The 57,671-nt window shown below is 63.2% G+C and carries 45 protein-coding genes (2 of these 45 running past the window's edge); 29 read left to right on the top strand and 16 right to left on the bottom strand.

The features are described from left to right. The 7 genes from N0P34_RS15395 to N0P34_RS15365 form a co-directional block, all read left to right on the top strand. Positions 1–1,390, top strand: the final stretch of a protein-coding gene (locus tag N0P34_RS15395; protein ID WP_275604104.1) for a glycoside hydrolase/phage tail family protein. The gene continues 2,333 nt to the left of window position 1, outside the view; the window shows 1,390 of its 3,723 coding nt (coding positions 2,334–3,723); its start codon lies off the left edge, out of view; the stop codon is at positions 1,388–1,390. Continuing rightward, a complete protein-coding gene (locus N0P34_RS15390) occupies positions 1,383–2,132 on the top strand; it encodes a glycoside hydrolase family 108 protein (protein WP_275604103.1) in 750 nt (249 codons plus the stop codon). Before N0P34_RS15395 ends, N0P34_RS15390 begins: the two co-directional genes overlap by 8 nt. A gap of 145 nt (positions 2,133–2,277) precedes the next feature. Further along, positions 2,278–2,577, top strand: coding sequence for a hypothetical protein (locus tag N0P34_RS15385; RefSeq protein ID WP_275604102.1), 300 nt, complete (start codon positions 2,278–2,280; stop codon positions 2,575–2,577). A gap of 19 nt (positions 2,578–2,596) precedes the next feature. After that, on the top strand, positions 2,597–3,256 hold the full coding sequence (locus N0P34_RS15380; protein WP_275604101.1) for a response regulator transcription factor: 660 nt from the start codon (positions 2,597–2,599) through the stop codon (positions 3,254–3,256). Between the two features lie 11 nt (positions 3,257–3,267). Then, positions 3,268–4,698: a HAMP domain-containing sensor histidine kinase gene (locus N0P34_RS15375; RefSeq protein WP_275604100.1), complete on the top strand. Its 1,431-nt coding sequence runs from the start codon at positions 3,268–3,270 to the stop codon at positions 4,696–4,698. A 58-nt stretch (positions 4,699–4,756) separates the two neighbouring features. Continuing rightward, the gene (locus tag N0P34_RS15370) at positions 4,757–5,230 is read left to right on the top strand and encodes a hypothetical protein (protein ID WP_275604099.1); all 474 of its coding nucleotides are present in this window, start codon (positions 4,757–4,759) and stop codon (positions 5,228–5,230) included. An 86-nt stretch (positions 5,231–5,316) separates the two neighbouring features. Next, entirely contained in the window at positions 5,317–6,510 is a 1,194-nt protein-coding gene (locus N0P34_RS15365; RefSeq protein ID WP_275604098.1) for a hypothetical protein, read from the top strand. Between the two features lie 16 nt (positions 6,511–6,526). Here the strand turns inward: N0P34_RS15365 and N0P34_RS15360 are convergent, their stop codons facing one another. Next, positions 6,527–8,485, bottom strand: a complete 1,959-nt coding sequence (locus N0P34_RS15360) for an FAD-dependent oxidoreductase (protein WP_275604097.1) — start codon at positions 8,483–8,485, stop codon at positions 6,527–6,529. Further along, positions 8,482–9,558: a hypothetical protein gene (locus N0P34_RS15355; protein WP_275604096.1), complete on the bottom strand. Its 1,077-nt coding sequence runs from the start codon at positions 9,556–9,558 to the stop codon at positions 8,482–8,484. Before N0P34_RS15355 ends, N0P34_RS15360 begins: the two co-directional genes overlap by 4 nt. A 126-nt stretch (positions 9,559–9,684) precedes the next feature. On the opposite strand from N0P34_RS15355, the gene ccmI reads away from it, so the two are divergent. From ccmI to N0P34_RS15330, 5 genes are read left to right on the top strand one after another with little or no spacing between them, the layout of a single operon-like run. Next, on the top strand, positions 9,685–10,764 hold the full coding sequence (ccmI, locus tag N0P34_RS15350; RefSeq protein WP_275604095.1) for a c-type cytochrome biogenesis protein CcmI: 1,080 nt from the start codon (positions 9,685–9,687) through the stop codon (positions 10,762–10,764). Beyond that, positions 10,761–11,237: a cytochrome c maturation protein CcmE gene (gene ccmE / locus N0P34_RS15345; protein WP_275604094.1), complete on the top strand. Its 477-nt coding sequence runs from the start codon at positions 10,761–10,763 to the stop codon at positions 11,235–11,237. Before ccmI ends, ccmE begins: the two co-directional genes overlap by 4 nt. Then, on the top strand, positions 11,234–13,207 hold the full coding sequence (locus N0P34_RS15340; protein WP_275604093.1) for a heme lyase CcmF/NrfE family subunit: 1,974 nt from the start codon (positions 11,234–11,236) through the stop codon (positions 13,205–13,207). The genes ccmE and N0P34_RS15340 overlap by 4 nt, the downstream gene beginning before the upstream one ends. Further along, positions 13,204–13,671, top strand: coding sequence for a cytochrome c-type biogenesis protein (locus N0P34_RS15335; RefSeq protein WP_275604092.1), 468 nt, complete (start codon positions 13,204–13,206; stop codon positions 13,669–13,671). The genes N0P34_RS15340 and N0P34_RS15335 overlap by 4 nt, the downstream gene beginning before the upstream one ends. 44 nt (positions 13,672–13,715) lie before the next feature. Beyond that, positions 13,716–16,607, top strand: coding sequence for a bifunctional [glutamine synthetase] adenylyltransferase/[glutamine synthetase]-adenylyl-L-tyrosine phosphorylase (locus N0P34_RS15330; RefSeq protein WP_275604091.1), 2,892 nt, complete (start codon positions 13,716–13,718; stop codon positions 16,605–16,607). 105 nt (positions 16,608–16,712) lie between these two features. Here N0P34_RS15330 and N0P34_RS15325 read toward each other — a convergent pair whose 3' ends face one another. Together N0P34_RS15325 and pepN are read right to left on the bottom strand one after the other, a co-directional pair. Further along, on the bottom strand, positions 16,713–18,356 hold the full coding sequence (locus N0P34_RS15325; RefSeq protein WP_275604090.1) for a PAS domain-containing sensor histidine kinase: 1,644 nt from the start codon (positions 18,354–18,356) through the stop codon (positions 16,713–16,715). Positions 18,357–18,643: 287 nt separating this feature from the next. Further along, on the bottom strand, positions 18,644–21,280 hold the full coding sequence (gene pepN, locus N0P34_RS15320) for an aminopeptidase N (protein ID WP_275604089.1): 2,637 nt from the start codon (positions 21,278–21,280) through the stop codon (positions 18,644–18,646). 318 nt (positions 21,281–21,598) lie between these two features. Here pepN and N0P34_RS15315 point away from each other — a divergent pair, with 318 nt between their 5' ends. Both N0P34_RS15315 and N0P34_RS15310 read left to right on the top strand, forming a co-directional pair. Next, the gene (locus N0P34_RS15315) at positions 21,599–23,449 is read left to right on the top strand and encodes an ABC transporter ATP-binding protein (RefSeq protein ID WP_275604088.1); all 1,851 of its coding nucleotides are present in this window, start codon (positions 21,599–21,601) and stop codon (positions 23,447–23,449) included. A 370-nt stretch (positions 23,450–23,819) separates the two neighbouring features. Beyond that, positions 23,820–25,673: an ABC transporter ATP-binding protein gene (locus N0P34_RS15310; RefSeq protein WP_275604087.1), complete on the top strand. Its 1,854-nt coding sequence runs from the start codon at positions 23,820–23,822 to the stop codon at positions 25,671–25,673. A 181-nt stretch (positions 25,674–25,854) separates the two neighbouring features. Here N0P34_RS15310 and N0P34_RS15305 read toward each other — a convergent pair whose 3' ends face one another. Beyond that, positions 25,855–27,834, bottom strand: coding sequence for an EAL domain-containing protein (locus tag N0P34_RS15305; protein WP_275604086.1), 1,980 nt, complete (start codon positions 27,832–27,834; stop codon positions 25,855–25,857). 222 nt (positions 27,835–28,056) lie between these two features. Here N0P34_RS15305 and N0P34_RS15300 point away from each other — a divergent pair, with 222 nt between their 5' ends. Together N0P34_RS15300 and N0P34_RS15295 are read left to right on the top strand one after the other, a co-directional pair. Then, on the top strand, positions 28,057–30,528 hold the full coding sequence (locus N0P34_RS15300; RefSeq protein WP_275604085.1) for a glycoside hydrolase family 2 protein: 2,472 nt from the start codon (positions 28,057–28,059) through the stop codon (positions 30,526–30,528). A gap of 175 nt (positions 30,529–30,703) precedes the next feature. Next, positions 30,704–31,624 carry a DMT family transporter gene (locus N0P34_RS15295; RefSeq protein WP_275604084.1) on the top strand — a complete coding sequence of 307 codons (921 nt, stop codon included), beginning with the start codon at positions 30,704–30,706 and terminating at the stop codon, positions 31,622–31,624. A 10-nt stretch (positions 31,625–31,634) separates the two neighbouring features. On the opposite strand, the gene N0P34_RS15290 is transcribed toward N0P34_RS15295, so the two are convergent. The 3 genes from N0P34_RS15290 to N0P34_RS15280 form a co-directional block, all read right to left on the bottom strand. After that, positions 31,635–32,927: an NAD(P)/FAD-dependent oxidoreductase gene (locus N0P34_RS15290; RefSeq protein WP_275604083.1), complete on the bottom strand. Its 1,293-nt coding sequence runs from the start codon at positions 32,925–32,927 to the stop codon at positions 31,635–31,637. A gap of 56 nt (positions 32,928–32,983) precedes the next feature. Further along, positions 32,984–34,360 carry an FGGY-family carbohydrate kinase gene (locus N0P34_RS15285; RefSeq protein ID WP_275604082.1) on the bottom strand — a complete coding sequence of 459 codons (1,377 nt, stop codon included), beginning with the start codon at positions 34,358–34,360 and terminating at the stop codon, positions 32,984–32,986. A gap of 78 nt (positions 34,361–34,438) precedes the next feature. Continuing rightward, the gene (locus tag N0P34_RS15280) at positions 34,439–34,888 is read right to left on the bottom strand and encodes a universal stress protein (RefSeq protein ID WP_275604081.1); all 450 of its coding nucleotides are present in this window, start codon (positions 34,886–34,888) and stop codon (positions 34,439–34,441) included. Between the two features lie 149 nt (positions 34,889–35,037). Here N0P34_RS15280 and dusA point away from each other — a divergent pair, with 149 nt between their 5' ends. Further along, positions 35,038–36,060 carry a tRNA dihydrouridine(20/20a) synthase DusA gene (gene dusA / locus N0P34_RS15275; protein ID WP_275604080.1) on the top strand — a complete coding sequence of 341 codons (1,023 nt, stop codon included), beginning with the start codon at positions 35,038–35,040 and terminating at the stop codon, positions 36,058–36,060. 2 nt (positions 36,061–36,062) lie between these two features. Here the strand turns inward: dusA and N0P34_RS15270 are convergent, their stop codons facing one another. Further along, positions 36,063–36,749, bottom strand: coding sequence for a TIGR02281 family clan AA aspartic protease (locus N0P34_RS15270; RefSeq protein WP_275604079.1), 687 nt, complete (start codon positions 36,747–36,749; stop codon positions 36,063–36,065). Positions 36,750–36,808: 59 nt separating this feature from the next. After that, on the bottom strand, positions 36,809–37,666 hold the full coding sequence (locus N0P34_RS15265) for an adenosylcobinamide-GDP ribazoletransferase (protein ID WP_275604078.1): 858 nt from the start codon (positions 37,664–37,666) through the stop codon (positions 36,809–36,811). 58 nt (positions 37,667–37,724) lie between these two features. Here N0P34_RS15265 and cobT point away from each other — a divergent pair, with 58 nt between their 5' ends. Then, entirely contained in the window at positions 37,725–38,747 is a 1,023-nt protein-coding gene (cobT, locus tag N0P34_RS15260; protein WP_275604077.1) for a nicotinate-nucleotide--dimethylbenzimidazole phosphoribosyltransferase, read from the top strand. A gap of 95 nt (positions 38,748–38,842) precedes the next feature. Here cobT and N0P34_RS15255 read toward each other — a convergent pair whose 3' ends face one another. Together N0P34_RS15255 and N0P34_RS15250 are read right to left on the bottom strand one after the other, a co-directional pair. Continuing rightward, a complete protein-coding gene (locus N0P34_RS15255) occupies positions 38,843–39,502 on the bottom strand; it encodes a DUF6683 family protein (protein ID WP_275604076.1) in 660 nt (219 codons plus the stop codon). Positions 39,503–39,578: 76 nt separating this feature from the next. Next, positions 39,579–41,105, bottom strand: a complete 1,527-nt coding sequence (locus N0P34_RS15250; RefSeq protein WP_275604075.1) for a HAMP domain-containing sensor histidine kinase — start codon at positions 41,103–41,105, stop codon at positions 39,579–39,581. A gap of 279 nt (positions 41,106–41,384) precedes the next feature. Between N0P34_RS15250 and N0P34_RS15245 the strand changes: the two genes are divergently transcribed. Then, on the top strand, positions 41,385–41,870 hold the full coding sequence (locus tag N0P34_RS15245; protein WP_275604074.1) for an Lrp/AsnC family transcriptional regulator: 486 nt from the start codon (positions 41,385–41,387) through the stop codon (positions 41,868–41,870). Between the two features lie 119 nt (positions 41,871–41,989). On the opposite strand, the gene moaA is transcribed toward N0P34_RS15245, so the two are convergent. Next, positions 41,990–43,009 carry a GTP 3',8-cyclase MoaA gene (gene moaA / locus N0P34_RS15240; RefSeq protein WP_275604073.1) on the bottom strand — a complete coding sequence of 340 codons (1,020 nt, stop codon included), beginning with the start codon at positions 43,007–43,009 and terminating at the stop codon, positions 41,990–41,992. A 97-nt stretch (positions 43,010–43,106) separates the two neighbouring features. Continuing rightward, entirely contained in the window at positions 43,107–43,595 is a 489-nt protein-coding gene (locus N0P34_RS15235) for a L,D-transpeptidase (protein ID WP_275606999.1), read from the bottom strand. Between the two features lie 355 nt (positions 43,596–43,950). Here N0P34_RS15235 and rpiA point away from each other — a divergent pair, with 355 nt between their 5' ends. From rpiA to N0P34_RS15210, 5 genes are all read left to right on the top strand, one after another. Further along, entirely contained in the window at positions 43,951–44,649 is a 699-nt protein-coding gene (rpiA, locus tag N0P34_RS15230; RefSeq protein WP_275604072.1) for a ribose-5-phosphate isomerase RpiA, read from the top strand. Positions 44,650–44,682: 33 nt separating this feature from the next. After that, positions 44,683–45,198, top strand: a complete 516-nt coding sequence (locus N0P34_RS15225) for a DUF2059 domain-containing protein (protein ID WP_275604071.1) — start codon at positions 44,683–44,685, stop codon at positions 45,196–45,198. Between the two features lie 102 nt (positions 45,199–45,300). Then, positions 45,301–46,680 (top strand): glutathione-disulfide reductase, encoded by a 1,380-nt coding sequence (gene gor, locus N0P34_RS15220; RefSeq protein ID WP_275604070.1) that lies wholly within the window; start codon positions 45,301–45,303, stop codon positions 46,678–46,680. A 79-nt stretch (positions 46,681–46,759) separates the two neighbouring features. Further along, positions 46,760–48,133 carry a 3-deoxy-7-phosphoheptulonate synthase class II gene (locus N0P34_RS15215; RefSeq protein ID WP_275604069.1) on the top strand — a complete coding sequence of 458 codons (1,374 nt, stop codon included), beginning with the start codon at positions 46,760–46,762 and terminating at the stop codon, positions 48,131–48,133. A 107-nt stretch (positions 48,134–48,240) separates the two neighbouring features. Continuing rightward, complete coding sequence (locus tag N0P34_RS15210; RefSeq protein WP_275604068.1) at positions 48,241–50,154, top strand: PAS domain-containing protein; 1,914 nt, start codon at positions 48,241–48,243, stop codon at positions 50,152–50,154. A 10-nt stretch (positions 50,155–50,164) separates the two neighbouring features. On the opposite strand, the gene N0P34_RS15205 is transcribed toward N0P34_RS15210, so the two are convergent. Beyond that, the gene (locus tag N0P34_RS15205) at positions 50,165–50,593 is read right to left on the bottom strand and encodes a response regulator (RefSeq protein WP_275604067.1); all 429 of its coding nucleotides are present in this window, start codon (positions 50,591–50,593) and stop codon (positions 50,165–50,167) included. A 218-nt stretch (positions 50,594–50,811) separates the two neighbouring features. Here N0P34_RS15205 and N0P34_RS15200 point away from each other — a divergent pair, with 218 nt between their 5' ends. From N0P34_RS15200 to gltX, 3 genes are all read left to right on the top strand, one after another. Further along, positions 50,812–51,828, top strand: a complete 1,017-nt coding sequence (locus N0P34_RS15200) for a hypothetical protein (RefSeq protein WP_275604066.1) — start codon at positions 50,812–50,814, stop codon at positions 51,826–51,828. Between the two features lie 98 nt (positions 51,829–51,926). Beyond that, positions 51,927–53,597, top strand: coding sequence for an NAD+ synthase (locus N0P34_RS15195; protein WP_275606998.1), 1,671 nt, complete (start codon positions 51,927–51,929; stop codon positions 53,595–53,597). Then, entirely contained in the window at positions 53,597–54,922 is a 1,326-nt protein-coding gene (gene gltX, locus N0P34_RS15190; RefSeq protein ID WP_275604065.1) for a glutamate--tRNA ligase, read from the top strand. The genes N0P34_RS15195 and gltX overlap by 1 nt, the downstream gene beginning before the upstream one ends. Here gltX and N0P34_RS15185 read toward each other — a convergent pair. Next, the gene (locus N0P34_RS15185) at positions 54,867–56,024 is read right to left on the bottom strand and encodes a DUF2865 domain-containing protein (protein WP_275604064.1); all 1,158 of its coding nucleotides are present in this window, start codon (positions 56,022–56,024) and stop codon (positions 54,867–54,869) included. The genes gltX and N0P34_RS15185 overlap by 56 nt on opposite strands. Before the next feature lie 140 nt (positions 56,025–56,164). Here N0P34_RS15185 and N0P34_RS15180 point away from each other — a divergent pair, with 140 nt between their 5' ends. Together N0P34_RS15180 and cysS are read left to right on the top strand one after the other, a co-directional pair. Next, positions 56,165–57,169, top strand: coding sequence for a fumarylacetoacetate hydrolase family protein (locus N0P34_RS15180; RefSeq protein ID WP_275604063.1), 1,005 nt, complete (start codon positions 56,165–56,167; stop codon positions 57,167–57,169). A 374-nt stretch (positions 57,170–57,543) separates the two neighbouring features. After that, positions 57,544–57,671, top strand: the 5' portion of a protein-coding gene (gene cysS, locus N0P34_RS15175) for a cysteine--tRNA ligase (RefSeq protein WP_275604062.1). It continues 1,288 nt past the right edge of the window; 128 of the gene's 1,416 nt are visible here — the first part of the coding sequence; its start codon is at positions 57,544–57,546; its stop codon lies beyond the right edge, outside the window.

Below are 57,671 nucleotides of genomic sequence, written 5' to 3'. Positions count from 1 at the left end.
CCGCAATGTCAGTGCGGCGCTGGAGGAAGATGGACTGGCCAAGGTGGATGCGCCGGTAATTTCCCGTCGGCGGTCGGCGGCCTCGGAACGGCCGGCGCGGCTGGCGCTGGGCCATCTCGACCGGGCGCGGGATTATCTCGGCGCTTCGGCGACTGCGATCCGGCCCGGCGAGGGGCCGATGCTGCAAGAGAGCGTTGGCATGATGCTCGACCCGGCCGGTGCGCGACTGGCGGCCGAGCGGCTGCTCGATGGTCGGGCAAGAGCCGGCGACAGCGTTGAACTGGCGGTGCCGCCCAATATGCTGGCGCTCGAGCCGGGGGATCGCATAGCGATTGAAGGGCTGGCCGAGGGGCCGTTCGAGATCACCGAAATCCGCGATGGGCTGGTGCGGCGGATCACGGCGCGGGCCTTGCCGATGGGCGATGCGGTAGCGACGGGGGTCGACCGGCCCCCTTCCATTCAGCCGATGGTGGCAATGATTGCTGCGCCGGTTCTGGCGGCTGCGTTCCTGCCCGGGGCGGAGGCGGGCGGCCGCATGGTGATCGCGGCGCACGCAAAGCCATGGCCGGGGCCGGTGCGGGTGACCGATGAAACCACCGGGGCGGTATTGGCCGAGCTCAATCGGCCGGTCTTCATGGGGGAAGTGCTCGAAGGGATTGGATCGGGGCCCGACGCGGTTTGGGACCGTGGCAATGTCCTGGGCATCCGGCTCTATGCCGGGCATTTGGCCGATGCAGGCGAAAATGCGGTGTTGGCGGGCAGCAATCGGCTCGCCATCGAAACCGATAGCGGCGATTGGGAGGTGATCGGCTTTGCCGAGGCGGAGCTGGTTGGCCCCGGCGAATATCGGCTGAGCCAGCTCTTGCGCTGGCTGGAGGGGAGCGGTCACGCCGGCGGCGAAATCGTGAGGGGTCGTCGCGTGATGGTCCTCGATACACGCGCCCAAGGGGTTCCGATCGGGATGACTGCCCTGGGCGAAACGCGGCGGCTGCGGGTTTTCGCAGGCGCTGCAGATGTGGTGGGGCAGGTGCTCGACGTGACCCCGGACACGGCGCCGCTGCGCCCGCTTGCGCCCGGGCATATACGGGCCAGCCGCGCGGAGGATGGAGACATCGTCTTTTCCTGGGTGCGGCGCAGCCGGCTCGATGACGGGGGCTGGGGCACCGTGGAAGTGCCGCTGGATGTGGTGCCCGAATGTTATGCGCTGCAGATTTTCGAGGGCGATACGCTGAAACGCCGGGTCGAGAGCGGCTTGGCTGCGGTCCGCTACAGCCTTGCTGACCAGATGACGGATTTCGGCGGCGAGGCGGCGAATTTTGCCTTCGGTATTGCCCAGTTGAGCCCGGTGCTCGGCGACGGGCATTGGGCGAGAGGAGAGTTTCATGACTGAAACGAGGTTCGACGCCTGCCTTGCGCAGGTGCTGGCCCATGAAGGCGGCTATGTCGACCATCCCGCCGATCCCGGTGGCGCGACCAATATGGGGATCACGCGCAAGACATTGGCGCGCTGGCGAAACATCTCGCCCTGGACAGAATTGCCGAAATCGGCGGTTGAAAATCTCACACGGGAAGAGGCGGCGCGGATTTATCGGGCGCGCTACTGGAACCCGTGCCGTGCCGACCACATGCCGGCGGGGCTCGACCTCGCGCTCTTCGATTTTGCCGTCAATTCCGGACCGGACCGGGCCATCCGGACCTTGCAGGCCGGGATCGGCGTCGCCGCCGATGGCGTGGTTGGGCCGGTAACCCTGGCCGCGGCAGAAAAGGCTCGACCCAATGAAGCGATCAACGATCTCTGCGACCGTCGCATGCGGTTTCTGCAGGGCCTTTCCACCTTTCCCACCTTCGGACGCGGCTGGACCAGCCGCGTTTCCACCATCCGCAAGACGGCCCTGGCGACGGTGCCGAAGGCCGCCCTGCCGACACTGCAGAGGAGAACCACCATGTCTATTCTGACCGGCTACCGGACCTATGTCGTTGGCGCCTTCATGCTGATCGCTGGACTTGCCCAAGTGCTGGGCATCGATCTGCCGGCGCTCGATGGCAGCGCTGCCGGGCATCTGATCTTTGAGGCGCTCGCCATCATCTTCCTGCGTAAGGGCCTCAAGGGCGATCTGGTCGCGCCAAGATGAACGCATTTTGCACCTGGCCTTCTTGAGCCTTGTGGAGGGACTGGCTAGTGTAGGCGAACGGCTCCCCAATGGAGCCGCTCCGTCAATCCCGCCAAGTTTGCCTTATTCATGTCCCATTCAGCATCGCGTCACTAGAGTTGGGATCATGAGAACACATGCTCCCAAACCATCTGCAGCTGCCGCCCTTGCTTTGGCGCTGGCCCTCGCTCTTTCGGGAACCGGAGCCTCGCAGGCCCAGGCCTGCCTCGACAAGCGTCAAATCCAGGAAGCGGTGGCCACTGGCGAAATCATGTCGCTGGATGCGGTTCTGGCCGGCGCCGGTGTCGACCCCAGCGCCGATATTCTCAACGTTCAGGTTTGTGACCAGGGTGGCAGGTTGGTGTATGTAATCGGGGTGCTCAGTGCAGACGGTCAGGCGCAGAACCTCGTCCTGAGTGCACAATAGCGTCCTGGCGGGGGTATAGATGCGGGTTCTGGTCGTTGAAGACGATATCAATCTCAATCGTCAGCTCAAGGAAGCCCTGACCGAGGCGGGCTATGCCGTCGATGTCGCCATGGATGGCGAAGAGGGGCATTATCTCGGCGATACCGAGCCCTATGATGCGGTCATTCTCGATATCGGCCTTCCCCAGATGGACGGGCTTTCCGTGCTGGAAGAATGGCGCCGGGCCGGCAAGACCATGCCGGTGCTGCTGCTGACCGCCCGCGATCGCTGGAGCGACAAGGTGCAGGGCATCGACGCGGGCGCCGACGATTACGTGGCAAAACCCTTCCACATGGAAGAAGTCCTCGCCCGGGTGCGGGCCCTGGTGCGTCGCGCTGCGGGCCATGCCAGCAACGAGATCGTCGCCGGCCCGGTGCGGCTCGACGCGCGCTCCGGCAAGGTGACTGTGGACGGTCAGGCGGTCAAACTCACCAGCCATGAATTGCGGCTTCTGAGCTATCTCATGCACCACAAGGGCAAAGTGATTTCCCGCACCGAGCTGACAGAACATCTTTACGATCAGGATTTCGACCGCGACAGCAACACGATCGAGGTGTTCGTCGGCCGTCTGCGCAAGAAATTGCCCGAAGACTGCATCCAGACCGTGCGCGGCCTGGGCTACCAGATCGCTGAAGACTGAGCGTCCGGCTCTTGGAAAACAAGGCCGCAACAGCGCCGGTGGAGCCGAACAAGCCGGCCCATTGGTTGCGAAAGGGATCGATCGCCGTTTCGCTGTTCTGGCTGACGGCCGGATGGCTGGTAATTGCCCTGGTGGCGACCGGGTTCCTCCTGACCGACCTCTATTCTCGCGCGCTCGATACCACGCTTTCCGAAACGCTCGACTTTCATGTCGAAGGGCTCACAGGCATACTTCTCGATGAGGGCGATCCGCAGGCGCCTGACATCGCGCTCTCCGATCCCCGCTTCGACCGGCCGCGCTCCGGCTGGTACTGGATCATCCGGGACGGGGACGGGCACCTCATCAATCTCTCCACCTCCGTGGTGGGGATCGACCTGCCGCAACTGGATGCCGTTCCGGATATCCAGGGGCGCCGGACAGGGGTGGTCAGCGACGCTTTCGGTACGCAATTGCGCATCGTGGACCGGGTCGTGCGGCTGGACGGGCAGGATTATCACATCGTCGTCGCGGGCAATCTCACAGAAATACTGGGCCTAGTCGGCGAATTTCGGGGCCAGGCCTTCATCGTGCTGGGCGCCGTTGGCGCCATGCTCGCGATCATGAGCGCCATTATCGCCCGCATCGCCCTGCGCCCCATCGGGCGATTGCGCGCCGCCATCGAGAACGTGCGCGAGGGCGAAACCCCCAACATTACCGGCACTTACCCAACCGAACTCGCGCCCTTGGCCGAGGAGGTCAACGAGCTTCTGCGCTCCAATACCGAAATCATCGAGCGCGCCCGCAATCAGGTGGGCAATCTGGCCCATGGGCTGAAGACCCCGATTGCCGTGCTGCGCAATGAAGCGGCGGCGAAAAAGGGCGCGCTGGCCGATGTGGTGCAGGCCGAGACCGAAAAGATGAGCACCATGGTCTCGACCTATCTCGAACGGGCCCGGCTGGCGGCGCGCACCTCCGTGGTCGGCAAGAAGTCCGATGCGACCATGGTCATGCTGCGGCTCACCCGCGTCATGCGAAAGATCCATCCTGACGTGACGATTGCCTTCCAGCGACCGGACGCTTCGCTCGCCTGGTTCCGGGGCGACGAGGCCGACCTCGAGGAAATGGCCGGCAATCTGCTCGACAATGCCTGCAAATGGTCAAAGGGGCAGGTCGGGGTACGCCTGTCGAGCGAGCGAACGGCCAAGGGCAATCTGCTTCTTGTCCGGATCGACGACAACGGCCCCGGTCTTTCCGAGGACGACGCCCGAAAAGTGTTGCGTCGCGGTGTCAGACTCGATGAGAAAACGCCCGGGACCGGACTTGGGCTGGATATCGTCAAGGAACTGGTCGATGTGTACGGCGGTAGCCTTGAACTCAAGCGTTCCGCGCTGGGTGGGTTGCTGGTCGAGCTTCGCCTGCCCGCCGCGCGGTTGGGAAGTCCGGTGCGTGGGGCAAACCCCTGACGCACTTTTGCCGTAATGGGTCAACAAGAACCGACCGTATGCTGAAAAGGTCAAAGAGATGAATCGTTTCGCCCTGTTTGCTACTCCCGTTCTGGCCCTGGTTCTGGCTGGCTGCTCCAGCACTGGCACCTCCCAGGTGGTTCAGGCCCCGGTGGCGACCCAGCCGGTGATTGCCCAGCCCATGGTTCCGAGCTCTGCCCAGACCGTGCAGCAGGCGCGCCTGACCACCAGCATTGCCAATGGTTTTGTGGATGCCACCGCGCTGTCGCTGATGAGCGCCAAGGATTCGGCTGAGGCCAACAGCGCCCAGTTCTATGCGCTGCAGTTCGGCCGCCCCGGTGCGCCGCGCCAGTGGGCAGGGGACAAGGGCTCGACCGGCTCCGTTGCCGTCGGTCCCTATGTCCGCGTCAACAATCTCGATTGCCGTGACTTCACCCACACCGTCAAGATTGGGGGCAAGGACTATGTGAAGAAGGGCACGGCCTGCCGCGAGCAGACCGGCAACTGGAATGTTGTCCAGGGCGCTGCCTGATCGCTAGAACTTGCGTCGGCCGTTAAGGATTGTTTACCGGCGCACGATAGGCTGGCTGCGTATTTCATCCCAGATCGATTGCGCAGATGACCCCGCTAGCGAACCGCACCGATTCCGCCGCGCCGGTACCTTCCGGCCCGGCGCACGCCCCATTCTGTGGGTTGATCGACGCCATATTGGTCCACGAGCCGGTATTGGTCGTTTTCCCTGGCGCCGTAAGCCGCGAGACCGCCCGCTCTATCTGGACCTGGGTCACGCGCGATCTTTGCCCCGATATGATCCCCCAGGACCGGATCGAAGAGGGGGTGTTGACAGCGGCCGAGATCGAGCCGCTGATGCCCGAATTGCTCGCGCGCATGAAGGCCGGGCTCGCCCAGGCCAATACCGATATCGAAGCGGGTCGTCGCCTCGCCGCCCAGCTGGGCCGTGAGGATGGACTCGATCGTCTGCCCCTCGTTATGCTGGCCCTGCGCAACCGGGCTCTCCTGGGCAAGGCGCAGGCCTTCGGCCGGGCGACAAACACCATCACCGACGATGCGGCGCTCAGCTCGGCAATCAATGCCATGCCCTTGGCCGATCCGGCCCTCGCGGCCCTCGTCTTCCAGGCCGCTCTCGGGCAGGTGGCCAATCCCACCCTTCTCATCACGGCCGCAATCAAGCTGGCGGGCGCGCCCTCCGAAGTGGCTATCTCGCGGGTCGGCCTGTCGCCGCTGATCGATGCCCACATCGCCCATGCCCAGAACCAGTTGCGCTTCCTGCAGTTCAACGGTCCGTTCTCGGACGTCGATCTGGTCTGCCGGGCGCTTGAGCGCTTCCACAAGCTCGTGCGGTCCCTGACCGGCTATATCGAGTTTTCCCGCGGCAGCCAGGCGACGGCGGGGCTCTCCACCATCACCAAATATGTGTCGGACCGCCTCGAGCCACGGCTCAAGGAGGTGGTAACCGATCTCAATCAGGCCATGCGCCGGCGTGAGGGTGCGGATCGTCTCGATACGGACAGGCTGCTGGCTGCCGTCAGCGGCGTCTATCTCCTCGCCACCGTGCGGGATTGCCGCGATTCGCTGGCGCTGAACGCCGTGTTCGACCAGGCCTGGGGCCAGTCCGGGCAGGCGCTGGAAGTCCATATCCAGCGCAATATGGAGCTTTACCGGGAAAACCCGGAGGACAAGAACACGGCCAGCCGCCTCGATGCCATCATCAAGATGGCTCAGCTCCGCTTCTCCAGCGATTACGCCGACACCTTGAAAAAGGCGCGTCTCGCCGCCGAGCGCGCCCGCTAGGACAAGCCGATTTGGGCTATTGGGCCTGCGCGAGTGTGACGGTCACGATCTGGCCGTGGTCGCGCACATGCAGCGGCCCATTTGTGGCCGATGCCTTCAGCACCCCCCGAATGCCCGACGGCGTCTTGCGCAGCACCACGCCAATGGCGGCAAGGGCGTCGGCAGTGTCCGCATTGGAAAATATCAGGGCCCCGGGCGTCAATCGCCGCCCATCCTGCGGCATGATGGTCACAAGCTCAGCGTCGGGTCCGAACCGGTTCTGGAGATAGGCCGGAATGTCGTCATCGCTGATGGCGACCGAGGCCGGGCGATCCTCCCCCTGCGGCCCGACAATCAGCGGAATGAGGGCCACGCGCTCCTGAGCGACAATCCCCGCCGATTGCGGTGGCACCAGCCCCAGCGTCACCCCTGCTGCGATCGTGCCCAGGGTAAGCGATTGCGAGGCTTCCGACAGGGCGGGTAGCTCCGGCTCGGTCCGCCGCCGGAACCGGTCATACCACCGGCGCGGTGGCAGGCTCGGTCGCGTCAGCAGCGATACGCCGCCATCGAGATAGGTGATTGCCGCACTTTCCCTCTCGCCCAGATCGGCAAGGGCCGCGTCAGGCGTTTCGTAAAGGGGATCGATCACCGGATCGGCGATCGGTCGGCGGGTGCGGCCAAGAAGCCGGTCGACCGCGTCCGCGCCGCTCTGTATGCAGCCCTGGCGGGTAAAATATCCGGCGGCGCTGCCGGCCAGCGCAATGCCCTCGAGCGCGCCGGAGGCTTCGATTCGCTGGTGCTTTTCGTGCCAGGCGCTGGTGCCGCCGGCGACATGCCACAGTGTCAGGTCAGGCTGCCAGCTGCCGCTTACGATCAGATGCTCGGCCACGATCGGGGCTTCATCGCCGATGTCGATTTGAAGCTGGTTTCCCGACCGGTTGGTCCGCACCTCCTGCGGCACACGGCCCGTCATCTGGCGGATGCCATAGGCCTTGGCAAAATCGATGAAGCGGGAATTGGGTCCGGCTCGCGCATCGATGATCGCGGCGACGGCAATGTCATTGTCCCGTGCCAGTGTTCCCAGCCGGTAGGCGCAATTGCTCGATGTCGCGATTGCCAGCGAATGCCCGCGCCAGATGCCGTGGCGGCTGGCCAGTTCATAGCTTTCGAGCGCGCCCATGACACCGGGCAGGCGATTGCCTGCAAAAAGCGGCAGTCGCTCCTGGGCGCCGGTGGCGAGCACGATCCGCTCGGCCGGGCAATCGAACATCTCCCCCCGCGCCATGCTCCCGTCAATGCCGACAGTGTGGGCGCGCAGCAGGCCAGCCCGCACGGCGATGACTTCGGTACGGAGAAAAACCGTGATGGCCGGATTGGCTTCGACCTCCGCGCTGAGGCGCGCCATTGCCTCCTCGGGCCGGTCTTCGCCATCCTGCGTGCCGAAAAGCCCCGAATGCCCTCCCAGGTAGGCTGCGCTTTCGAATATTGCGATTGAAAGCCCCGCTCGCGCCGCGGTCAGCGCCGCGCTGAGCCCGGCCACGCCCCCGCCGATGATGGCGATATCAAACCCCTGGCGCCGTTCCCCCACCATTGCCAGCCACGGCCGATCGAGCGCATGCGGATTGTCGAGATCGAGCCCAAGCGTGCGGCGCCGAAGCATCAACTCGTCCCAGCGGGGCCACCGGCGTCTTCCCAATGTCACCAACTCGGCGCCATCGAGGGCGGGCATGCGATCCATGGGCAGGGCACGGTGCGGATCGCTGGTGCCGGCGACGCAAATTGGCGGCGCGGCCTGCCGGGTCAGCCCGATCTTCTGGCCGAGATGGCTGCCCAGAATATCCACACCCGAGGCCAGCAGGGCGCTGAAAACGCTGTCTCCCGCAAAGCCGCCGAACTGTTTGCCATCGAGCTTGAACTGGATCGGCCTGGTCCGGTCGATGGCGCTGCCGAGGCTCTTCGGTGCGTCCGAAGGCAGCCTGTTGATCTGAGCCCTCATGCCGCCGTCCTGCGGAGGGAAGGGTGAAATTCCGCGACGGAATTCTGGGACGAATCGCGCCCCACCAGTCTCTCCCCAAACCATGAATCTTCATTGGGCGCGGCCTCGCCCGCCAGCCACCGCGCCAGGGCCGGGGCGATGAAGGTCCCTGTCGGGCCGAGGCCGATGATGATGTCGGCGCCAATTCCTGCGGCCTTGCCGAAGGCCGGCGCGCCGTCGGCGGTTACGAGTGTCGGATAACTCACCTGGCCTGCCTGCTGCAGCTGGCGATCGTCGGCGAGGAGGCGTGACAGCCGGGCCGCCGCGCTGCCGAGATCGCCTGGGCCGATGGCAGCGATTCCTCCTTCGTCCTGCTGCGCGAGCAGTGTGCCGCTATCGAGATGGGCCATGATCTTGGCCACGAGGGGCTCCGTGGGCGTGGTCAGGACCGAAGACATGGCGCGGCGCGCCAAAAGGCGCGGCCATTGCGGCAGCGGCAAATGCGCAATGATCGCCGCATCATCGGCAAGGACGGCGTGCCGGGCAGAATATTCGGTCTCGCCCACCCAGATCCCTGCGCTTCCGCCCGGCTCGATCTCCACCCTGTCCGGCTGGAGCCGGAGCACTCCGAGTTCGTCCAGCCAGTGATCGAGCGCCGGTTCGATGATCGGCCTTTGCAGCCTGACGACGTCGCGCAATCTTATCCCTGCGCGGTCTCGTCCCAGCTTCGACGGTGCCACCATTTCGGTCGCGATACCGAAGGCGTTGGCCATGTGCTGGACATGGCCAAGTGCCTCCTGCGCCCATTGCGCATCGGCGAAAAATACCGGATCCACATGATGCCAGGCATGGCGGCCGGCTATTTTCGAGAGCAGTCGCGTGGTTTCCGGCACGATTTCGTCGAGGAGAGCCCAGCTCTCTGGCCGCGTGATTGGTCCGACCGACAGGTCGATTTCGCGCGGCAGCCTGTAGCGCGCATGGCTGGCCCCGACGAAGACCACGGATTTCCCGTGCACCTGACGCAGGAGCCCGGCGAGCAGGCGCGACAGGGGTGACGAGCCGAAGATCGCCAGGTCGGCAGCTTCTGCTGTCATGGCCGGGTCTGGCCGGCCTGTGGCAATGCGTCCGAGCAGAACACGCGTCTTTTTGTGGCTTTTCCGCGCGTTAGGCTTATACAGGGCCATCCCTTTCCCTGCGCGGGAAGCAAGTGTCTGGGACCCATGATTTTCTGGTCAATCGTCATCGCCATCACCGCTACCTCTTGCGCCGCGTTGTTTTACGCGGCGGCTGGTCGCCCGGTCAACGCAAGCGCGACACAAAGCGCCGATCACAACCGCCATTTCCGGCTTTTGCTGACGGGAATCGAGGCCGATCGTGCCGCCGGCAAGATCGGCGAGGCCGAAGCCGAGGCGGCCAAGGCGGAGCTGGCGCGAGAAATCCTGCGTGCCAACAAGGACAAGGGGCCCAATCCGGGCCGTGACCTGGGGCGCCTGCCCTTGTTTGCAGGCCTCGGCGCTGTCGCGGCGATCTCGATTGGCCTTTATGCCTTTCTGGGCAGCCCGGACCTGCCGTCGCGCCCTCTGGCGAATCGCCCCGAGCTTGCGGCTCAGCGCCTCGATCTCGACGACGCGATCGCCCGCATCGAGAGGCAATTGGCCGCCAACCCCGGTGATTTGCGGGGCTGGATCGTCATTGCTCCCGCTTTTGCCGAACTGGGTCGCTTTGGCGACGCCGCCAATGCCTATCGCCGCATCATCGCCCTCGATGGGCCCACGTCAGAGCGTCAGACAGACCTCGCCGAGGCCCTGCTGCTCGAGGCTGGCGGCGCGGGGTCGGACGAAGCGATGGATATCCTTCGCGCCGTCATCGCGAGCGATCCGCAACACACCCGCGCCCACCTCTATCTCGCCTCCGAGCTGATGCGGACCGGCGACTATGACGCTGCGGCCCGCGCCTGGCAGGCCGCCATCGATCTGGCCCAGGGGGATGAGCCCTGGCTCGCAGCCGCCCGTCAGGGCCTTGCCGTCGCCAATAATGACGGCGTCGACACTGCGGCCGACCAGGAGGCCGAGATGATCCGGTCCATGGTCGATGGGCTTGCCTCGCGCCTTGAAACCTCCGGCGGCACGGTCGCAGAATGGATCCGATTGGTGCAATCCTACATCGTGCTGGGGGATCTCGCCAAAGCCCAGTCGGCCTATGATGCTTCGGTCGCTGCCTATCCGGCTGCATTCGACCGCGGTGAACTTGATACGATCGCGCTCGGTGCCGGTCTCAAACTGAATGGAGAAACGCCATGAGTGTTCAGGGTGCTATCCGCCGCAAGGGGTGGTCGCGCAAGCAGAAGCGCCTGGCCGTCATTGCCGGCCTCGCTATCGTCCTCGCCATAGCCACGACACTGGTGCTGGTGGCCCTGCGCGACCAGATCGTGTTCTTTTATTCGCCCACCGACGTGGTCACGCGCGCGGTCGAGCCCGGCCACCCGATCCGACTTGGCGGCCTCGTCAAGGAAGCCAGCTGGACCCGCACCGGCCAGGAAAATGTCTTCACCATCACCGATGGGGCAACAGAGCGCGTCGCCCACTATACCGGCATTCTCCCCGATCTCTTCCGGGAAGGGCAGGGTGTTGTGGCCGAAGGCAGCCTCGGTCCCGATGGCACATTCATGGCCACCAATGTGCTGGCAAAACATGACGAGACCTACATGCCCAAGGAAGTCGTCGAAGCGCTGAAGGCGCAGGGCGAGTGGCGGCCGGAGGCCAATACACCGTGAGCATAGAGCTTGGCCATTTCGCCCTGATTCTGGCCTTCGCCATTGCCGTCGTCTCGGCCTTTGGCGGATTGGTGCTGTGGCGGCGAGGCCAGCGCCTCGCCAATGTCATGAGCCATGCGGCCATCCTGCAATTCGTGCTGGTTGCGGTGGCGTTTGCTGCCCTGGTCCACGCCTTTGTCGTCTCCGACTTCAGCCTCTTGCTGGCCGTCAACAATTCGCACTCGCTCAAGCCGCTGATCTTCAAGATCTCCGGCGTCTGGGGCAATCACGAGGGCTCGCTGGTCCTCTGGATCCTGATTCTCGTATTGTTCGGCGCGCTCGTGGCCGCGTTTGGCCGCCGCCTGCCGGCCGATTTGCTCAATCTCGTCATCGGCACGCAGAGCCTGCTCACGGCAGCCTTTGCCGGCTTTACCCTCTTCACCTCCAATCCCTTCCTGCGCGTGGCCAATCCGCCGCTCGAAGGCGGCGACCTCAATCCGATCCTCCAGGATATCGGCCTCGCCATTCACCCGCCGCTTCTCTATGCGGGCTATGTCGGGTTTTCGATCTGCTTCTCCTTTGCCATTGCCGCACTGATCTCGGGCCGCATCGACCAGGCCTGGGCGCGCTGGGTGCGCCCCTGGACCATGCTGAGCTGGATCTTCCTCACCCTGGGCATCGCCATGGGCTCCTACTGGGCCTATTACGAGCTCGGCTGGGGCGGCTGGTGGTTCTGGGATCCGGTGGAGAATGCCAGCTTCATGCCCTGGCTTTCCGGCACGGCGCTGCTCCATTCCGCTCTCGTGATGGAAAAGCGCAACGCGCTGAAAATCTGGACGGTGTTCCTCTCCATCATCACCTTTTCCCTGTCGCTGCTGGGCACGTTCCTCGTGCGCTCGGGCATTCTCACCTCGGTGCACACCTTCGCCAGCGATCCGGCGCGCGGCCTTGTCATCCTGGCGATCCTGGCCATCCTGATCGGCGGCGCCTTCACGCTTTTTGCCATCCGCGCCGGCGCCTTGCGCCAGGGTGGACTGTTTGCGCCCATCAGCCGCGAAGGGGCATTGATCCTCAACAATCTGTTCCTCGCCACCGCCGTGGGCGCCGTTCTCGTCGGCACGCTTTATCCGCTGGTGCTCGACGCGATTGCGGGAACCAGCATTTCGGTTGGCGCACCCTTCTTCAATTTCACCTTCAGCGCCCTCATGGCGCCCTTGCTGCTGGTCCTGCCTTTCGGCCCGCTTCTGGCCTGGAAGCGCGGTGATCTGGTTGCCGCCGGCCAGCGCCTGGTAGCGGCGGCGGCGCTGGCCGTCTTCCTCACCATCCTGATTTCGGCGCTGGGTGGCGTTTCCATCTCCATGGTCCCGATCGGGCTGCTGCTCGGCTTCTGGGTCAGCTTCGGCTCCATCGCCGAACTGATCGAGCGCAGCCGCCTGGGGCGCATCCCCTTGCGCGAAAGCCTCCGCCGGCTTGCCGGCCTGCCGCGTTCGATCTGGTCCACGGCCATCGGCCATCTTGGCCTCGGGATCACCGTGCTGGGCATTGTCTCGGTCTCGGCCTGGGAGACCGAGCGCGTGACGACGCTCAATCCGGGCGAAACCACCGAGCTCTCCGGCTACACCATTGCTTTCGACACTTTTGAAAAAGTGCCGGGCCCCAATTACGTAGCCGAAACCGGCTATTTCACCGTCACCGCCCCCGGTGGCTCGGTCGAAAAGCTCGAGGCCGAGCGGCGCATCTATGTCGCCAGCGGCATGCCGACCACCGAAGCCGCGATCCAGACCTATGGGTTCTCCCAGCTCTATCTGCAGCTCGGCGAGCCGCTGGAGGATACTCATGTCATCCGCGTCTGGCACAAGCCTTACATCCTCCTCATCTGGCTTGGCGCTCTGGTCATGGCGGGGGCGGGCATGCTGTCCCTGACGGATCGCCGCCTGCGGGTGGGCGCGCCGCGCCCGGCCGCACGGGCAATTCCGGAGCCTGCCGAATGAAGCGCATCCTGGCAGCTCTTGCCCTCGTCTTCGTCATGCTGACGCCTGCACTTGCGGTCTCGCCCGACGAAGTGCTTGACGATCCGCAGCTCGAGCAGCGCGCCCGCGATATCTCGGCGGGCCTGCGCTGCCTCGTCTGCCAGAACCAGTCCATCGATGACAGCGATGCCGATCTGGCGCGCGATCTGCGCATCCTTGTGCGCGAGCGCCTCGTCGAAGGCGACAGCAATGACGAGGTCGAGCAATATCTCGTCGATCGCTACGGCGAATTCGTGCTGCTCAATCCGCGCCTCAGCGCCAACACGATCGTGCTGTGGGTCGCGGCGCCGCTGCTGCTCGCCATCGGGCTGATCGGTATTTTCGTCGCTCGCCGGCGTCAGGCCACGCCCACGCCCGCCGGGCTCACCCCGGAAGAGGCAGCCGCCCTTGCCGCGCTCGAGGACGATACCGACAAGCGGTCCTGATCGGTCCGCTTGTCGCCTCGCTGGCGGCGCGTTATGCCTCAGCAATGAGCATTTCCCTTTCCGCCCTGCCGCCCATTCCCCATCCTGCCTTTGATGCATTTGTGGCCGCGCTGGCCGATGCGGATCGCGCTGCCTTGATGGAGGCTGGACCGCTCCTGGGCCCGCTGCTGGACTCGGCGCCTTATCTGCTCGATCAGGCCAATGCCCATGCCTCCTGGCTGGTCGCTGCGCTTGCACAGGGCCCCGACGCGGCCTTCGAGGCAATCATTGGCGAATTGCGCGCCTCGGGCCAGGCCGCCGATGAGAGCGCGCTCTCGCAAATCCTCCGCATCGGCAAGGGGCGCACCGCGCTCCTCGCGGCCATTGCCGAAACCGGCGGCCTCTGGACCACCGCGCGCGCCACCGAGGCCCTGTCCGACCTCGCCGATGCCGCGCTTGAGGCGGCGCTCGATTTCCTCATGCGCGAAGCCTTCGACAAGGGGCGGCTCGTCCTCTCCCGCGACGAGGCCCGCGCCGCCAACTCCGGCCTCGCCATCTTCGCGCTCGGCAAGCACGGCGGACGCGAGCTCAACTATTCCTCCGATATCGACATCGTCGCCTTCTTCGATCCGCAAAAGCCCGTGCTCGCCGATCCGGCCGAGGCGACGAAAACCTATTCCCGCATGATCCAGAAGCTGGTCGCGCTCATGGAAGAGCCGCGCGCCTATGGCTATGTGTTCCGCACCGATCTGCGCCTGCGCCCCGATCCCGGCTCCACCCCGGTCGCCCTCTCCGTCGATGCCGCCATGGCCTATTACGAAGTGCGCGGCCAGAATTGGGAACGCGCCGCCTGGATCAAGGCGCGCCCCTGCGCTGGTGACAAACAGGTGGGCGAAGCTTTCATCCGCGAACTCGCGCCCTATGTCTGGCGCAAGCATCTCGACTTCGCCACAATCGCTGACATCCAGGCGATGAAGCGCCAGATCAATGTTTCGAAGAATGTCGGCGATATCCGCGTCGAGGGCCACAACGTCAAGCTCGGCCGCGGCGGCATCCGCGAGATCGAATTCTTCGCCCAAACCCAGCAGCTGATCGCTGGCGGCCGCGACAAATCCCTGCGCGTGCGCCCGACGGCCCATGCGCTGCGCGCCCTGGCCGAGGCCAACTGGATCAGCCCAACCACGGCTGCCGAGTTGACCGAGACCTATTGGTATCTCCGCGCCGTCGAAAACCGTCTGCAGATGCTGCGCGACGAGCAGACCCACATCATGCCCGCCACGCCAGACGGGGTTGCTGTCATCGGCCGGCTGATGGGCCAGGCCGATCGGGACAAATTCGAGGCCGAATATCGCGCCGCGCTCACCCGGGTTGCCCGCTACTATTCCGAACTCTTCACCGAGGGCGAGACGCTGGGGGCAGGGGGCGGCAATCTCGTCTTCACCGGCAGCGACGACGATCCGGGCACGCTCGAAACCCTCACCGCCATGGGCTTTGCCGATGCGCACAAGGCTATCGAGACCGTGCGCCGCTGGCACTATGGCAGCTATGCCGCCACGCGGGCGTCAGCGGCCCGCGCCCATCTCACCGAATTATTGCCTGCGCTGCTGACCACGCTCGGTCGTGCCGGCAATGCCGATGAAGCGCTGGCGCGGATGGACAATTTCCTCTCGCGCCTGCCCGGCGGCGTGCAGCTTTTTGCGCTTCTGCGCAACCACGAGCAATTGCGCACCCTGCTTGTGCAGTTCATGGCCTCGGCCCCCCGCATGGCCGAAGCCGTCATCCATCGCGCCCATGTGGTCGATGGCCTAATCGACCCAGCCTTCGCCAATGATGTCACCCATAGCGAGGTGCTCGTCGCCAAGGTCGATGCCTTCCTCGCCGATGCCCGTTCCTATGAGGAGCTGATCGATCGCGCCCGCATCATCGGGCAGGAGCAGAAATTCCTCGTCGCCGCCGGTCTGCTTTCCGGCACGGTCAGCGCGACGATGGCGGGAGAGCAGTTCACCGCGCTCGCCGAAACGCTCCTCAATCGCCTCTTCATCAGCGTGCAGGCCGAATTCGCCCGCCGCCATGGCCGCATCGAGGGCGCCACCGTCGCGCTCCTCGCCTTCGGCAAGATGGCCAGCCGCGAGATGACCTTCACCTCCGATCTCGATTTCTTCCTGCTCTACGACGCACCTGAAACCGAATCTGACGGCGAGCGCCCGCTCTCCACCTCGCACTATTTCGCCCGCCTCACCCAGCGCCTCGTGGCCGCCATTTCCGCGCCCACGGCCGAAGGCGTGCTCTACGAGGCCGACATGCGGCTCCGGCCCTCGGGCAATGCCGGCCCGCTGGCCACCAGCCTCTCCGGCTTCCGCGCCTATCACCGCGACAATGCCTGGACCTGGGAACATCTCGCCCTCAGCCGCGCCCGCATCATCGCTTCGACGGGCGAACTCGGTGCGCTGGTCGATGCCGAAATCGCCGAAGTCATGAATCGTCCGCGCGATGTACAAAAGACCATCGACGACGTGGTCTCCATGCGCGCCCTCATGGCCCGCGAGCGCAAGCCGCGCCATCCCTTCGATCTCAAGCTGGCGACCGGCGGCCTCGTTGATCTCGAATTCATCGCCCAGTCGGCCCAGATCATCGCCAGCCGCCAGATTGCGCTGCCACAGGCGCCCACCGTGCAAGTGCTTCGGCGTCTCGAGGCAGTCGGCCTCGTGCCCAACGGCAATCGCCTGGCCGACATCCACACGCTCTATGCGACGATCCTGCAGGTGATGAGCTCAGCCCTTGTCAGCCCTTTCAAGGACGAAGCCTGGTCTCCGGCCTTCAAGGATCTGCTGGCCCAGCTCTGCCACTACCCCGACTTTTCGCGGCTCGAGCTCGACATCCGCGACATGCTTGCCGAGGTGGAGACATCGGCGACCGCCTGGTACGCCAAGGCTGTCGCACACTTCTCAGGCCAATAGCGGCTACGCTGAAAGCATCGCTCGATCGTCGCGAGCCACAGACCTTCTCCTCCCCCTACCAGGGGGAGGCCGGGTGGGGGTCAACAAGCCCCGATAGACGGCGGTTCAAGCCGCGTCCTGGGCCGTGCTCGTTTCGATCGGCAGGGAGATGGCGACCGTCGTGCCCATCGAGATCGTGGAATCGATCGCCATGTGCCCCCCGCTCAGCTCGGCAATGGCGCGGGATATCGAAATCCCCAGCCCCGGGCCGGCGCCTTCTCGGGTAAAAGTGGCGTCGCCCAGTGCGAAGGGCTGGCTCAGCGTATGCAACCGCTCTTCGTCCATGCCGATGCCGGTATCGGAAACCTCGATGACGACGCCGTCCTCTGCCGCATAGGTGGCCAGCGTGATCCTGCCGCCACGCGGGGTAAAGCGCACCGCGTTCTCGACGATATTGCCCACCATGCGCACAAAGCCCAGCCGGTCTCCGCGCACCGTTGCGCCACAGGGCTGGCCATGGCTCAGCTTGATGCCGGCGCGCTCGAGCTGGCCCTTGAAGCGCCGCGCGACCGCTGCCACCACATCGTCCACCGGCACGAGATCGCTGCGCAGGACCTTCTGCCCGCCTTCCAGCTCGGCGAGATCGAGAATGGCCGCAAACGAGGCCAGCAAATGCTCGCCGGAGGTCTTGATCGACTGCACATACTCGCCATAGCGCTCGTCCCCGAGTGGCCCGTAGGTCTCGTGGCGCATCAGCTCGGCAAAGCCGATAATGTGGTTGAGCGGGGTGCGGATATCGTGGCTGAGATGGGCGAGGAAACTGGTCTTGGCGCGGCTTGCGGCCTCCGCCTTGATCTTTTCCTCGTGATAGCGCCGCGCCAGCAGGCGCTGTTCCTCGCGGATGCTGCACAGCAGATCGTCGGTGCGCTTGCGCTCGGTAATATCGGACACCAGCACCATGAACCCGCCATCGGGCATGGGTCGCTCGTCCACCAAGAGGCAGCTGCCATCCTCGCGATGCAATTCGAGCAGGCGCGCCTCGTCATCGACGCGCACCAGCTTCATATATCCGCCCACCACCATGCGGCAGAGCATCTGCTCATAGTCGATATCGAGGTCCAGCTCGCCGATCTGCTGGCGATAATGGTCATTGCACATGATCAGCCGGCCACTGGCGGTCCAGCAGGCGACCCCGTGCGGAATCGAGGCGGCCAGTAATTCATAGCCGAGCCGGCTTTCGTCCGAGGGCAGGCCATCGGTGCGGCGGCGGCGCGCGCTGAATGCGGTGACAAGGCCCGCCAGCGCAAAGGCGGCAGCGCCGCGCCCGGCAATTCCGGCGATCGCGGCGTTCTCTGCCCCGGCGCCCGGCGCGGCGAGCGACTGGGGCGGCATGGTGGCGCCTGACGCCGATAATGTCGCCTGCGCAAGAAGCCCTTCGGGCAATCCGGACGCGGCGTGCTTTTGCCTGACGGTTTCGAGCGCCGCGTTGAAATGGATGGGCGCGACATCGTCGAGCTCGGCCGAGATCAGCGCGCGAACCAGTTCGACGTCCCGGCGCGCCTGGCCGAGGCTGGTCTGCGCGTCATAGGCGACGAAGAGTGTGGCGGAGATGAATGCCGTCGCCGCCACGGCCAGCGTGGTTGGGTTGATGCGGTTGCGCAGGCCCTTGGCTCTGCTGCCGGAGGTTCGCCCCTGGAGACGGGCAATAATGTTTCCTTCGCCAGTACGCGCGGCACGCGCACTGGCGTCGGATACCTCCGACGACAACATGAAATTCTCCGCAGTTTGAAGGGTTTAACCCCGAGCTGATTTGCTCTGTCCAACTAATGAATCATCCGGACCATGCTTGTCCAGAGCGTCCGGAGGCCCCGATTCCGCCTTCGGCAAAAACACGAGTCTCTTGAATCACTTAGCGGTGAAGAAAAATCCTTCTCTTAATGGGTCGTTAAGGAACGTGCCGTGAACGCTTCTGTGGACAAGTGATTTGCCCTCCCAGCAATCCCGGGGCTCACCGGCGCAAACCGCATCCGGAGAACCCCTCTAATAAGGCTAAGCCCTTAGCCTGCAAGGATTCGTTGCAGGATGTCCTGTGTATTGCGGCTGAGACCGTCTTGGCTGCGAAGTGATTCGAGGGCGGCCCTTGCGGCGACGCGACGGCGCTCTTCCAGCATCGGCAAAACCCGGAACCCGGTCAGGATGCGCGCGGCAACCTGCGGATTGACCTTGTCGATTTCCGTCACCGCCTCGCAGATGAAGCGGAACCCGCTGCCATCTTCCTTGAGGAACTGGGCCGGGTTGTTCATCACGAAGCTCCCCAGCAGCGAGCGCAGGCGGTTGGGATTGGTGCGCGGGAAATCCGGCGCGGCCAATATGGTCCGCATCCGTTCGATGACCCCGTCATCGCCGGCCTGGGCCGACGCCACCAGCCATTTGTCGAACACCAGCGCGTCGCCCGAATAGCGCGCACGGAAATCGCCGAGCAGGGCCGGCGCGTCGCGGGTCCAGTTGCGCGCCGAGATGGCGAGGGCTGCGGAGCGCTCGGTCATGTTGCCGGCATTCGCATAAAGCCGCTCCGCCAGCGCCGCGCCTCTGCCGCTCCCGGCCACCAGCAGCGACAGCAGGGCCGTCCGCAGCGCGCGCCGACCCGCCTGTCCGGCGCCGGGGCTATAGGCGTCCGTGATCGCCAGGGACGCGAACAGCGCCTCGAGCTTGCTGTCCATCGGGCCCACTAGCGCGGTGATGAACTCTTTGCGCACGCGGGCGATCGAATCGGGGTCGATATCCCGGCCGATATGGCGGCCGATGACCGTCTCGTCCGGAATGCCGATGGCCTGGGCCTTGAACGCGTCGTCCAGATGGGCGTCGTCCAGCGTGTCGAGCAGCGCCTGGCGCAGCGCCTCGATATTGTCCGCATGCCACGGCCGCCCCTGCGCCGCGTCGGCGAGGAGATGGGTGGACACGCTCTGCAGCGCATCCCATCGGTTGAACGGATCGGCATCGTGGCGGGCGAGGAACAGCAAATTGTCCTCTCCCAGTCCGGAATTGAGCCGGACCGGCGCCGAAAAGCCTCGGAACAGCGACGGCACCGGCTTGTTGGCAATGCCCTCGAAACTGATCGTCACGCTCTCCTTGTCGAGGATGATGAGATCGTCGTGCACGGTGCCGCCGCTGACCGCGCTCCAGCTCATCTCGCTGCCATTGGGGCCGAGCAGGCCGAACCGCACGGGAATGACGAACGGAGCCTTTTCCGGCTGGTTGGGCGTGGGATTGGTCTTCTGCGTCAGGGTCAGCCGATAGGTCTGGCTTGCCGCATCATAGTCCTCGCTGACGGTTACCTCGGGCGTGCCGGCCTCGGTATACCAGCGCGAGAACTGGCCGAGGTCGACACCATTGGCCTCCTCGAACACTTTGAGGAAGGCCTCGATGGTCGTCGCGTCACCATCATGGTGCTCGAAATAAAGGTCCATTCCCTTGCGGAAACCGTCTTCGCCGAGGATCGTCGCCAGCATGCGCACCACTTCGGCGCCCTTCTGGTAGACGGTCGTCGTATAAAAATTGTTGATCTCGCGATAGCGGTCCGGACGCGGCGGATGGGCGAGGGGGCCGCCATCTTCGGGGAACTGGCTGACCCGGAGGTTCTCCACGTCATGGATGCGCTGCACCGGGCGGCTGCGCTCGTCCGAGGAGAATTCCTGGTCGCGATAGACCGTCAGCCCTTCCTTGAGGCAGAGCTGGAACCAGTCGCGGCAGGTGATGCGATTGCCCGTCCAATTGTGGAAATATTCGTGGGCGATCACCCGCTCGATGCTGGCGTAATTGGCGTCGCTCGCTGTTTCGGGCGAGGCAAACACCAGCTTGTCGTTGAAGATGTTGAGGCCCTTGTTTTCCATCGCGCCGAAATTGAAATCGGAGACGGCGACGATATTGAAAACGTCGAGGTCGTATTCGCGCCCGAAGCGCTTTTCGTCCCAGGCCATGGAGCGCTTGAGGCTGTCCATGGCGTAGAGGCACTCATTTTCCTTGCCATGGCTGCAATAGATGCCGAGCTCGACCTCGCGCCCGCTCATCGTGGTGAAACTGTCCTTGATCACGCCGAGATCGCCGGCAACCAGCGCGAAGAGATAAGCTGGCTTGGGGAAGGGGTCCTCCCAGACGACATAATGCATGCCGTCCCCGGCCGCGCCTTGCTCGATGAGATTGCCATTGGAGAGCAGCACCGGAGCGACACTCTGCGGGGCGGTGATCCGCACCTTGAACGGCGCCAGGATATCGGGCCGGTCGAGGTAATAGGTGATGCGCCGGAACCCCTCGGGCTCGCACTGGGTGCACCAGGTGCCGCTGGAGCGATAGAGCCCCATCAGCTTGGAGTTGGTTTCGGGCTTGAGCAGCACTTCGGTATCGAGCACGAAGCGCCGGTATGGCGGCTCCACCACGGTCAGTCCGGTTTCGTCGGCGGCATAGGCCGCCAGCACCAGCGGCGCGCCATCGATGGCAATCGAATGCAGACTGATTCCATCCCCGTCGAGCACCAGCGGCGTACCGGGGGCGGTCTCCTCGCGCGGCTCGATGGTCAGTTGCGCCCGGACACGGGTCATTTCCTCGGTAATCCTGAAGTCCAGATCCACCGAGACAATGCGGTAGGGCGTGGGCTCGTAGTCGCGAAGGAAGATTGTCTGCTCGGTGTCCGTGCGCATGAAGCGGTCCAATTACAACGTTATTTCTGGCAATCGACTGTGGCCGTCCGGTAACAGCCGTTCCCCGTCATTTGTGTATGCTACCGGGCTCCTGGCTCATAGCCTCTTCTTCGCCAGCAATTGGGACAGCATTGCGGAGAACAGGCGCCGGGCCAAGCTGGACGATGCTCCTCTGCGCCGGTGCGGGCGTATTGAGTGTCATTTTTTTGATTTCCGGTTCGTCATGTTCCTGGATGCGAGCTGCTGACCGCATGTGTCACGACGCTCGCATAAGCATCGGCCATGGTGAAGAACTTACGGAATTGAGCGGTACACGAAATGCTGAGCTGGTTTGAAAAGCGGCTGAACGCCTACCCCCTGTCAGAGCCGAGCGAACCCCCCAAGGGTCTGTTGGCCTTCTGCCTTCACTATAGCCACGGCGCCAAGAAATGGCTGGCGGCGATGACCGTGCTGGGCGCGGCAATCGCCCTGCTCGAAATCCTGCTCTTCGGCTTCATGGGCTCCATCGTCGACTGGCTGAGCAATGCCAATCCCGAGACCTTCCTCGCCAATGAAGGCTGGAAGCTGGCCGGCATGGCCGCGGTGCTGCTCATCGTCATCCCGTCGCTGCAGCTGATCGATTCCATGATCATCCACCAGACCCTGCTCGGCAATCTGCCCCAGCGCATCCGCTGGATGGCGCACCGCTACCTCATTCGCCAGTCGATGAGCTATTTCCAGGACGAGTTCGCCGGCCGCATCGGCGCCAAGCTGATGCAGACCGCGCTGGCCGTGCGCGAAGTGGTGATGAAGCTTCTCGACGTCACTGTCTATGTGGTCGTCTATTTTGCCGGCGCCGTGGTGCTCGCCGCCATGAGCGATCTCTGGCTGGCCGTGCCCTTCATCGTCTGGCTGGTCTGCTATATCGCGCTCCTGCGCTATTTCATCCCGCGCCTTGGCAAGATTTCCGAGGCCCAGGCCGATGCCCGTTCGATGATGACCGGCCGCATCGTCGACAGCTACACCAATATCGCCACGGTAAAGCTCTTCTCCCATTCGCGCCGCGAAGAGGGCTATGCCCGCGAGGCCATGGATGGCTTCCTGGGTACCGTCTATAAGCAGATGCGCATGGTCACCGGGCTCCAGGTCATCATCACCCTGATGAACTGCACGCTGCTGTTCGCGGTCTTTGCCGTGGGCATCTGGCAATGGCTCAATGGCAATATGACCCCCGGCGCCATCGCCGTGGCCGCCGCCCTCGTCCTGCGCTTCCAGGGCATGAGCCAGTGGGTCATGTGGGAAATGTCGGCGCTGTTTGAAAATATCGGCGTCGTGCGTGATGGCATTTCCTCCATCTCGCTGCCCCGCGTCGTCGCCGACAAGCCCGAAGCCAAGCCGATCGGCACCGTCACTGGCGACATCAAGTTCGACAAGGTGTCGTTCCACTACGGCAAGTCGTCCGGCGTCATCGAAGGGCTCGACCTCCATATCCGACCCGGCGAGAAGATCGGCCTTGTCGGTCGCTCCGGCGCGGGCAAGTCGACCATCGTCAATCTGCTCCTGCGCTTCTACGACCGCCAGGGCGGGCGCATCCTCGTCGATGGCAATGACATCGCCGAGATCCAGCAGGATAGCCTGCGCGCCAATATCGGCGTCGTGACGCAGGACACCTCGCTGCTCCACCGGTCGGTGCGCGAAAACATCGTCTACGGACGCCCCGACGCGACCGAGGAAGAAATGATCGAGGCCGCCAAGCTCGCCGAGGCGCATGACTTCATCCTCGGGCTCTCCGATCTCAAGGGGCGCAAGGGCTACGATGCTCATGTCGGCGAACGCGGCGTAAAACTCTCCGGCGGCCAGCGCCAGCGCATCGCCATCGCCCGCGTCCTCCTGAAGAACGCGCCGATCCTCGTGCTCGACGAAGCTACCTCCGCGCTCGACAGTGAGGTCGAAGCCGCCATCCAGGGCCAGCTGCAATTGCTGATGAACGGCAAGACCGTGATCGCCATTGCCCACCGCCTCTCCACCATCGCCATGATGGACCGACTGGTGGTGCTCGATAAGGGCAAGATCGTCGAACAGGGCAGCCACGCCCAGCTCGTCGACAGCGGCGGCATCTACAGCCAGCTCTGGCATCGCCAGTCCGGCGGCTTCATAGACGCCGACCAGCCCGAAGAGGCGGCGCAGTAACTTTCTTCCCCTCTCCCCTTGAGGGACTTCGAGGCGACCCGGAGGGTGCAATCGCTCCAGTGGAGCGATTGCAGGCGAGAAGGCCTGAAGGGCTTTGCCCGAAAGGCAGGAACACAGAGGGGTGCTGCGCCATCCCATGCTTCAAATCCGAGGGGAAGCGCAGTCCCCTCGATCCGACCCGAATTCGGCAACGCGTTCGGTGTCCCAAACAACGCAAAGGAGAACCCAGATGGGTGACATCATTCAGATTGAACTGGCGAGAAATCCCAATCCCGCTGCGGGCGCCACGATCCGATCCAAACCCATTGACCGTCACCGAACCTGATCCGGACCCGTTCCATCAGGCGCGGCTCAAAAATATGAGCACCAAATGTTCAACCGCGTCGTCGACTTTTTCGACAATCTCTATTCGCCCATCGCCCTGGCCAAGAACCGCCAGCCGCCCATGGGCCTCAATGCCTTCGTTGGCTATTTCGTCCGCCAGTTCAAGACCGCCTTCGCGCTCCGCATAGGCCTTGTCGCCATCGGCTCCGTCGCCGATGCGCTGATGCCCGTCTTCGTTGGCCTCATCGTCGGCATGCTGGCCACCACCAATCCCGGCGAAATCTTCGATGTCCACGGGCAGACCCTGCTCTGGATGATCTTCGTCGTCGCCGTGGTCCGTCCGCTGACCTTCCTCCTCGACACGCTGATCCGCAACCACGCCATCGTGCCGAACCTCGTCGATATCATTCGCTGGCAGAGCCATTGGCACGTCATCCGCCAGAGCTGGACCTTCTTCCAGAACGACTTTGCCGGCCGCATCGCCAACAAGGTCATCCAGGCCGGCGAGGCGGTGGAAATCGGGGTCAATCTCACCATCGACGCCGCCTGGTACGCGCTGATCTTCGTCATCGTGGCGATTGTCGTGCTGGCCCAGCTCGATCCGGTCTTGCTGGTGCCCATCGGCGTCTGGCTGCTGCTCTATGCGATCCTCTTCGCCATGACCATGCCGCTGATCGCCCGCTATTCCGAGGACCTCTCGGAGGCAAAATCGGTGATGACCGGGCGCATCGTCGACAGCTACACCAATATCCACACCATCAAGACCTTCGCCACCGGCGGCCACGAAGATCAATATGTGTCCGACAGCGTTAGGGATCACGCCATCAGCTTCCGCAAGCTGATGCGGGTGTTCACCTATATGTGGTCGGTGCTGTTCCTCCTCAATGCGGGCCTCGTCGTTTCCGTCACCTGGCTGGCGCTCACCGGCTGGAACGATGGCGTGCTCACTGCGGCCGCAGTGGCCACCGCCGTGCCCTTCGCGCTCCAGATCATGAACATGAGCGGCTGGATCCTCGAGATCGGGTCGAACATCTTCCGCCAGATCGGCACGACGCGGGATTCGATGGAGACCATCGCCCAGCCCCTCACCATGCTCGATACGCCCGAGGCCCAGCCCCTGGCCGTGCGCGAAGGCGGGCTCGTCTATGACAAGGTCAGCTTCAATTACTGGCGCGGCAAGGAGGGCAGCGTCATCGACGATTTCAGCCTTGCCATCCGTCCGGGCGAAAAGATCGGCCTTGTCGGCCGCTCCGGCTCGGGCAAGTCGACGCTGGTCAATCTGGCGCTGCGCATGTTCGACGTTCAGGAGGGGGCGATCCGCATTGATGGGCACGACATCCGCAATGTCACCCAGGAAAGCCTGCGCGGTGCCATCGGCCTTGTCAGCCAGGACACGTCCTTGCTCCATCGGTCCGTCCGTGAAAACCTCAAATATGGCAATCACTTCGCCAGCGACGATGCGATGATCGAGGCGGCCGAACAGGCCAGGATCCACGATGTCATCACCACCCTCTCCGATCCCCAGGGCCGGAAAGGCTATGATGCCCATGTGGGCGAGCGCGGCGTCAAACTCTCGGGCGGCCAGCGCCAGCGCGTCGCCATAGCCCGCGTGCTGCTCAAGAACGCGCCGATCCTCGTGCTCGACGAAGCCACCTCCGCCCTCGACAGCGAGGTGGAAGCGGCCATCCAGGAGCAATTGACGAGCCTGATGCAGGGCAAGACGGTGATCGCCATCGCCCATCGCCTCTCCACCATCGCCGCCATGGATCGTCTGGTTGTGCTGGAAAAGGGCCGCATCGTCGAGGAGGGCACCCACGCCCAATTGCTCTCCACCGGCGGGCATTATGCCATGCTCTGGGAACGCCAGTCCGGCGGTTTCCTTGACTTGGAGGCGTCCTGAAAGGTCAAACGCGCGCCAGTGGCGCGTTTGAAGCCGACAAGGCCATGAGAGCTATGCTCGAATGGCGGGGCGTCCTGAAAGGTCAAACGCACCAGTGGCCGTCCTGAAAGGTCAAACGCGCCAGTGGCGCGGGCGCCGGCCCAATAAACAAAGGGCGGGGCCAATCGGTCCCGCCTTTTGCTTATCCAACGGCTTCGAGGCTTGCTCGGCCCCCGTTGAGCCGCTGCCGCTCGTGCCCGAGATGGTCGCAGACCTGGCTCACCGCCATGGGGCGGCCGAAAAAATAGCCTTGCATCACCGTGCCGCCGAGATCGACCAGCGCTTCCAGCTGGTCCTCGGTCTCGATCCCCTCGAAGACGCAGGACATGCCCAGGTTTCGGCAGAGATCGACCATGGTCTTGACGATGGCGCGGCTCGTGACGTCGCTGGTCACCTCCGCCACGAAGCTGCGGTCGATCTTGATCCGGTGCAGCGGCAGGCGTTGCACATGGGTAAGGCTCGAATGGCCCGTGCCGAAATCGTCGAGCGAAATCCGCGCGCCCAGGGCCAGCAGCGTCAGCAGCGCCTCATTGGCCTGCGCCAGATCGCGCACCACGGCGGTTTCGGTGATTTCGAAGTCGATCCGGCACGGCTTGGGCGCGGCCGCGATCTGTGCGGCGATGGCCTGGATCGCGGTGGTCGAGCCGATGTCATTGGCCGAAAGATTGACCGAGATCCGGATATGCGGGGGCAGGGTGCGGCACACGGCGAGCGCCTTGCGCACCACGGTCTGGGTGATCTTGCTGATGCAGCCCGTGCGCTCGGCCATGGGAATGAACTCGGCCGGCGAGATTTCCCCGAGCAGGGGGCTGCGCCAGCGCGCCAGCACTTCGAAACCGGTGGTCATGCCCAGCGTCATGTCGAATTGCGGCTGCAGCAGAATATAGATTTCCTCATCGAAATTGGCTGTGTGGAGCAGGTGCTCCATGCGGCGGACCTTGGTGATTTCGATTGCATGGCGCTCGGAGAAAACCACTGCGCTGCCGCGCGCCTGCTGCTTGGCGCAGGATGTCGCGTAGTCGGCCCGGTCAAACTGGGTATCGGCGGAATCGCCCGGTCGCGACACGGCAAGGCCCGTCGATGCGGTGAGGCGTACGGTGCCCGCGGTGAGCTCAAAAGGCAGCTTTATAGCCTGGCAAAAAATCTCCCCGCATCGCTCGAGCGTCCGGGCGTCGGCCGGCGCTGGAATTATCATCGCAAAGCCGCTGCCCTCGAGCCGGGCGAGGAACATCCCGGTGTTGTTGAGCGCCTCCAGCCGGCGCGCCGCCTCGATGATGACCCTGTCGCCACACATCTGGCCGAAAATCGCATTCACCGATTTGAGGCCGTCCAGATCGATCCGCGCCACGCCGACGGTCTGGCCGGTCAGGGCGGACTGTTCCAGCGCCTTGTTGAGGTGGCGTTGGAAATTGCGCCGGTTCGGCAGGCCGGTGAGCGTGTCCATATTGGCAAGGCGGTGGTTCTCTTCGAGCAGGCGCTGCGTTTCCACCTGCCGGCGCGCCATTTCGCTGCGCGACGCCACCAATGCGCTGAAATCCCGGTAATTGATGAAGAGGATGACGGTGAGAGCCGAAACCACCAATGCCAGATTGATCGAGATCGCCACGAAGGCGGGCTGGCCCGCCATGCCGAAAAAGGCGATGAATGGCCCCAGCACGCAGAGGCCCATCCACAGCGCTGCCTTGCGCACATGCATCAGGCAGAACATCGCGCCGATCGTGGTGATGCTCATATAGAAGGCTATCTGAGATTTCTGATAGGCGTCGCCAAAGGGAAACAGGCTCAGCGCCCACGCCGTGTACCCCAGGGCCAGGCCCGGCCCGAGCCAGACCAGTGTGCGCAAATCTACTCTGACCTGCTCTATGTCCACCGGCCTGTCGCGCTTGCGCCACCACATCACCATGCGCAGCACGGAAAGCAGCAGCAATGCGCCGGGAATGTAGATCGTCAATTCCAAAGGTGCAGCGTCGAGGAATGTGCTGGCCAGGATCAGCGTATTGCACACCAGCATGCCGTACATGAGCGGCACCTGTCGGCTCAGCGCGCGCCATTGCGCCGATACCAGTTCGTGAGAGTCCGGCGGTCCGGCAGATTTGCTTAGAAAGTCGCGCACTAGAGACATTGACCTGCCCTTCTTGGTGGCAAGCCTAGAGGTGAAAATACTAACATATGTGTAAGTTTGTCGCACATTAGCTGGCGCAAATGCGACGTTGCAAAAGCCTGCGGAGAGCGGAAAAGCCCAGTTTGAAGCCTTGCCGCTTCAGGCTACAAGCAAGGATGAAATCGATTGCGCCGCGCCTTTGGGCGCGGCTGGCGGATGAGAGCCGCCCGAGGAGGAAAACAGATGACATCGATCCGCAATGACGTCCTGGATCTGGGCGGCACCTTCAGCCTGAGCGCGCCGGGGCGCGACATTGCCATCGAGATTGCCCTCCCGGGCGACGTCCATTCGGCTCTGCTTGGCGCCGGGCTGATCCCCGATCCCTATTTCGGCGAGAACGAAAAACAGGTCATGTGGGTCAATGAAACCGCCTGGACGATGGAGCGGCGTTTTACTGCCGAGCCTGATGATATCGACGGCTATCTGACCCTCACCCTGTCCGAGGTCGATTGCATCGCCACCATTCTGCTCAACGGCGAAGTGATCGCGACAACCGACAACAGTTTTGTCCGCCACGACATCGACGTCACCGGAAAAGTCAGGGCCGGCGAAAACACCCTGCGCCTCGAATTCGACATCGCCCCCGATGTCGCCAAGGCTCGGGCCGATGCCCATCCCTTCCCGATCCCCTTCACCTATAATTACCAGACCAATGGGCTGAAGGGCATCCATATGAACTTCATCCGCAAGGCGGCCTGCCATGCAGGTTGGGATTGGGGCATCTGCCTCATGCCCATCGGCGTCTACGGCACGATGAGCCTCCGCCGCTCGAGCCTCGCTCGCCAGGAAAGCGTCCAAATCGACCAGATCCATTCCGATGGCGCGGTCGATCTCGTCATCAAGACCCGCATCCACGCCTTTGCCGCCGGCGAGGTCAAGCTCGAGCACACGATAGACGGCCAGTTGATCGCGGAAACCATCCCCGTGGAAAAGGGCGGGAACGTCCTCACTCACACCATCACCATCCGCGATCCCGATCTATGGTGGCCGGCCGGGCAGGGCGCCCAGCCGCTCTATGAACTGGTCACCGATCTCGATGGCGAGATCACCACCCGCAAGATCGGGCTCAGGAAACTTGAGTGGATCGTCGAAAAAGACGAGATCGACCACTCCTTCAAATGCCGCATCAATGGCCGCGACATCACCATGATGGGCGCCAACTGGATTCCGGCCGACGCCATCCCGAGCCGCATCACCCCGACCGTCATTTGCGACCTCCTCGAGAGCGCCAAGGCGGCCAACATGAACATGCTGCGCATCTGGGGCGGTGGCCAATACGAGCCGGACTATTTCTACGATCTCTGCGACGAACTCGGCATCCTCATCTGGCACGATTTCATGTTCTCCTGCATGAGCTATCCGTCCAACCGGGAATTCCTCGAAAGCGTAGAGGTCGAGATCACCCAGCAGGTGCGCCGCCTCAGCCATCACGCCTCGATCGCCCTCTGGTGCGGCGACAACGAAGTGATCGGCTCGCTCAACTGGTATCCGGAAACCAGATCGCAGAAGGAACGCTACGTCGCCAATTACGACCGGCTCAATTCCCTTCTCCATCGCATCGTCGAGGACGAAGACCCCGCCCGCCGCTTCTGGCCGTCCTCGCCCTCGCTGGGCTACATGGACTTCTCCGATGGCTGGCATTCCGACACGCGCGGCGACCTCCATTATTGGGACGTCTGGCACTCGGCCAAGAGCTTTGACGCCTACCGCACCGTCAATCCGCGCTTTGCCTCCGAGTTCGGCTTCCAGTCCTTTACCTCGATGAATGTCATCGAGACCTTCGCCGAGGAGAAGGACCGCAACCCGTCCTCGCCGGTCATGGAAAACCACCAGCGCAACAATGGCGGCAATGCCCGCATCATCGAGACCATGACGCGCTATTTCCGTTTCCCGCGCGACTTCGACCAGATGGTCTATCTCAGCCAGATCCAGCAGGGCCTCGCCATCAAGACCGCCATCGAATATTGGCGCTCCACCAAGCCGCGCTGCATGGGCACGCTCTATTGGCAGATAAACGACATCTGGCCGGTGGCCTCCTGGTCGAGCCTCGACTATGGCGGCCAGTGGAAGCTGATGCACTACATGGCCCGTCGCTTCTACAGTCTCGTCAACGTGGTGGCCGTCCCGGATGCCGACAACACTGGAGTCACACTCAAGGCCGTCAATGATAGCAGTCTGCTAACCAATTCCCACATTGTGCTAATAGCTGTATCGATGTCGGGAGCGATGCGGACGCTGTGGTCCGGCGAGGCGCAAATCACGCCCGATGCCGCTCTCCCGGTCACCACACTCTCGCTTTCCGATCTGGCCGACGATGAGTTTCTCTCCTTCTCGTGGACAGACGACGCCGGTAACCTCTTGGGTCAGAACGACTATTTCCCTAAGCCCTACAAGGCCTACGAACTGCCCCAGCCCAATATCTCGGCCAGATGGGCCGAAAAAGACGGCGCAGCGGTGGTCACTCTCGAATCGGACCGCCCGTCGCTCTTTACGACCATCACTGTCGACGCCCCAGGCTATTTTTCCGACAATGCTGTCACGCTTCTCCCCGGCCGTCCGGTCGAGCTCACCTTCATCCCACGGCACGGAAAAACACTCTCGGCAGCCGATCTAGCGGCCTCTTCCCGCGTCCGCAATCTCTCCGAAACCTTCTGATATAACGAGAGAAAATACGTTCAGCCGCGCGCAAATGCACCGCACCCATTGACTCGGGGTGCGGTCTGAAGAAGGCTGGGCCAGGCCGAAATTGTCGCGGCCGAACTGGATCTATTATGCTTGCCCACATCCCCGGCGGTGATTTCGACCGTCCCTCCGCTGGTGGTCGCTGACCATGGCCCATCTCGTCGCGCCGATCGAAAACAAGGTAAACCTGGCCATCGGCCTAGTCCTGGTCTCCCAACTCGTCCTGCTGGTCCTCGACATCTCGGCCAAATGGCTTTCGGTGGAAGGCCTGCCCACGACCGAGATCGTCTTCGTCCGCTACGGTATGCATTTCTTCCTGCTGCTGCTCCTGTTCCTTCCGGTGAGCGGTAAAAAACTATTTCAAACCAATAATTTAAAGCTCGAACTGCTGCGCGGGGGCTGTCTCCTCGTCACCACCGGGCTCAACTTTCTGGCCATGCGCTACCTGCCTTTGACGGTCACCAGCGCCATCCAGTTTACCTCTCCATTGATCATCTGCGCCCTGTCCGGCCCCTTGCTCGGGGAAACGGTCGGCTGGCGGCGCTGGGTCGCCATCGGGGTGGGGTTCATCGGCACGCTGATAATCGTCCGTCCTGGCTCCGAAGCGTTCCAGCCGGCCGCACTGATCAGTCTGGGTTGCGCCCTTTTTCTGGCGTTTTTCGCCATCCTCACCCGCAGGCTGGCCGGCGTCGACGGCGCTTTGACCCAGCAATTCTACGCCGGTGGCGTGCCCGTTATCCTCTTGATGCCATTTGCTTTTGGCGACTGGGCCTGGCCGAGCCAACCCATTTCCTGGGTGGCCTTTTTCATCATGGGCGCCGCGGGACTATTGGGCCATTTCCTCAATTCCACGGCACATCGCTTTGCTGGCGCGTCGGCCCTGGCGCCCTTCAGTTATCTGAGCCTGATCTATCTTTCGATCGCCAGCTGGCTGGTTTTCGATCAACCGCCGGACCAGCTGTTCATTCTCGGTGCCGGGATCATCATCGCCAGCGGCCTTTATATCTGGCTGCGCGAAAGGTCGCTGCATAAAGCCGAGAGCGTCGTCGATCCAGTGCTGGAGCGTTGAATAACCAGCACTATTTCCCCTCCGTCACCTCCTTGATCGGGGCCCGGGCAGGGGCCTGGCCATGGGTGATCAGCCGGTTGCGGTGCTGGCCGGTGAGGTAAATCCAGAGCCAGTTGAGGGTCACGAAGACGCGGTTCTTGAGGTCGACCAGGAAATAGATATGGGCGATGCCCCATACCCACCAGGCCAGCGCTCCCCTAAGCTTTATGCGGCCGAAGTCGATAACCGCCGAGCGCTTGCCGATCGTCGCCAGATCGCCGGCGTGATTATAAGCGAAAGCCCGATTGCCTTCCCCGCCCGCCAGCCGTTCGAGGATCATGTTGGCTGCATGGAGCCCCGCCTGCTTGGCGGCGGGCGCCACGCCCGGCACCGGCTTGCCGTCGTCTTTCTTGATGCTGGCCGTGTCCCCGACGACGAAGATTTCGCTGTGGCCATGAAGGGTTAGGTCCGGCTCGACGATGACGCGCCCCGACCGGTCCATCTCCGCGCCAAGCCATTTCCCCGCCGGCGACGCCGCCACTCCGGCCGCCCAGATGATGGTCTTGGTGTCGAGGCGCTTGTCGCCATAACTCACCCCATCCTCGTCAATCGCCTTGACCATCTGACCAAGCTCGATCTCGACCCCCAGTTTGCGCAGAGCGTCCAGCGTATAGGCCGAGAGTTCGGGCGCGAAGTTGAGCAGCACCCGGTCTCCACCCTCGATCAGGAGGACGCGGATATCGTCCGGCGTAATCGTCCTGAACTGCCCTTTCAGGCTTGCTCGCCCCAATTCGTTGACCGCTCCGGCCATTTCCACGCCGGTCGGCCCCGCCCCGATGATCGCAAATGTGAGCAATGCCCGGCGCTTGGCCGGATCCTCCTCCCTTTCGGCCGCCTCATAAGCCAGCAACAGCTTGCGGCGTATGGAGGTCGCGTCCTCCAGCGTCTTGAGGCCCGGCGCGAATTCCGCCCATTCATCATTGCCGAAATAGGCGTGCTGCGCGCCGGTCGCGAGGATCAGATAGTCATAGGGCTGGCGCGTGCCGTCCTCGAGCAATACGGCCCTGCCGGCGATATCCACGCCCGTCACAGTGGCCAGCAACACCCGCGCATTGGCCTGCTTGCGCAGAATATGGCGAATGGGCCAGGCAATTTCCGAAGGGCTGAGGGTGGCGGTGGCAACTTGATAGAGCAAGGGCTGGAACAGATGATGATTGCGCCGGTCGATCACCACGACATCCGCATCAGCCCGCTCCAGCCTCTGGGCCGCTGCCATCCCGCCAAACCCAGCCCCGACGATCACGATGCGTTTGCGGGCGGTCATGGCGGGCCTCCATATTTTTCAAAGCAGACTGAGATTTACGTCGAAACGCGTCAACCTCAGTTCTGGCTTCGTGCGCGGTCACGCCATTTGGCGGCATAGTCATCGAAGCCGGCATATTCGAGCGGCGGGATTGATTCCCCCAGCGCAGCTTCGCTGCCGCCTCCGAACAACAGGCTGGCGCCCATGCTGGTTCCGGTGCTGTCACCCGACGCGTGGATGGGCACGCCACTCAATCGTCCCAATGCGGCGCAGAACAGGCGGTTGCGGGCGAGGGGGCCCTCGACGATGATCATCCGTCCCAACCCGCAGAGCCCCAGGCATTCCCGGGTCATCAGCGCCAGATAGAGCGATGCGGCGGCCGTGCGCGCGCCGTCCGACAATCCATCGGGATCGACACTCCATCCGCCCCTGGTCACGCCAAATGGGCCGACGCCTGGAACGAAACTTGGCAGCGCCCGCACATCTGCCGCGATGACCGCAGCGATGTCGTCGAGGCTCGGCTCGACGATCCGTGGCACCAGGAGGTCAAATTCCCGCCCTCCCATGAACCGCGCGGTGGGCACGGGGCGGCCATGGGCATCGACATTGGAGAGGCTATCCCGGGCTTCATCGAGACCTGCCGTATCCCCGCCGACCGTCATGCAGATCGTCCAGGTGCCGGCCGAGACCACTGAAAACGGCGTATCCTTGCGCGCGAGGTGCGGCACCAGCGATGCGTTGGAATCGTGGATGCCGCAGGTCACCGGAATGTCGGCGCCAAGACCGGTACGCGCCGCGACATCGGGAAGGACGGTGCCCAGTACGGACGCCGCCGGCCTGATTTTGGGGAAGAGCGGACGCCAGCCGCTGCGCGCGACAAGGCTGGAGAAGTCGTTCTTTTCGGGCGACCAGAGATCTGTATGGCAGCCCAGCGACGTCACTTCACTCGCAGCGATGCCGGTAAGCCGCCACGCCCAGTATTGGGGATAGGCGAGGATCCGCGTAACCGCTGCAAACTCGGCGGGAAACGTCGCCTGCTGCCAGAAAATCTGCGCCCCGAGATTAAGCCCGTTGGGCAGGGGCGGAGACAGTGTTTCGGCAAAGCCTGGTCTCACCTGCGCATAGGCTGGGCGCGATGCCTCTGGCCCGGCATGCTCATAGTCCAGCACCGGCAGGACCAGGCCTGTCTCGTTGACGAGCGCGGCGGTGGCCCCATGCGTGGTTATGGAAATCCCGTCGATCCTATGCGCACCCTGGAGCGCGGCGAGACTGTTGAGGATGAAGTCCCACAACCCCTCGACATCGGCATGCGGGTACAATCCGTCCCGCACCACCTCGTTTGGTCGGCTGAGCGCCTCGATCTGCGCGCCGCGCTCGGCGTCGATCAGCACCACCTTGGCATTGGTCTTGCCGATATCGATGACGGCGATGTGGCGGGGCAGGGCATTGCTCATGGCGCATTTCCTCTGGGCTCATCGCGCAATAGCCGAAAATGAGCCCACCCGCCACATCTGACATGTTAGTGCCGAAGGCTATTTGACGATCAGCACCGGCGTGTCGGAATGAGCCAGCACCTCCGCGGCCTGGCTGCCGAGCAGCAGGCGGCCGAGACCGCGGCGCCCATGCGAGCCCATGACGATCAGATCGGCATTGATGTTCTTTGCGGTCGTGACGATGCCCTCGGCTGCGTGATGGCCGGGCAGATAGACTGGATTGACCGCAACGCCCTCATCCTGGGCGATGCGACCGGCATCGGTCAGGATACCCTTGGCCGACTCTTCCTTTGCCTTGTCGAGATCGGCGAGAATGCTGGCCGTGTCGACCATCATGATCTCGGCACCCGGTGCCACGATCACGGATGGGTCAGTTACGGTCAGCACGGAAAGCCGGGCGTTAAAAGATTTGGCCAGGGCAAGAGCGTGGCGCAGCGCCTTGGTGCTGAGCTCCGAGCCGTCGACGGCGCAGACGATATGAGTATACATTTACAATGACCTCTCGCTCGGGTTGATGCCGGTACTGATACATATAAGTGAGGGGGGTGGCTTTGATCCAGATCACACCCGCCATTGCCCCCACCGGCGGGAAACGCTATGGCACTCACCAAATGAAAACTCTTGGAAGTGACGTACCCATGACGCTAGAGGCGCCAGGCTCCGTTGTCTCATTGACCACGGCTCGCCGGTTCTCCGTTGCACCGATGATGGAATGGACGGATCTGGCATGCCGTCACCTCCATCGCGTCCTGACGCGCCATAGCTTGCTGTTCACTGAAATGGTGACAAGCGCCGCCATTGTTCATGGCGATGCCGAGCGTCACCTTCGTTTCGAGCCCTTCGAGCAGCCCGTCGCCGTGCAGCTTGGCGGCTCCGACCCCAGCGAATTGGCCGCGGCAACCCGTCTTGCCGACGCTTTTGGCTACGACGAGATCAACCTCAATGTCGGTTGTCCGTCTGATCGCGTGCAATCGGGCCGTTTCGGTGCCTGCCTCATGGCCGTGCCCGATCTCGTAGCCGAATGCGTGCGCGCCATGCGCGATGCAACCGACCGGCCTGTCACCGTAAAGTGCCGCATCGGCATCGACGACCAGGACATTGAGGAAAGCCTCGACCGCTTTGCCGACAAGATGGCCGAGGCCGGCGTTGCGGCGCTTTATGTCCACGCGCGAAAGGCCTGGCTCCAGGGCCTCAGCCCCAAGGAAAACCGCACCATTCCGCCGCTCGACTATCCGCGCGTTTACCGCCTGCGCCAGCGCATGGCGCCACTGCCGATGATGATCAATGGCGGCATCGAGACGATCGACCAGGCGCTCGAGCATCTTGAGCATATGGACGGCGTCATGCTGGGCCGCGCCGCCTATCACAATCCGATGATCCTTGCCGAAGTGGACAGCCGCATTTTCGGCGCCACGACGCCCGCGCCCGATCTTGCGCGGGTCATGTCCGAAATGACGGACTATGCCGAAACCCATCTTGCCAAGGGCGGTCGGCTCAACCAGGTGGCGCGCCACATGCTGGGTCTGGCCAATGGCCGTCCGGGTGCCCGCCTGTTCCGGCAGATTCTCAGCGTCGACGCCTGCCGGCCCAATGCGGGTCCCGAAGTGTTCGAGCGCGCCCTTGCCGCCGTCGAGACGCAGGAAATTGCGGTCGCAGTTTGAGGTTAGTCCTGCAATTCGAGCGAATTCTGCGTCACGCTGTAGCGTGACAGGGTCTCGAGGAATGTCATCCCGAGCAGGCTGGTTTCAAGTGCCCCGCTTTCGGTGACGAAGGCCGTCAAATTCTGCCTCACGATGCCACCGACTTCGATCGTGGCAAGCCGCGTCCGCGCGGCCATTCCGGTGCCGTTGGCGGTTGAAACCGGCACCGCGAAGCGCAGATTGCTGACATCGATTCCCGCTGCGATCGCGTCGGCCTGGGTGAGTACGACGGCGCTGGCGCCGGTATCGAAGATCATCGGGGTTTCGTGCCCGTTGATCGTGGCATTGATTTCAAAGTGCCCGCCCAGGCCGCGCCGGAATGTTGCGGATTCGCGCTCGCCATCGACAATGGCGACGCCCGGTCGCAATTCGCCGCTCACCCGGCTGACAACCCCCAGCAGATCGTCGCGATAGGCATAGCCTACGCCGACCACGGCGAAGATGCCGACCCACAGAAACAGCGCTCCGATCAGTTCTCCCGCCTGCCGCCGCCGCGAAAACAGACCGCCCGCGAACACGATGAGAATAATCAGGAGCGGGATCAGCTGGGCAGTCTGCGTCTGCGTCAGCCCCACCAGCGTGCCGGCATCGGCGCTGATCAGAAGCGCGATGCCGACAGCGATCAGCAATGCCAGGCCAATAAAGATCATCAAATCAATCCCTCGGGGCTGTGTCCCCGGTTCCGATTAAGGGGCAGGCTGCGGCGATTTCAAGGTGCAACGCTGAAGATCACCAATGCGGTGAGCGCCGCAACCTCCCCCAGCGCGCCCGCAGCGCCGATCAGGTCGCCCGTCTGTCCGCCCACGAGGCGCCGGCAAAGAGCGACCCAGCCCAATACCGTCAGGGCGATCGCCACGGCCGCCGACCCCACTCCGACAAGACTTGTCGCCGGGCCACCCACGATGACCATGATCAGGAGGGCAAAGCCGGCGCCGATGAAGAACCGCGACTTCGGCAACGGCCCGGCTGCCGCCGCAGCACCGTCGGGTCGGGCCGGGGGCAGGGCAGCGGCCACCCAAAGCCCGCCCGAGCGCCCGCCGATATTGGCGGCAAGCCATAGCCCCGCGGCAGCAAGCGGATTCACCGCGGCCACGCTGCCGAGCGCCGTGATGCGCAACGCGAGAAACAGACACAGTGCCGCGACGCCATAGGTCCCGTGGCGGCTGTCCTTGAGGATTTCCAGCCGACGCGCCGGCGTCCACCCCCCGAACAGCCCGTCAGCCGCATCGGCGATGGCATCCTCCATCATGCCGCCGCCGACGAGGACCATGGCCGCGCAGGCCAGCGTCGCCGCGAAATAGGGTGGTAGCCCCAGCCAGATGCCGGCCACGAGCAGAAACATGGGGATAATGCCCATCAGCACAGCGGCAAATGGCAGCGCCATGGCGATCCGCCCCAATTCCGGCCTTGCGTGCGTTCCGTCCCCTGTCGGCAAGCGCGAAAAAAACCGCAGCGCCATCAGGAGGTCGTCCAGAAGGCCCATGCCGCCGTGGTTCGGACCGGCAATTTTGTCAGTGTCCGCCTGCGGGCGAATGCCATTGTCCTCGGCCTTAGGCGTCAATTGCAATTCGCTCCGTTCTGGGCAACAAGTCCGCACCTCCCTACCACATCACGCTGGACCTGCCATGCCCGCCCTCAATCCTGCTTTTGCCGATATCGTCGAACTGCTCGTCGCCGTTCCCGAGGGGGATGAGACTGCGGTTGCGGCGGTGAGAGCGCGCGATGGGCAATTGACCAAGCCGGCCGGCTCGCTTGGGCGCCTCGAGGAACTCGTCGAGTTTACCGCCCGCTGGCAGCATCGCTCGCTCCCGCGCCTCGACAATCCGATGGTCACGATCTTTGCCGGCAATCATGGCGTCACCGACCAGGGCGTTTCCCCTTACCCGCGCGAAGTCACTGCCCAGATGGTGGCCAATTTCACCAATGGCGGCGCGGCCATTTCCCAGATCTGCGCCCTGCACGAGATCAATCTGCGCGTCTTCGAGCTGGCGCTGGAATTGCCCACCGGCGACATTACCAGGGAGCCGGCACTCGACGACCAGATGTGCGCCGCCACCATTGCCTATGGCATGGAAGCGGTGGCCGGTAAGCCGGACCTCGTCGGCCTGGGCGAAATGGGTATCGGCAACACCACCATCGCCGCTGCGATCTATGCTGCACTTTATGGCGGCACCGGCGCTGATTGGGTCGGCCGGGGAACGGGCGTCGATGATGCGGGCCTGGCGCGCAAGGCCGATGCCGTGGACCGGGCGCTTGCGCTCCACAAGGATGAACTCACCCATCCTCTCGCCATTCTGGCGCGCCTTGGCGGTCGCGAAATCGCCGCCATGCTGGGTGCACTCATCGCGGCGCGGCATCAGAAAGCGCCTGTGGTCGTCGATGGCTTTGTCGCGACCGCCGCTGCGGCCATCGCCCATGCGGTCAATCCTGCCGCCATCGACCATTGCCTGTTTGCCCATGTCTCGGCAGAATCCGGTCACGCCCGCGTTCTGGAGCATCTGGGCAAGCGCCCTTTGCTCGATTTGGGAATGCGCCTTGGCGAAGGCAGCGGCGCGGCAATGGGCATGGTCATGATCAAGACCGCAGTGCATCTGCACACCAATATGGCCACCTTTGCCGACGCATCGATCAGCGGTCCCGGCAACTAGAACGTTCGCTCGAAACGCGACGGCACCAGTGATTTGATCGCGTCAACGACGCGGTGCAATGCTCTGGTGCGCCCAGATGGCGGCGGCGCGGTCCCTTATCGGCCGCTCGGCCGCCTTTTCGGCTCGAACCCGTTGGGTCCCGGCACCAGCGCCAGCAGGTCGACACCCATCTGCTGCTGGAAGCGCGCTGCCGAGGCCTCGGCCAGAGCCTGCAGGGTGGCGATGTCCTTGCGCGCCACTGCATTGTTCAACGCAGCGTGCTCCAGCAAAAAATTTAGCATATAGCCCTCGGCCATCTGCTGACGCGCCTGGTCGCCCAATTGCTGGAAGTTCGTGTCCTGTGACAGGGCAAGCCGCAATTGCCGCTGCACTGGCCCATTGTCCACCTTCTGGCCATAGGCGCCATTGGCCGTCACCCAGTTAAGTACCCAATAGGCGGCGAGGGCGTCGGCTACATTGCCGGTGCTCAACCCGTCCGGCTGCACCAGTTCCTGCCAGATCTCGGTATGGCTGCGCTCGGCAAAGCTCGCCGCCAGGTGATCGCGCACCTCGGTCCCCGCCGACCAGCGGATCTGGTCGAGGAAACTGCGGCGCAAACGCACGGAAACTCCTTCCGAGAATCGATAGGCACTGTTTTCCGGGCCAGGCACGGCGGGCATGGCCAATGCCGCGCTGATAGGCTCCTGTGCGTGCACAGTCCAAGCCAGCGGCAGGGTCAGCAGGGCAATCACGAACGGCAAGAATTTGGTCGGCATACGCACATGGTCCTCCGGCGGCGCCACTCGATCTGCCCAAGCCGGCGAAATTTGGACCGGCTCCTCCCCCAGGGGATCAACCAGCTGCGGAGTAGATTTCGAGCTTGTTGCGGCGTTCGGTAACCGGGGCCAGTGCGTCCATCACCCGGGCTCGCGGGAAAGTGGCGATCACCTCGGTGCCGAAGCGCAGCTTGGAGAACAGGTCGAACCGGCCCTGGTGCAGATCCATGATCTTCTGAACGATCGGCAGGCCGAGGCCTGCCCCCTGTTCGGCTGTCTTGTGTGCCAATGAGCCCTGGCCGAACGACGACAGCACGGTTTCGATTTCGCCGTCGGGAATGCCCGGGCCGTTATCCTTGACCGAGATCAACTGCCCGCCATCGCCGCTACGCGCCACCACCAGGGTGACCTTGCCATGCTGGGGCGTGAACTTGATGGCGTTGCTCATCAGATTGAGGATCACCTGGCGGATGGCCCGCTCGTCGCCCCAGATTTTCGGCAGATTGTCGCCGGTACTGAACACCAGCTCGATCCCCTTGGCCTTGGCGCGCAATTCCATCATGCGGCGGCAATCGTCGGCGATGTCGATGATAGATACCGCTTCCTCGTGCAATTCGTACTTGCCCGCCTCGATGCGGCTGAGGTCGAGAAGCTCATTGATCAGATTGAGGAGATGCTGGCCGCTAGCGTGGATGTCGCCGGCATATTCCTTGTATTGCGGCACGTGATGCGGACCCAGCAGCTCCGATTTCAACACCTCGGAAAAGCCGATGATCGCATTGAGCGGGGTGCGCAGTTCATGGCTCATCGTCGCCAGGAACTGGCTCTTGGCAATATTGGCCTGCTCGGCATGTCGGCGGGCCTCGTCCGACATGTGACGCGCTTCCTCGAGTTCGGAGATCAGCGAGTCCTTTTCCGACTGATGCGAGATCGTCTCGAGTTCGGAGGAATAGAGCTGGCGCGCCAGGAACAGGAAGAATATCTCGCCGCAGATCACCACAGCCGCGAGGGTGTAGTTCACCGTGCCACCGAGAAGCAGCAAATTGATTGCGACCGTTGCCGTCACCGGCAAGGTGCTCATCAGCGTGGCGTGGGGCAGGGTGTGCGTGGCCACGGCATTGGCAGCGATGCTCACCAGCACCATGGCAAACATCACCGGCACGACGTCGCTGGGATTTGCGACGACTGTGCACAGGGCCAGCAGGGACAGGGCAATGCCGTAGAGCGTCTCTGCGGCTATGAAGCTCGTCGTCCATTTTGCGGCGTTGAACTTTGCGGGTTCGCTGCGGGCAAAGCGGCGCGCGACCAGCACCACGACGAGAAGGCTGGAGATGACGAGTGCGGCCCAGAAAGCCGAGAAAACGACCGGAACCCAGAAACTGGCGACGATGGCCAGGATGCACACGATGGCCGCCATGGGCAGCGCGGCGCCACGACGTGCGGCCGCATAGTCGTGCATCAGCTCGAAATCGAATTCAGCGCGCGTACCAGAGCTGCTGGTCAGCCGCTGACGCGCTTCCAGAACAGTCTTTTGGGCGGCGCGCTTGCCGTCGCGGCCCATGAGGGCACGGACGTCCGCGTCAATGGCCGAACGAGGCGGCATGAACTTTTACTCATTACTAACTCATGCGTCGGCACCAGGCCGCCGCTACGCACATGCCTGAACACTAGGGGAGCCGTGGTTAATAGGAGGTGAAGTTGCCGCTGCGAGCCGCAGCGCAGTGGCGCAAATGGCGAAATCATTGGTTAACGATGGGTAAGGGCAGGGCTTGATCTTTTCAGGCGCAATTTTATTGCGCTCGCCTGTCCAATATGGCACTAACTTGTGCGTGAACGCGGGATAAAATGCCCGTTTGGAAAATCTCATTTCGCTGGGGGCGATATGGCGCTCGACAAGATTGATCGAAAAATTCTGACGCTCCTGCAGAAGGATGCCACCATGCCGGTGGCCGAGATCGGTCGCAAGGTGGGGCTGTCCACCACCCCGTGCTGGCGCCGCATCCAGAAAATGGAAGAGGACGGCGTCATCCAGCGCCGCGTCGCCGTGCTCGACCCGGTCAAGGTCAATGTCGGCGTCACCGTCTTCGTCTCGGTCAAGACCAATGAGCACAATGACGGCTGGATGCGCAAATTCTCCGGCGTCATCGACGAATTCCCCGAAGTGGTGGAGTTCTATCGCATGAGCGGCGAAGTGGACTATCTGATGCGCGTGGTCGTTCCCGATATCGGCGCTTATGACGCTTTCTACAAAAAGCTCATCAGCAAGATCAATCTGACCGATGTCAGCTCGGCTTTCGCCATGGGCCAGATCAAATACACCACGGCGCTGCCGCTCGACTTCGCCATCGTGGTCGACGACGATAAATAAGCGCCGCGTTGCAGCTCTAGAGCGTTTCCAGGAAAAGTGGACACCACTTTTCCGGTTCGGAAGCGCGACAAACAGGGACTTGGAGTGATTTCATCGCGTCAACGACGCGGTGAAATGCTCTAGCCCCCCGTCACGCTCATATAGCGCGTCACGGCGGGCTCCGGTCGGCTGCGGTCGAGCAGGAAATCGTGGCCCTTGGGCTTGATCATCATGGCGTGATCCAGCGCCGCATCAAGCGCTTCCCGTCCGCCCTCGCGCAGGGCATGCCGCAGATCGACCTGATCGTCCTGCCCCAGGCACAGGAACAATTGCCCTGTCGCGGTCAGGCGCACGCGATTGCAGCTTTCACAAAAATTATGGCTCATCGGCGTGATGAAGCCCAGCACTCCGCCGGTCTCGGCCACCTGGACATAGCGCGCTGGGCCGCCCGTCCGTTTGTCGAGCCGGGTCAGGCTGTAGCGCTTTGCGAGGCTGTCATGCAGTTCGCGCAGCGGCAGGTAGGTATCGACCCGATCGATCCCGACCTCGCCAAGCGGCATGCCCTCGATCAGCGTCAGCCCCATGCCACGACCATGCGCCCAGGCCATCATCGGCTCGATCTCGTCGTCATTGACGCCGCGCATCGCGACCATGTTGATCTTGAGCTCGAGCCCGGCCGCCTGCGCCGCCTCGATCCCGGCCATGACGTCGCCAAGCCGGCCACGCCGGGTAATTTGGCGAAAACGTGCGTCATCGAGGCTGTCGAGCGAAACATTGATCCGCCGCACGCCGGCGGCGCGGAGCGCTGCGGCAGTCTTGGCCAGCTGGCTGCCATTGGTGGTGAGCGTCAACTCGTCCAGCCCGCCTCCGATATGGCGGCCGAGGCTTTCCACCAGCGCCATGATATCGCGCCGCACTAGCGGCTCGCCGCCCGTCAGCCGGATCTTGGTGGTTCCGCGCGCGATAAAGGCGGTGGCGATGGTTTCGATCTCCTCGAAACTCAGCACATCGCGCTTGGGCAGGAAAACCATGTCCTCGCCCATGCAGTAGACGCAGCGGAAATCGCACCGGTCCGTCACCGAAATGCGGAGGTAGCTGATGCGCCGGCCATAGGTGTCGATCAGGGGCCGGGCGGGGGCGAGGGGCAGGGGCGAATTCATGCCCTGAGTTTAGTGCTCCGCGGGCTCCCTGCAAAGGCCGGCGGCAAAACAAAAGGGCCGCCCCGAAGAGCGACCCTTTTCGTGAATTCTCGAAAGACTAGTGGTTGACCACGATCGTCGCGCCGACCTGCACGCGCTCGTAGAGATCGGTGATGTCGTCATTGGTCAGGCGGATGCACCCGGACGATACGGCCTGGCCGATGGACCATGGCTCGGAAGTGCCGTGGACGCGATAAAGCGTGGAGCCGATATAGAGCGCCCGCGCACCGAGGGGATTGTCAGGACCGCCGGGCATGAAGGCCGGAAGGTCGGGAACGCGCTTGCGCATGGCCGGGGGCGGGGTCCAGCCGGGCCACTCGGCCTTGCGGGTAATGCGGTGGGTGCCGGACCAGGTAAAGCCGTCGCGGCCCACGCCAATCCCATAGCGCATCGCCTTGCCACCCTCGAGGACCAGGTACAGGCGGCGCTCACCGGTTTCGATCACCAATGTGCCGGGCTTGTGACGGGTCTCGTAATCGACGACCTGCTTCTTGATCGCACTTCCGCGGCGGTTGCGGGTCTGAACTTCAGACTGTTCTTCCCACATGCTGGTGTCGAAATTGTACACTCTGGCTGCCCAGGTTGGCGTGACCAACCCCACAGACAACAGGATCGACAGCCCCACTGCCATCACTGTCTTAATGAACTTCATGCTTACCCTCGGCCTCTGCAGGAATGCGACCATCTGATTCGGGATGGTGCGATTGCGCTCATTACGCCCACTGACTGTAGGCGAAAAGTGTTAAAGGACATGTTTTCGCCATAACCGTGTCAGGCTTGCCATATTGTGTTGCTGGCCAGTTACACTCCAATTCACCATTACGTGAGTGTTTCCCTGGGGGCGGTCTTGACAGTACAGCGTGCCGTAGTCATTCACGGCCCAGTTCAAGGGGATTGCAACGATGAGCGAAACACTCAAGCGCGAGGCGGCCGCAATGGCCCTGACGGAAGTTCGGGAGGGCATGCGGCTCGGCTTGGGCACCGGCTCTACGGCGCGCCACTTCGTTGATCTGCTCGGCGAAAAAGTGGCCCAGGGACTGCAAGTGATCTGCGTTCCGACCTCTGAGGCGACCGCACGCCAGGCTCTGGAACTGAACATCCCCCTTTCCGATCTCGACACGCTTGATCGCCTGGATCTCACCGTGGATGGCGCGGACGAAATCGATCCCGACTTCAACCTCATCAAAGGCGGTGGCGGCGCGCTGCTGCGCGAAAAGATCGTCGCGGCGGCCTCGGACGCCATGATCGTCATCGCCGACGCCAGCAAGCTGGTGGAAACGCTGGGCCGGTTTCCGCTGCCCATCGAAGTCAACCGCTTCGGCCTGCGCGCGACGCGCCACAGCGTCGAGCAAGTAATCGCTGCCCACGGGGCAGAGGGTGGCCTGCGCTTGCGCGGTGAGGATCAGGGCTCGCCATTCGTCACCGATGGCGGCCACCTCATTCTGGACGCTTTTTTTGGCCGTATTTCACAGCCAGAAGCGCTTTCGCGCGACCTGCTGGACATTCCGGGCGTAGTCCAGCATGGACTTTTCCTCAATATGTGCAGCAAGGCTTATGTGGCGACGCCAGATGGCGTAAAAACACTCGTCAAAGGCAACTGACCGAGCGTGGATCGGCAAAAGATGGGCAATTGGATGACTATGGATTTGATGCGCGGCGCCAAGACAATCATTGCCGCAGTTATGACAGCTGGTTTGATCGGTCTTTCTGTTCCGGCCATTGCACAGGAAGTGCCGCCCGAACAGCTGGCCTTGGCGCGCAAATATATCGACCTCACCGACCGCGCCTCGGTCTATGAAGTCGCCGTCGTCGAGACCGGCATCGAAACGATGCAGCAGATCGTCACGCAGAACCCTGAAATTCTGCAGCAGACCGACGAGGCCATCACCAAGGTCATCCAGGAGTATAATGGCCGCAAGGGCGAGCTCCTGGATCAGTTTGCCCGCGTCTATGCCACGCGCTTCTCCATCGACGAGCTGCGGGAAATTGTGGCCTTCTATGAATCGGCGACCGGCCAGAAGCTGGCGCAGGCCAATTCCGAGCTGAACACGGATCTGCAGCGCGTCATGCAGGTGTTCAACAACAACCTCAAGCGTGAATTCTTCGCCAAGGTGCGCTCCGAACTGCGCACCAAGGGCATCGAGCTCTAAGGCCCGTCGCGGTCACCGGACCCCGCCTTGTGCGGGGTCTTTTTTTATGGCAAGCCGACGCCAATATATATCGGTAAGAAACGATGAAGGAGCTTGGCCGCGATGGCTTATGATTACGATCTTCTGGTCATCGGGGCGGGATCGGGCGGTGTGCGCGCCGCGCGAATGGCCGCAACCTATGGCGCTAAGGTCGCCATCGTCGAGGAATTCCGCATTGGCGGCACCTGCGTCATTCGGGGTTGCGTCCCCAAGAAGCTCTATGTCTACGCCTCGCGTTTCCGGGATCAGTTCGAGATTGCCGACAGTTTTGGCTGGCAGGTCGATGCCAGCTTCGACTGGCCGACCCTTGTCGCCAACAAGGAAAAGGAAATCACCCGGCTCGAGTCCGCCTATACCGCGAACCTGGAAAAGCCCGGCGTCGAGATCATCCGGGATCGGGCCGTTGTCACCGGCACCAACGCCATCCGCCTGGCGGGAGCGGGCCGCGACCTCACGGCGAAATATCTCCTCGTCGCCACCGGCGGGCGTCCCTATTTCCCCGATATTCCGGGTGCCGAGTTCGGTATCTCTTCCAATGAAGCCTTCGACCTGCCGAAACTTCCCAGGTCCATCCTGATCGAGGGCGGGGGCTATATCGCGGTCGAGTTCGCGACCATTTTCGCCGGGCTGGGCGTCGACACCACAATCGTCTATCGCGGCGATTGCGTCCTGCGCGGCTTTGACGAGGACATGCGTCGCGGCCTTGAGGCCGGCCTTACCACGCGCGGCGTCCGCCTGACCTATCAGACCAAGATCGCTTCGCTTTCCAAGATGGGCGACGCCATCCACGCCACCTTCAGCGACGGCGTCACCGCCCCCTATGATGTCGTGATGTTCGCCACCGGCCGCGTCGCCAATGTCGAGGGCCTCGGCCTCGAAACCGCCGGCGTTGCGCTCAACGAAGACGGCACCATCGCTGTCGATGCCTATTCGCAGACCTCCGTGCCCTCCATCTACGCTGTCGGCGACGTCACCGGGCGGGCACAACTGACGCCGGTCGCCATTCGCGAAGGCTGGTACTTCGCCGAGACCGTCTTCAACGACAATCCCCTGGCCGTCGATCACTCAGTGATCCCGACCGCAGTCTTTGCCGAGCCTGAAATCGGCGTCGTCGGCCTCACCGAGACCGAGGCGGCAACGCATGGCGATGTCGATGTCTATCTCGCCCGCTTCCGCCCGATGCAAAATACGCTCTCGACCAAGTCCGACCGGATGATCTTCAAGCTGATCACCGAGAAAGACGGCGGCAAGGTGCTCGGCGTCCACATCCTGGGCCCTGGCGCGGCCGAAATGATCCAGCTCGTCGCCGTCGCGGTGGGCATGGGGGCGACCAAGGCCGATCTCGACCGGACCATCGCCCTGCATCCTTCGGCAGCCGAAGAACTGGTGACGTTCAAGGCTCCGAGCTACGTCTATCGAAACTGTCAGAAGATTGGCGGCTGATCCTTTGCGCTTGGCAGGGCGGCACCAGCTTGCTAGACCGCCAGCAAGCGCCAATGCACCTGTGTGAGCGAGACTGAACATGACCACTTGGACCCCCAGCAGCTGGCGCGATAAGCCCCTCCATCAGGTGCCGGCCTATCCCGATCCCGTCGCCCTCGCTGAGGCCGAGCGTCAACTGGCCACTTTCCCGCCGCTGGTCTTTGCCGGCGAGGCGCGCGAACTCAAGGCGCGGCTTGCCGCCGTCGCCCGTGGCGAGGCCTTCCTGCTCCAGGGCGGCGACTGCGCCGAGAGCTTTGCCGAACACGGCGCCGACCACATCCGCGACTTCTTCCGCGTCTTCCTGCAGATGGCCGTGGTCCTGACCCATGGTGCCGCCAAGCCCGTGGTCAAGGTCGGCCGCGTCGCCGGCCAGTTCGCCAAGCCGCGCTCGGCGGATACGGAAATCATCGATGGGGTCGAGCTGCCGAGCTATCGCGGCGATATCATCAACGCCATCGAGTTCACCGAAGCCTCCCGCGTTCCCGATCCGGACCGCATGCTGCAGGCCTATCGCCAGTCGGCGGCCACGCTCAATCTGCTGCGCGCCTTCTCTATGGGCGGCTATGCCGAGCTGACGCGCATCCACGAATGGACCATGGGCTTCATGAAGGGGTCGAACTGGAATGTTCGCTTCGAGGAAGTGGCGCGCAAGATCGACGACGCCATCACCTTCATGTCCGCTCTGGGCATCAATCCGGAAAATACTCCGGCGCTCAAGCAGACCAGCTTCTACACCAGCCATGAGGCCCTTCTCCTCGGCTATGAGGAAGCGCTGACCCGTCGCGACAGCATCACCAATGACTGGTACGCCACCTCTGGTCATATGCTCTGGATCGGCGACCGTACCCGCCAGCCCGATGCCGGTCATGTCGAGTTTTTCGCCGGCATCAACAATCCCATCGGCCTCAAGTGCGGCCCAAGCCTGAGCAATGACGATCTGCTGCGCCTGCTCGATCGGCTCAACCCCACCGACGAGGCCGGCCGCATCACGCTGATTTCGCGTTTCGGCGCTGACAAGGTCCAGGAGCATCTGCCGCGCCTGATCGAGACCGTCCAGCGCGCCGGTCGTACCGTCGTCTGGTGCTGCGACCCCATGCACGGCAACACCATCAAGGCTTCCACAGGCTTCAAGACCCGTCCGTTCGACCGCGTCCTGGGCGAGGTGAAGAACTTCTTCCAGGTTCACCGCGAGATGGGGACCTATGCCGGCGGCGTTCATATCGAGATGACCGGCGACGATGTCACCGAATGCGTCGGCGGGCTCTCGGCAGTCACCGAGGCAACTCTGTCGGACCGCTACAACACCTATTGCGACCCACGCCTCAACGCCAGCCAGGCCCTCGAGCTTGCTTTCCTCGTGGCCGAGGAAGTCCATGCGGAAAAGCCCGTACCGCATCGATTGGCGGGCGAATAGGCGGGCCATCGCCTGAACTTAAGATAGGGCCGTGCGTTGTGAAATCTGCGCGCGGCCCAAATTCTTGCCGACTTGCCCCCACCGATCGCTCTTGATGTGAGTAGTTGATGCCCAAGTCTCTGTTTCCAAATGCTTCGCAGGAACGACGCGCGGAGCTGGAGCGTGATCCCACAGTAAAACTGCTGAACGAATTCGACTGGGGCACCACCTCGCTCGGCGCCATCCCCGATTGGCCTGAGAGCCTCAAGGGCGCTGTTCGCCTGGTCATGGTCGGGTCGACCGCGATGGTCATGATGGTGGGGCGTGAAGGCCTGCTCATCTACAATGACGCCTATGCCCGCTTTGCCGGCCAGCGCCATCCCGACATTTTCGGCATGCCGGCGCTCAAGGCATGGCCGGAGATTGCCGAGTTCAATCACAACAATATCGAGCGCGGGCTGCGCGGCGAGTCCTATGCCCTGCGCGACCAGGAACTGGTCCTCAACCGCCACGGCCAGATGGAGTCGGGCTGGATGGACCTGCACTACTCCCCCATTGTCGGCGACGACGGACAGTCCATGGGCACGCTCTGCGTCGTGCATGAAACGACTGACCGCGTTCTCGCCAAGAAGGCCCTTGCCCGCAGCGAGGAGCGGCTGTCCATGGCCCTCTCCAGTTCCGCCCTGGTGGGCACCTGGGACTGGAATGTCATCGACAATATCGTCACCTCCGACGATCAGTTTGCCCGCATGTACAATGTCGACCCGCAGCAGGCCGGGCTCGGCGTCCCGATAGAGCAATATCTCCTCGCCATCGATCATGAGGATCTTCCCCGCGTCGGCGCAGAATTACGCCGGGCGGTGGATGAGGTTGGCGATTTTCAGGTCGAATATCGCGTTGTCGCGCCCGACGGCACGCGGCGCTGGCTGATGACCTCGGGTCGGCCCCGGGTCGATGCCGAGGGTCGGGTCTATCGCTTCCCCGGCGTAGCGATCGACGTGACGGACCAGCGTCGGGCCGCCGATGCATTGGCCGAGAGCGAATTGCGTTTCCGCACGCTCGCCGACACCATGCCGCAAATGGTGTGGTCAGCGCGGCCGGACGGTTACCATGAATATTTCAACGCCCGCTGGTACGAGTTCACCGGGGTCAACCCGGGCCATACCGATGGCCACGGCTGGCGTGAGATCTGCCATCCGGACGACCGTGCGCATAGCGACGCGGTCTGGGCCCGCTCGCTGGAAACAGGCGAGCCATACCAGGTGGAATATCGCTTGCGCCACCACTCCGGCGAGTATCGCTGGGCCCTTGGCCTGGCCCTGCCCATTCGTGACGCCAACGGCGAAATCACCCGCTGGATCGGCACCTGCACGGACATCAACGATTCTCGTCGCGCCGCTGAAGAGCGTGAGCTGATCGCGCAGGAGCTCAGCCACCGCATCAAGAACATCTTTGCCGTGCTCATCGGCATTGTGAGCCTGTCGGCGCGTGGCCAGCCCGCGGTAAAGGAATTTGCCGACCAATTGCGCCACCGCATCTACGCGCTCGGCGAAGCCCATGACTTTGTGCGCCCCCAGGGCCATATCACCGGATTGGCAGCGGGGGAGGGGACCTTGTGGGCCCTCACCGCCCGTCTGATGAAACCCTATGAGGTCGATGGCGCCAGCCGGATAATTTTCACGGGTGAAGACACGGCCATCGACGATGCAGCCGCCACCCCTCTCGCTCTGCTCTTTCACGAACTCGCGACCAACGCGGCAAAATACGGTGCCCTAAGCCGGGGCGAGGGGCGGATCCAGATCACCGGACGCAAAGAGGGCGATAACTATTGCCTGACATGGACCGAGCTGAATGGCCCGACGATCATCGAGCCTGTCAATGAGGGCGGGTTTGGTTCGAAATTGATCGGCCTGTCGGTTGAAGGGCAATTGCGCGGTTCAATCGTGCGGCACTGGAACCGGGAAGGTCTGGTTGTCGATCTGATCCTGCCGCTGGATTCGCTGACCCGGTCCAATCGACTGCAGCCACGACCGACCCCCTAGCGGGAGCGCGTCAGTTCGGCAGAATATTGTTCATGTCCGACCAGTTGAACAGCTTGAGCCGGCGCGGAGGGGCCGCTGCAGCGGCGCGACGCCTCTGGATAGCGTAGTTGATCACTTCCTTGAGGTCCGCCTCGGCGACCGGCTTGGACAGGACGCCCACCGTGCCGGGGACGCCAGCACCGAGCTGTGCGGGATTGGCGGTGAGGAAGACCACGGTCACGCCGTGGGTCTGCGCCAGGATCTTGCCGATGTCCTGGCCGGTGGGGCCGTCCCGCAGATTGAGGTCGACAAGAGCGATCTCCGCTTGCGGAGCCAGACGCAGCGCCGTTCGCTGGTCGCCAGCAATCCCGACGGATTGATGACCCATATCGGCGATGATTTCCTCGATTTCGGAAGCGACGATGAACTCGTCTTCTACAATCAGGACACGGCTGGACATAGTGACAGGCTTTGGTTCTTCAACGGACGTATCTTGGGCAACTCACTAGCGCGACTAGGGTTGCGTCACGGCGGCGATTTGACGCGATTTCCCCAGATAATGCTCTTCTCGTATTACCAAAACACCAATCCCCCAATTCGTGCACCTTAGGGGAACATTAACCCTAATCGTTCAACTATTGCAAAGATATCGAGCAAGTATGGGCGCCGGAGGATCAGATGAAATTGGTGGCAAAATCCACGGTCGCGCTGTGTACACTCGCACTGGGCGGTCACGCTCTGGCGGCGGACTATTCCCCCCTTCGGCCTTCTTATCCCGATCAGTGGGCCACCAGCGAAGACAATCCACTGCGCTTCGAGATGGGTGTCCGCTATTGGTATTCCCTTGGCCGCCAGGAACATTCCATCGGCAGCTATACCGAAACGATGGATACCAAGACCCATTCGGGCGAAGCGTTCGTGCGCATCGACGATCAGTCCACCCGCTCCTATCTCGAGGCCACCGGCGGCTACGGCATTGCCCATGAGGGCACCTACGCCACCAATGGTGGGCCGGGAATGACCCTGCCGGCCGCGCGTCTGGGCTATGTAGGTGCCGATTTCGGCTGGCTGCCCCTTGGCACGGACGAGGCCAGCATCGGCTTTGTCACCGGCTATCAATACACCAATGACTCCCCCGATACCGGCCGGGCCAATTTCACCACGGCCAGAACCGCGACCGACATCACCTGGTCCGACACGACTGGCGCCTGGACCGTCGGCGGCGACAGCGAAATCAACAATTTTGACATCCATGCCCTCAAGATCGGCCTAGCCGGCAAGATCGACATGGGTGGCTTCGACATCACCGGCGAGGCGACGGCGACGCCCTATGCCTGGGTCAACGGGACCTACGGTGCCTATGGCCAGCCGCGCACGACCAATGGCGTCCAGACGGCGATCCAGTCCACCGCCACCCAGATCAATGGCCACGCCTATGGCGTCGGCGGCAAGCTGATGATGGGCTTCCGCCCCACGGACAATCTGGTTCTGCGCGTCGGCGCCAAGGCCTCCTATCTGCAGGGGCAATACGACGCCACCTATGAGCGGGCGACGATCACCCATCCGGTTGCCAATCCCAATCCGCCGCCCAATTACCTGGCGCCGACGCTGGGCCAGCAGACCTACATCATCAACAACAATCCGTTCTCCATGCTCCGCTACGGCGCGCTGTTCGAAATCGCTGGTCGCTTCTAGGCAGGCCGCCTCGCAGCGCTTGCCCTCAACCGGCCCAACGGCTAAGTCTTGCGCGCGACTGGCTTTGGTTGGTCGCTATCCGCAATAGTTAGGCCAGTATCGCCGTGACCGACCAGCTTCGAATTGCGCTCGCCCAGCTCAATCCCAAGGTGGGGGACCTCACCGGCAACCTCGCTCTGGCCCGACAGGCGCTCGCCGACGCGACCGCTGCCAAGGCCGATATCCTGCTGCTCTCCGAGCTCTTCCTGACCGGCTATTTCCCGGACGATCTGCTGTTCAAGCCGCAATTCGTTACGGACGCGATCGCTGCGGCCCATGCGCTGGTGGCCGACACGGCCGGCACGGATGTGACGCTTATCCTGCCCACCATCTGGCAGGATGGCGATCACCTCTACAATGCGGTGGTCGTCGCCGAGCGCGGGGCGATCACGGCCACGCGCTACAAGCGCGAACTGCCCAATAACGACGTCTTCTACGAAAAACGCTATTTCAAGGCCGGTCCCTTGCCGTTCCCGGTGACCATTAAGGGCATTTCGGTCGGCATTCCCATCTGCGAGGACATCTGGCATTCGTGGGTCTGCGAGCATCTCGTGCGCGAGGGCGCCGAAATCCTGCTCTGCCCCAATGGCTCGCCCTATTGGACCAACAAGCAGCATGGTCGGAAAAACCTCGTACGCGCCCGCGTCGCCGAAGACGACGTGCCCATGCTCTACCTCAACCAGATCGGCGGCCAGGACGAGCTCGTCTATGACGGCGCCTCCTTCGCCATCGAGCCGGGCGATCGCCTGGTGTTGCAGGGCAAGTCCTTCGAGACCGACTTCATCGTCTCGGACTGGGCGCGCGGTGAAAACGGCTGGACCTGCACCAATGGCGTGGTCAACGAACTGACCTCTGTCGAGGAAGCCCCATGGCGCGCCGCCGTTCTCGGCCTGCGCGACTATGTCCACAAGAACGGCTTCTCCGAAGTGGTGCTTGGCCTTTCCGGCGGCATCGACAGCGCCGTGGTCGCGGCCATGGCGGTGGATGCCTTCGGGCCTGAAAAAGTCCACTGCCTCATGCTGCCCTATCGCTACACCTCCGAGGCAAGCCTCGCCGATGCCAGGGATTGCGCCGACGGCCTCGGCGTTCGCTATGACGTGGTGGCCATCGGCGCGCCGGTGGATCATGCTCTGGCCGAACTCGCGCCCGTCTTCGGCAATCGCCCGCTCGATCTGGCCGAAGAAAACATCCAGTCGCGCATGCGCGGCACCATTCTCATGGCCGTCAGCAACAAGCTGGGGTCCATGCTGCTCACCACCGGCAACAAGTCGGAAATGGGCGTTGGCTACGCCACCATCTATGGCGACATGAACGGCGGCTACAATCCGCTCAAAGACATGTTCAAGATGCAGGTCTATGCGCTGGCTGACTGGCGCAACAAGAACCTGCCGGGCGATTGCCTCGGCAAGTCCGGCCTCGTCATCCCGCAGTCCATCATCGACAAGGCGCCGAGCGCCGAACTGCGCCCCGACCAGACTGATCAGGACAGCCTGCCGCCCTATCCGGTGCTGGACGATATCCTCACCTGCATGGTCGAAGAGGAAATGGCCCTCGGGGATATCGTGGCGCGCGGCCATGACCCGGCGCTGGTCAAGCGCATTGAGCGCCTGGTCAACATCGCCGAATACAAGCGCCGCCAGTCCGCGCCTGGACCAAAGCTCTCGCCCAAGGCATTCGGCCTCGGGCGCAGATACCCGATTACCAACGGCTATAAGGATTTGACCGTCTGATGACAGTCGTACGCTGGGCACCGTCCCCCACTGGCCGCATTCACCTTGGCAATGCGCGGCCGGCGCTGCTGAACTGGTTCTTCGCCCGCCGCAATGGTGGCCGCTACATCCTGCGCATGGATGATACCGATCACGCCCGCTCCACCCGAGCCTTCGCCGATGGCATCGAGGAAGATCTGGCCTGGCTCGGTGTCGTGCCGGATCTGCTCGTCCGCCAGTCCGAGCGCACCGATCTTTATGACGCTGCCCGCGACAAGCTGATCGCCTCCGGCCGGCTTTATGCCTGCTACGAAACCGAGGAAGAGCTCGACCGCAAGCGCGCCCGGGCCCGCCTCCTCGGCAAGCCCCCGATCTATGATCGTGCTGCGCTCGAGCTCAGCGCCGAGGACCGCGCCCGCCTCGAAGCCGAAGGCCGCAAGCCCCATTGGCGTTTCAAGCTCGATGGTCGTCCGGTTCAGTTCAATGACCTGATCAAGGGTGCCCAGACGGTCAACACCGCGTCCATGTCGGACCCGGTCCTGATCCGCGCCGATGGCAGCTATCTCTACACGCTGCCCTCCGTGGTGGACGACATCGACCTTGGCGTAACCCATGTCATCCGCGGCGAGGACCACGTCTCCAATACCGGTACGCAGATCGAGATCATCGAGGCCCTGGGCGGCGCGATCCCCCAGTTCGCCCACCACAATCTCCTCACCGATGCGCAGGGGCAGGGCTTCTCCAAGCGCCTCGGCTCCCAGTCCATCGCCGATTTCCGCGCCGAGGGCTACGAGCCGATGGCCATCGCCATCATGGCGACCCTCACCGGCACCAGCCTGCCCATCGAACCCTATGCCGGCCTCGATGACATTGCTGCTCGGCTCGAGCTTTCCATGATCTCCCATGGCGCTGCTCGTTTCGATCCCGCCGAGCTCGATGGGCTCAACGCCCGCCTCGTCCACGCCTTGAGTTACGAACAAGCTGCGCCACGTCTCTCCGCCCTCGGTCTTGAAGGCGAAGCCATCTGGATGCTGCTGCGCGAAAATCTTGTGCGCTTCGGCGACATTGCCGAGTGGTCAAAGCTCGTCACTGGCCCGGTCGAGCCGGCCTACGCGCCGGAAGATCGTGACTTCCTGGCGCTTGCCAAGGCCCTGCTGCCGCCCGACCCCTGGGACGACACCACTTGGAGCAAATGGACCGATGCGCTCAAGACCGCGACCGGTCGCAAGGGCAAGGCACTGTTCATGCCGCTTCGCCTGGCGCTGACGGGCCGCTCGGATGGCCCCGAGCTCAAGAGCCTGCTCGTCCTGCTTGGGCGTACGGAGTGTCTGGCCCGACTACCCTGACGGCCTTCTCGCCGAAATGGACGATCCGCAATTCGGTTTCGTTCGACGCCGTGTTGGCCGATGGCCGCACGGCGATTTCGCCGGGACCGGCCGGACGCGGGCGGGGCAGGGGCACATCCACCAGCGCCACCGTGTCCACGGCAGCGGGCGTCGCCACTGCGGCCACCGTCACAGGCACGACACCGCGCGGATCGCGCAGGGGCAGGGGGAAGCTTGCCCCGGCAATCTCGATCATCGCCCGGCCGCTGCCGTCCTCGCCATCGGCCAGCGTCACCGTCCCGTCCGATTTGGGCGCCACCCGGCAGCTCGCATCGCTGTCGAATTTGGTGCGATAGGCAAAAGCCGTCCCCAGCGATGTATAGGGCGTGCCGCCCATATTGCGCATCTGCTCCGGCTCCTGGCCGGGATTGTCGTAATAATAGAGTTCTACTGGGGTATTGGGACACATCGCCTGGCATTGCTGGGCGTCATTGCCGATATAATCGGTCAGCGTCGAATAGCTGATGGGCCAGAAATACCCGTCGCTGAGGCGCACGCAGACGGTCCGCACCGTGGAGTAGCCCTGATAGCCCCAATAGTCCCCGCCATCGACGAAATCGCCGTCGGTGAAATCGCCTTCCGAGGTCGTGCCGAAAATGCGGTCGAAAACCGACTGCCGGTCCTGGTTGAAGGTCGCGCTCGAGCCGGCATTGCAGCCGAATCGCGCCATTTCCTGCAGGATCGCTTCACGCTGCTGCGCCACGGCGCCGGCCGTTTCAACCGACTGGGCGACCTGCGCATATTGATCGCGCAGCCGCAGCACGGCCCGTCCGACGTCCTGGCATTGGGGCGTCAGCGTCCGCCCCGCCTTGGCATCGTCATTACAGCCCTGGCGGATATACTGGCTTTCGGCATTCTGCACCTGGCGGGCCAGGTCGCGCACCGCCTGCGAATTGTTCTGCAGCTGGCGGAAATCGCCATTGCGGTCGAACTGGCGCAAGGCGCTCTCGAGCTGGCGGCATTGGGCGGCCTGCGCATGGGCAGTCTGGACGTCCAATGTGAACATGGCCGCTGCCAAAAGGAGAAGCACCAGGGCGCGAGCGCCGGTAGAACTGAAAATCACTGTGTCGTCCTGTTCGCCAGCCGCAACTTCTGGCCTTGTGCCGCCTTAAGACATCGCTAGGGCAGATGGCAACATTATAGCGACGAGGTTGCACGGCGATATCGCCTGAGAGCAACACTATTCCGGGAGATGTGCCCCTTATGAAACTCGCAACGTTGCGCTCCGCGCGGCCCGATGGCCAGCTCGTGGTCGTCTCGAAGGATGGAACGCGCTTCGTTTCCGCCGGGCGCATCGCGCCTTACCTCCAGGCCGCCCTCGATGATTGGGACAATGCCGCGCCCGCGCTCGAGGCCCTTGCCGTCGAACTCGACACCGGCGCCATCGCCGGCCAGGCTTTCGACAGCGCCGCTGCCCTTGCGCCTTTGCCGCGCGCCTATCAGTGGATCGATGGGTCCGGCTATATGGGCCATCTCGAGCGGGTACGATCGCTCAAGGGCAGCAAGGATGAGGAGCTCCAGTCCGTCCGGCCGATGCTCTATCAAGGCGGCTCGGACACCATGCTGGCCCCGACCGATCCCATCATCGTTCCCGAAGACGACCTCGCCCTCGATTTCGAGGCGGAAGTCGCCATCTTCATCGGCGCCGTTCCCATGCGGCCAAGTCGGGAAGAGGCCGAGGCGGCGATCCGCCTTGTCACCATCTGCAACGACGTTTCCCTGCGCCGCCTCGTCGCCGACGATCTTCAAAACGGCTTTGGCTTTTTCCATGCCAAGCCATCCACAGTTTTTGCGCCCTTCGCCATGACGCTGGCCGCACTCGGCGACAATTGGCGCAACAACCGGCTGCACCTGCCTCTCCGCGTCGAGGTCAACGGCACGCTCTATGGCCAACCCAATGCCGGCATCGACGTGCATTTCGATTTCATCGACATGATCCTCGAGGCCGCCCGCACCCGCCGCCTGTCCGCGGGAACCATCATCGGTTCGGGCACGATCGCCAATCGACACGACGAAACCCTGCCGATCAAGGAAAACGGCATCGGCTTTGCCTGCATCGCCGAAGCGCGCACATCGGAAAAGGCCAAGTTCGGTGCCGCCCGCACGCCTTTTCTCAAGGCCGGCGATCGCCTGCGCATCGCCGCCATCGGCAAGGACGGGCAGTCGGTTTTCGGCGACATGGATAATCTCGTCCAGACGGCGGGATAGGCAGCGCTTGCGACGATAACATTCCCGTGTGGCCGTTGGGCGTTTCCCCTCGCCGTGCAAACGTCATCGCAGAGCATGTCGATGGGTGGCGTTGTCCCCCGGCGTGGCAAAGCCATCATCCCCCAAGGGTGATATTCGCCTCCAAAGCGAAATGGGCGGCCTCCGGGCCGCCCTCTTTTTGTTTTGAGCTTGATTTCTTGGGCGCGGGCGGTCACTCTCCGCCCCATGAAGACCCTTGTCGTTCAGATTACCGACTGCACCATTATTATCTGCTAACTGGAAATGTTGGCGGAGCGGTCTTCTTCATCCCGATAGGTTTTCAAGGATAGAGGCTCCCCGCCAGGACACCACGTCTGGCCATCAGGAAGCCTTCCATGAATTCGGCAAAGCCGCAGCTTTCTCTCTACAATACGCTCACCCGCACCAAGGCGCCCTTCGAGCCCATGGATGCCTCCAATGTGCGCATGTATGTCTGCGGCCCCACCGTCTATGACTTCGCCCA

It is taken from the genome of Devosia sp. FJ2-5-3 (genome assembly GCF_029201545.1).
Taxonomy (GTDB): domain Bacteria; phylum Pseudomonadota; class Alphaproteobacteria; order Rhizobiales; family Devosiaceae; genus Devosia.
The sequence above is the reverse complement of the archived record's forward strand: the minus strand, read 5'-3'. Positions and strand labels throughout refer to the sequence as shown.

What these genes read in the sequence shown, in the direction of transcription:
- N0P34_RS15390 (WP_275604103.1), top strand. Translation starts at nt 1,383, where the DNA reads ATGACTGAAACGAGGTTCGACGCCTGCCTTGCGCAGGTGCTGGCCCAT.
- N0P34_RS15385 (WP_275604102.1), top strand. Translation starts at nt 2,278, where the DNA reads ATGAGAACACATGCTCCCAAACCATCTGCAGCTGCCGCCCTTGCTTTG.
- N0P34_RS15380 (WP_275604101.1), top strand. Translation starts at nt 2,597, where the DNA reads ATGCGGGTTCTGGTCGTTGAAGACGATATCAATCTCAATCGTCAGCTC.
- N0P34_RS15370 (WP_275604099.1), top strand. Translation starts at nt 4,757, where the DNA reads ATGAATCGTTTCGCCCTGTTTGCTACTCCCGTTCTGGCCCTGGTTCTG.
- N0P34_RS15365 (WP_275604098.1), top strand. Translation starts at nt 5,317, where the DNA reads ATGACCCCGCTAGCGAACCGCACCGATTCCGCCGCGCCGGTACCTTCC.
- N0P34_RS15360 (WP_275604097.1), bottom strand. Translation starts at nt 8,485, where the DNA reads ATGAGGGCTCAGATCAACAGGCTGCCTTCGGACGCACCGAAGAGCCTC.
- N0P34_RS15355 (WP_275604096.1), bottom strand. Translation starts at nt 9,558, where the DNA reads ATGACAGCAGAAGCTGCCGACCTGGCGATCTTCGGCTCGTCACCCCTG.
- ccmI (WP_275604095.1), top strand. Translation starts at nt 9,685, where the DNA reads ATGATTTTCTGGTCAATCGTCATCGCCATCACCGCTACCTCTTGCGCC.
- ccmE (WP_275604094.1), top strand. Translation starts at nt 10,761, where the DNA reads ATGAGTGTTCAGGGTGCTATCCGCCGCAAGGGGTGGTCGCGCAAGCAG.
- N0P34_RS15335 (WP_275604092.1), top strand. Translation starts at nt 13,204, where the DNA reads ATGAAGCGCATCCTGGCAGCTCTTGCCCTCGTCTTCGTCATGCTGACG.
- N0P34_RS15330 (WP_275604091.1), top strand. Translation starts at nt 13,716, where the DNA reads ATGAGCATTTCCCTTTCCGCCCTGCCGCCCATTCCCCATCCTGCCTTT.
- N0P34_RS15325 (WP_275604090.1), bottom strand. Translation starts at nt 18,356, where the DNA reads ATGTTGTCGTCGGAGGTATCCGACGCCAGTGCGCGTGCCGCGCGTACT.
- pepN (WP_275604089.1), bottom strand. Translation starts at nt 21,280, where the DNA reads ATGCGCACGGACACCGAGCAGACAATCTTCCTTCGCGACTACGAGCCC.
- N0P34_RS15315 (WP_275604088.1), top strand. Translation starts at nt 21,599, where the DNA reads ATGCTGAGCTGGTTTGAAAAGCGGCTGAACGCCTACCCCCTGTCAGAG.
- N0P34_RS15310 (WP_275604087.1), top strand. Translation starts at nt 23,820, where the DNA reads ATGTTCAACCGCGTCGTCGACTTTTTCGACAATCTCTATTCGCCCATC.
- N0P34_RS15305 (WP_275604086.1), bottom strand. Translation starts at nt 27,834, where the DNA reads ATGTCTCTAGTGCGCGACTTTCTAAGCAAATCTGCCGGACCGCCGGAC.
- N0P34_RS15300 (WP_275604085.1), top strand. Translation starts at nt 28,057, where the DNA reads ATGACATCGATCCGCAATGACGTCCTGGATCTGGGCGGCACCTTCAGC.
- N0P34_RS15295 (WP_275604084.1), top strand. Translation starts at nt 30,704, where the DNA reads ATGGCCCATCTCGTCGCGCCGATCGAAAACAAGGTAAACCTGGCCATC.
- N0P34_RS15290 (WP_275604083.1), bottom strand. Translation starts at nt 32,927, where the DNA reads ATGACCGCCCGCAAACGCATCGTGATCGTCGGGGCTGGGTTTGGCGGG.
- N0P34_RS15285 (WP_275604082.1), bottom strand. Translation starts at nt 34,360, where the DNA reads ATGAGCAATGCCCTGCCCCGCCACATCGCCGTCATCGATATCGGCAAG.
- N0P34_RS15280 (WP_275604081.1), bottom strand. Translation starts at nt 34,888, where the DNA reads ATGTATACTCATATCGTCTGCGCCGTCGACGGCTCGGAGCTCAGCACC.
- dusA (WP_275604080.1), top strand. Translation starts at nt 35,038, where the DNA reads ATGACGCTAGAGGCGCCAGGCTCCGTTGTCTCATTGACCACGGCTCGC.
- N0P34_RS15270 (WP_275604079.1), bottom strand. Translation starts at nt 36,749, where the DNA reads ATGATCTTTATTGGCCTGGCATTGCTGATCGCTGTCGGCATCGCGCTT.
- cobT (WP_275604077.1), top strand. Translation starts at nt 37,725, where the DNA reads ATGCCCGCCCTCAATCCTGCTTTTGCCGATATCGTCGAACTGCTCGTC.
- N0P34_RS15255 (WP_275604076.1), bottom strand. Translation starts at nt 39,502, where the DNA reads ATGCCGACCAAATTCTTGCCGTTCGTGATTGCCCTGCTGACCCTGCCG.
- N0P34_RS15250 (WP_275604075.1), bottom strand. Translation starts at nt 41,105, where the DNA reads ATGCCGCCTCGTTCGGCCATTGACGCGGACGTCCGTGCCCTCATGGGC.
- N0P34_RS15245 (WP_275604074.1), top strand. Translation starts at nt 41,385, where the DNA reads ATGGCGCTCGACAAGATTGATCGAAAAATTCTGACGCTCCTGCAGAAG.
- moaA (WP_275604073.1), bottom strand. Translation starts at nt 43,009, where the DNA reads ATGAATTCGCCCCTGCCCCTCGCCCCCGCCCGGCCCCTGATCGACACC.
- N0P34_RS15235 (WP_275606999.1), bottom strand. Translation starts at nt 43,595, where the DNA reads ATGTGGGAAGAACAGTCTGAAGTTCAGACCCGCAACCGCCGCGGAAGT.
- rpiA (WP_275604072.1), top strand. Translation starts at nt 43,951, where the DNA reads ATGAGCGAAACACTCAAGCGCGAGGCGGCCGCAATGGCCCTGACGGAA.
- N0P34_RS15225 (WP_275604071.1), top strand. Translation starts at nt 44,683, where the DNA reads ATGACTATGGATTTGATGCGCGGCGCCAAGACAATCATTGCCGCAGTT.
- gor (WP_275604070.1), top strand. Translation starts at nt 45,301, where the DNA reads ATGGCTTATGATTACGATCTTCTGGTCATCGGGGCGGGATCGGGCGGT.
- N0P34_RS15215 (WP_275604069.1), top strand. Translation starts at nt 46,760, where the DNA reads ATGACCACTTGGACCCCCAGCAGCTGGCGCGATAAGCCCCTCCATCAG.
- N0P34_RS15210 (WP_275604068.1), top strand. Translation starts at nt 48,241, where the DNA reads ATGCCCAAGTCTCTGTTTCCAAATGCTTCGCAGGAACGACGCGCGGAG.
- N0P34_RS15205 (WP_275604067.1), bottom strand. Translation starts at nt 50,593, where the DNA reads ATGTCCAGCCGTGTCCTGATTGTAGAAGACGAGTTCATCGTCGCTTCC.
- N0P34_RS15200 (WP_275604066.1), top strand. Translation starts at nt 50,812, where the DNA reads ATGAAATTGGTGGCAAAATCCACGGTCGCGCTGTGTACACTCGCACTG.
- gltX (WP_275604065.1), top strand. Translation starts at nt 53,597, where the DNA reads ATGACAGTCGTACGCTGGGCACCGTCCCCCACTGGCCGCATTCACCTT.
- N0P34_RS15180 (WP_275604063.1), top strand. Translation starts at nt 56,165, where the DNA reads ATGAAACTCGCAACGTTGCGCTCCGCGCGGCCCGATGGCCAGCTCGTG.